Annotated in this window: 56 protein-coding genes and 4 pseudogenes (2 of these 60 only partly in view); 29 read left to right on the top strand and 31 right to left on the bottom strand. The window is 41.7% G+C overall.

Translation table 11 applies throughout. From position 1 onward, the window contains the following. The 4 genes and pseudogenes from MAE_RS19685 to MAE_RS19670 all read left to right on the top strand — a co-directional run. Positions 1-80, top strand: partial view of a hypothetical protein gene (locus tag MAE_RS19685; protein WP_012267131.1) — the 3' portion only. It extends 409 nt beyond the left edge of the window; only the last 80 of its 489 coding nucleotides appear in the window; the start codon falls outside the window, past its left edge; the stop codon is at positions 78-80. Between the two features lie 149 nt (positions 81-229). Further along, positions 230-1,444, top strand: a complete 1,215-nt coding sequence (locus tag MAE_RS19680) for an ISL3-like element ISMae36 family transposase (protein WP_012263806.1) — start codon at positions 230-232, stop codon at positions 1,442-1,444. Between the two features lie 30 nt (positions 1,445-1,474). After that, a pseudogene (locus MAE_RS19675) lies at positions 1,475-2,695 on the top strand (tetratricopeptide repeat protein); the annotation flags it as partial. After that, the gene (locus MAE_RS19670) at positions 2,692-3,012 is read left to right on the top strand and encodes an ATP-binding protein (protein WP_012267129.1); all 321 of its coding nucleotides are present in this window, start codon (positions 2,692-2,694) and stop codon (positions 3,010-3,012) included. The pseudogene MAE_RS19675 and the gene MAE_RS19670, both read left to right, overlap by 4 nt. A 21-nt stretch (positions 3,013-3,033) precedes the next feature. On the opposite strand, the pseudogene MAE_RS30460 reads toward MAE_RS19670, so the two are convergent. Further along, positions 3,034-3,784, bottom strand: a pseudogene (locus tag MAE_RS30460) (IS1 family transposase). Between the two features lie 34 nt (positions 3,785-3,818). Here MAE_RS30460 and MAE_RS34550 point away from each other — a divergent pair. The 5 genes from MAE_RS34550 (at position 3,819) to MAE_RS19635 (ending at position 6,831) form a co-directional block, all read left to right on the top strand. Next, on the top strand, positions 3,819-4,184 hold the full coding sequence (locus tag MAE_RS34550) for a PIN domain-containing protein (RefSeq protein ID WP_080507028.1): 366 nt from the start codon (positions 3,819-3,821) through the stop codon (positions 4,182-4,184). A 359-nt stretch (positions 4,185-4,543) separates the two neighbouring features. Then, positions 4,544-4,789, top strand: a complete 246-nt coding sequence (locus tag MAE_RS19650; RefSeq protein WP_012267127.1) for a DUF1902 domain-containing protein — start codon at positions 4,544-4,546, stop codon at positions 4,787-4,789. Next, positions 4,790-5,017 (top strand): type II toxin-antitoxin system HicA family toxin, encoded by a 228-nt coding sequence (locus MAE_RS19645; protein WP_012267126.1) that lies wholly within the window; start codon positions 4,790-4,792, stop codon positions 5,015-5,017. It abuts the gene before it with no gap. Positions 5,018-5,173: 156 nt separating this feature from the next. Then, the gene (locus MAE_RS19640) at positions 5,174-5,506 is read left to right on the top strand and encodes a transposase family protein (RefSeq protein WP_158303545.1); all 333 of its coding nucleotides are present in this window, start codon (positions 5,174-5,176) and stop codon (positions 5,504-5,506) included. A 374-nt stretch (positions 5,507-5,880) separates the two neighbouring features. Next, a complete protein-coding gene (locus MAE_RS19635) occupies positions 5,881-6,831 on the top strand; it encodes an NAD-dependent epimerase/dehydratase family protein (RefSeq protein WP_012267124.1) in 951 nt (316 codons plus the stop codon). 128 nt (positions 6,832-6,959) lie between these two features. Here the strand turns inward: MAE_RS19635 and MAE_RS19630 are convergent, their stop codons facing one another. Beyond that, positions 6,960-7,901 (bottom strand): DUF1517 domain-containing protein, encoded by a 942-nt coding sequence (locus MAE_RS19630; RefSeq protein ID WP_002761304.1) that lies wholly within the window; start codon positions 7,899-7,901, stop codon positions 6,960-6,962. A 181-nt stretch (positions 7,902-8,082) separates the two neighbouring features. On the opposite strand from MAE_RS19630, the gene MAE_RS19625 reads away from it, so the two are divergent. From MAE_RS19625 to MAE_RS19610, 5 genes and pseudogenes are all read left to right on the top strand, one after another. Continuing rightward, positions 8,083-9,342: a phosphopantothenoylcysteine decarboxylase gene (locus tag MAE_RS19625; RefSeq protein WP_012267123.1), complete on the top strand. Its 1,260-nt coding sequence runs from the start codon at positions 8,083-8,085 to the stop codon at positions 9,340-9,342. A gap of 43 nt (positions 9,343-9,385) precedes the next feature. Then, positions 9,386-9,685: a 2Fe-2S iron-sulfur cluster-binding protein gene (locus tag MAE_RS19620; protein ID WP_002761301.1), complete on the top strand. Its 300-nt coding sequence runs from the start codon at positions 9,386-9,388 to the stop codon at positions 9,683-9,685. Between the two features lie 12 nt (positions 9,686-9,697). After that, entirely contained in the window at positions 9,698-9,871 is a 174-nt protein-coding gene (locus tag MAE_RS33510) for a hypothetical protein (RefSeq protein ID WP_012267122.1), read from the top strand. Positions 9,872-10,464: 593 nt separating this feature from the next. Further along, positions 10,465-11,653 (top strand): annotated as a pseudogene (locus MAE_RS19615) (RNA-guided endonuclease InsQ/TnpB family protein). Positions 11,654-12,084: 431 nt separating this feature from the next. Beyond that, positions 12,085-13,041, top strand: a complete 957-nt coding sequence (locus MAE_RS19610) for an RNA polymerase sigma factor, RpoD/SigA family (RefSeq protein WP_012267117.1) — start codon at positions 12,085-12,087, stop codon at positions 13,039-13,041. Positions 13,042-13,149: 108 nt separating this feature from the next. Here the strand turns inward: MAE_RS19610 and MAE_RS19605 are convergent, their stop codons facing one another. The 9 genes and pseudogenes from MAE_RS19605 to MAE_RS19570 all read right to left on the bottom strand — a co-directional run bounded on the left by MAE_RS19605 (position 13,150) and on the right by MAE_RS19570 (position 22,903). Then, entirely contained in the window at positions 13,150-14,025 is an 876-nt protein-coding gene (locus tag MAE_RS19605; RefSeq protein ID WP_002795595.1) for an S-methyl-5'-thioadenosine phosphorylase, read from the bottom strand. Between the two features lie 82 nt (positions 14,026-14,107). Then, entirely contained in the window at positions 14,108-14,434 is a 327-nt protein-coding gene (locus MAE_RS19600; RefSeq protein ID WP_002738732.1) for an urease subunit beta, read from the bottom strand. 19 nt (positions 14,435-14,453) lie between these two features. Continuing rightward, positions 14,454-14,756, bottom strand: a complete 303-nt coding sequence (gene ureA, locus MAE_RS19595) for an urease subunit gamma (protein ID WP_002738360.1) — start codon at positions 14,754-14,756, stop codon at positions 14,454-14,456. A 557-nt stretch (positions 14,757-15,313) separates the two neighbouring features. After that, a pseudogene (locus tag MAE_RS35270) lies at positions 15,314-15,457 on the bottom strand (RNA-guided endonuclease TnpB family protein); the annotation flags it as partial. A 102-nt stretch (positions 15,458-15,559) separates the two neighbouring features. Next, on the bottom strand, positions 15,560-15,793 hold the full coding sequence (locus MAE_RS19590; protein WP_012267114.1) for a hypothetical protein: 234 nt from the start codon (positions 15,791-15,793) through the stop codon (positions 15,560-15,562). Between the two features lie 545 nt (positions 15,794-16,338). Then, positions 16,339-18,954 carry a formylglycine-generating enzyme family protein gene (locus MAE_RS19585; protein WP_012267113.1) on the bottom strand — a complete coding sequence of 872 codons (2,616 nt, stop codon included), beginning with the start codon at positions 18,952-18,954 and terminating at the stop codon, positions 16,339-16,341. Positions 18,955-19,150: 196 nt separating this feature from the next. After that, positions 19,151-19,999: an IS630-like element ISMae21 family transposase gene (locus MAE_RS30425; protein ID WP_012264307.1), complete on the bottom strand. Its 849-nt coding sequence runs from the start codon at positions 19,997-19,999 to the stop codon at positions 19,151-19,153. Between the two features lie 37 nt (positions 20,000-20,036). After that, positions 20,037-20,918, bottom strand: a complete 882-nt coding sequence (locus MAE_RS19575) for an AAA family ATPase (protein WP_012267112.1) — start codon at positions 20,916-20,918, stop codon at positions 20,037-20,039. 8 nt (positions 20,919-20,926) lie between these two features. Then, a complete protein-coding gene (locus MAE_RS19570; protein WP_012267111.1) occupies positions 20,927-22,903 on the bottom strand; it encodes a trypsin-like peptidase domain-containing protein in 1,977 nt (658 codons plus the stop codon). Between the two features lie 190 nt (positions 22,904-23,093). On the opposite strand from MAE_RS19570, the gene MAE_RS19565 reads away from it, so the two are divergent. Next, positions 23,094-24,503 (top strand): IS4 family transposase, encoded by a 1,410-nt coding sequence (locus tag MAE_RS19565; protein WP_012263965.1) that lies wholly within the window; start codon positions 23,094-23,096, stop codon positions 24,501-24,503. 357 nt (positions 24,504-24,860) lie between these two features. On the opposite strand, the gene MAE_RS19560 is transcribed toward MAE_RS19565, so the two are convergent. Then, a complete protein-coding gene (locus tag MAE_RS19560; protein WP_012267109.1) occupies positions 24,861-25,220 on the bottom strand; it encodes a CU044_2847 family protein in 360 nt (119 codons plus the stop codon). A gap of 262 nt (positions 25,221-25,482) precedes the next feature. Here MAE_RS19560 and MAE_RS19555 point away from each other — a divergent pair, with 262 nt between their 5' ends. The 6 genes from MAE_RS19555 (at position 25,483) to MAE_RS19525 (ending at position 32,720) form a co-directional block, all read left to right on the top strand. Next, entirely contained in the window at positions 25,483-26,196 is a 714-nt protein-coding gene (locus tag MAE_RS19555) for a 2OG-Fe(II) oxygenase (RefSeq protein ID WP_012267108.1), read from the top strand. Between the two features lie 395 nt (positions 26,197-26,591). After that, entirely contained in the window at positions 26,592-27,290 is a 699-nt protein-coding gene (locus MAE_RS19550) for a hypothetical protein (protein WP_004162660.1), read from the top strand. A 131-nt stretch (positions 27,291-27,421) separates the two neighbouring features. Continuing rightward, positions 27,422-28,441 carry a methyltransferase gene (locus MAE_RS19545; RefSeq protein WP_012267106.1) on the top strand — a complete coding sequence of 340 codons (1,020 nt, stop codon included), beginning with the start codon at positions 27,422-27,424 and terminating at the stop codon, positions 28,439-28,441. A 459-nt stretch (positions 28,442-28,900) separates the two neighbouring features. After that, a complete protein-coding gene (locus tag MAE_RS19535) occupies positions 28,901-30,082 on the top strand; it encodes a hypothetical protein (protein ID WP_012267104.1) in 1,182 nt (393 codons plus the stop codon). 383 nt (positions 30,083-30,465) lie between these two features. Continuing rightward, complete coding sequence (locus MAE_RS19530) at positions 30,466-31,764, top strand: homoserine dehydrogenase (protein ID WP_012267103.1); 1,299 nt, start codon at positions 30,466-30,468, stop codon at positions 31,762-31,764. Positions 31,765-31,784: 20 nt separating this feature from the next. Continuing rightward, positions 31,785-32,720, top strand: coding sequence for a LysM peptidoglycan-binding domain-containing M23 family metallopeptidase (locus tag MAE_RS19525; RefSeq protein ID WP_041804231.1), 936 nt, complete (start codon positions 31,785-31,787; stop codon positions 32,718-32,720). A 139-nt stretch (positions 32,721-32,859) separates the two neighbouring features. On the opposite strand, the gene MAE_RS19520 is transcribed toward MAE_RS19525, so the two are convergent. Next, complete coding sequence (locus MAE_RS19520; protein ID WP_002760980.1) at positions 32,860-34,014, bottom strand: pyridoxal-phosphate-dependent aminotransferase family protein; 1,155 nt, start codon at positions 34,012-34,014, stop codon at positions 32,860-32,862. A gap of 428 nt (positions 34,015-34,442) precedes the next feature. Beyond that, positions 34,443-35,333: an indole-3-glycerol phosphate synthase TrpC gene (gene trpC / locus MAE_RS19515; RefSeq protein WP_004162667.1), complete on the bottom strand. Its 891-nt coding sequence runs from the start codon at positions 35,331-35,333 to the stop codon at positions 34,443-34,445. A gap of 134 nt (positions 35,334-35,467) precedes the next feature. Here trpC and MAE_RS33860 point away from each other — a divergent pair, with 134 nt between their 5' ends. Continuing rightward, positions 35,468-35,722 carry a hypothetical protein gene (locus MAE_RS33860; RefSeq protein ID WP_173351119.1) on the top strand — a complete coding sequence of 85 codons (255 nt, stop codon included), beginning with the start codon at positions 35,468-35,470 and terminating at the stop codon, positions 35,720-35,722. Here MAE_RS33860 and MAE_RS19510 read toward each other — a convergent pair. Next, complete coding sequence (locus MAE_RS19510; RefSeq protein WP_041804230.1) at positions 35,693-35,905, bottom strand: hypothetical protein; 213 nt, start codon at positions 35,903-35,905, stop codon at positions 35,693-35,695. The two genes, MAE_RS33860 and MAE_RS19510, sit on opposite strands and share 30 nt — an antisense overlap. Before the next feature lie 299 nt (positions 35,906-36,204). On the opposite strand from MAE_RS19510, the gene MAE_RS19505 reads away from it, so the two are divergent. Further along, positions 36,205-36,819, top strand: coding sequence for a hypothetical protein (locus MAE_RS19505; protein ID WP_012267100.1), 615 nt, complete (start codon positions 36,205-36,207; stop codon positions 36,817-36,819). Positions 36,820-37,136: 317 nt separating this feature from the next. Then, positions 37,137-37,427: a DUF3288 family protein gene (locus tag MAE_RS19500; RefSeq protein ID WP_004162669.1), complete on the top strand. Its 291-nt coding sequence runs from the start codon at positions 37,137-37,139 to the stop codon at positions 37,425-37,427. Between the two features lie 42 nt (positions 37,428-37,469). Here the strand turns inward: MAE_RS19500 and MAE_RS19495 are convergent, their stop codons facing one another. Then, positions 37,470-38,375 (bottom strand): Npun_R2821/Npun_R2822 family protein, encoded by a 906-nt coding sequence (locus tag MAE_RS19495; RefSeq protein WP_004162670.1) that lies wholly within the window; start codon positions 38,373-38,375, stop codon positions 37,470-37,472. A gap of 547 nt (positions 38,376-38,922) precedes the next feature. Further along, entirely contained in the window at positions 38,923-39,918 is a 996-nt protein-coding gene (locus tag MAE_RS19490; protein WP_012267098.1) for a glycosyltransferase, read from the bottom strand. A gap of 118 nt (positions 39,919-40,036) precedes the next feature. On the opposite strand from MAE_RS19490, the gene MAE_RS19485 reads away from it, so the two are divergent. Then, positions 40,037-40,432, top strand: coding sequence for a helix-turn-helix domain-containing protein (locus tag MAE_RS19485; RefSeq protein WP_012267097.1), 396 nt, complete (start codon positions 40,037-40,039; stop codon positions 40,430-40,432). A gap of 60 nt (positions 40,433-40,492) precedes the next feature. Here MAE_RS19485 and shc read toward each other — a convergent pair whose 3' ends face one another. The 6 genes from shc to MAE_RS19455 all read right to left on the bottom strand — a co-directional run bounded on the left by shc (position 40,493) and on the right by MAE_RS19455 (position 46,142). Beyond that, positions 40,493-42,400 carry a squalene--hopene cyclase gene (gene shc / locus MAE_RS19480; protein ID WP_012267096.1) on the bottom strand — a complete coding sequence of 636 codons (1,908 nt, stop codon included), beginning with the start codon at positions 42,398-42,400 and terminating at the stop codon, positions 40,493-40,495. A gap of 109 nt (positions 42,401-42,509) precedes the next feature. Continuing rightward, positions 42,510-43,265, bottom strand: a complete 756-nt coding sequence (gene tsf, locus MAE_RS19475; RefSeq protein WP_002753383.1) for a translation elongation factor Ts — start codon at positions 43,263-43,265, stop codon at positions 42,510-42,512. Positions 43,266-43,381: 116 nt separating this feature from the next. Next, positions 43,382-44,179, bottom strand: coding sequence for a 30S ribosomal protein S2 (gene rpsB, locus MAE_RS19470; protein WP_004162676.1), 798 nt, complete (start codon positions 44,177-44,179; stop codon positions 43,382-43,384). A 156-nt stretch (positions 44,180-44,335) separates the two neighbouring features. After that, positions 44,336-44,803 (bottom strand): thioredoxin-dependent thiol peroxidase, encoded by a 468-nt coding sequence (gene bcp / locus MAE_RS19465; protein ID WP_012267095.1) that lies wholly within the window; start codon positions 44,801-44,803, stop codon positions 44,336-44,338. Positions 44,804-44,805: 2 nt separating this feature from the next. Next, positions 44,806-45,654, bottom strand: coding sequence for a M56 family metallopeptidase (locus tag MAE_RS19460; protein WP_041804229.1), 849 nt, complete (start codon positions 45,652-45,654; stop codon positions 44,806-44,808). Continuing rightward, positions 45,654-46,142: a BlaI/MecI/CopY family transcriptional regulator gene (locus MAE_RS19455; protein WP_002753379.1), complete on the bottom strand. Its 489-nt coding sequence runs from the start codon at positions 46,140-46,142 to the stop codon at positions 45,654-45,656. Before MAE_RS19455 ends, MAE_RS19460 begins: the two co-directional genes overlap by 1 nt. Before the next feature lie 20 nt (positions 46,143-46,162). On the opposite strand from MAE_RS19455, the gene MAE_RS19450 reads away from it, so the two are divergent. The 4 genes from MAE_RS19450 (at position 46,163) to MAE_RS19435 (ending at position 51,044) form a co-directional block, all read left to right on the top strand. After that, positions 46,163-46,453 (top strand): small RNA NsiR4-regulated ssr1528 family protein, encoded by a 291-nt coding sequence (locus tag MAE_RS19450; RefSeq protein WP_002732452.1) that lies wholly within the window; start codon positions 46,163-46,165, stop codon positions 46,451-46,453. A gap of 150 nt (positions 46,454-46,603) precedes the next feature. Continuing rightward, positions 46,604-47,791: an RNA-guided endonuclease InsQ/TnpB family protein gene (locus MAE_RS19445; protein ID WP_012267093.1), complete on the top strand. Its 1,188-nt coding sequence runs from the start codon at positions 46,604-46,606 to the stop codon at positions 47,789-47,791. Positions 47,792-48,497: 706 nt separating this feature from the next. Continuing rightward, complete coding sequence (locus MAE_RS19440; RefSeq protein WP_012267092.1) at positions 48,498-49,658, top strand: sugar phosphate nucleotidyltransferase; 1,161 nt, start codon at positions 48,498-48,500, stop codon at positions 49,656-49,658. A gap of 147 nt (positions 49,659-49,805) precedes the next feature. After that, positions 49,806-51,044 carry a lipid-A-disaccharide synthase gene (locus MAE_RS19435; RefSeq protein ID WP_012267091.1) on the top strand — a complete coding sequence of 413 codons (1,239 nt, stop codon included), beginning with the start codon at positions 49,806-49,808 and terminating at the stop codon, positions 51,042-51,044. A gap of 12 nt (positions 51,045-51,056) precedes the next feature. Here the strand turns inward: MAE_RS19435 and dnaG are convergent, their stop codons facing one another. The 8 genes from dnaG to MAE_RS19400 form a co-directional block, all read right to left on the bottom strand. Then, positions 51,057-52,937 (bottom strand): DNA primase, encoded by a 1,881-nt coding sequence (dnaG, locus tag MAE_RS19430; RefSeq protein ID WP_012267090.1) that lies wholly within the window; start codon positions 52,935-52,937, stop codon positions 51,057-51,059. Between the two features lie 95 nt (positions 52,938-53,032). Continuing rightward, a complete protein-coding gene (locus tag MAE_RS19425) occupies positions 53,033-54,169 on the bottom strand; it encodes a beta-ketoacyl-ACP synthase (protein WP_012267089.1) in 1,137 nt (378 codons plus the stop codon). A 277-nt stretch (positions 54,170-54,446) separates the two neighbouring features. Beyond that, entirely contained in the window at positions 54,447-55,184 is a 738-nt protein-coding gene (locus tag MAE_RS19420; RefSeq protein ID WP_041804228.1) for a peptidylprolyl isomerase, read from the bottom strand. Positions 55,185-55,212: 28 nt separating this feature from the next. Beyond that, positions 55,213-55,779 carry a photosystem I assembly protein Ycf4 gene (locus MAE_RS19415; protein ID WP_012267086.1) on the bottom strand — a complete coding sequence of 189 codons (567 nt, stop codon included), beginning with the start codon at positions 55,777-55,779 and terminating at the stop codon, positions 55,213-55,215. A gap of 182 nt (positions 55,780-55,961) precedes the next feature. After that, the gene (locus MAE_RS34180; protein ID WP_002761017.1) at positions 55,962-56,108 is read right to left on the bottom strand and encodes a hypothetical protein; all 147 of its coding nucleotides are present in this window, start codon (positions 56,106-56,108) and stop codon (positions 55,962-55,964) included. A gap of 93 nt (positions 56,109-56,201) precedes the next feature. Further along, entirely contained in the window at positions 56,202-57,050 is an 849-nt protein-coding gene (locus tag MAE_RS19410; RefSeq protein ID WP_012267085.1) for a hypothetical protein, read from the bottom strand. Positions 57,051-57,079: 29 nt separating this feature from the next. Further along, a complete protein-coding gene (locus tag MAE_RS19405) occupies positions 57,080-57,409 on the bottom strand; it encodes a XisI protein (RefSeq protein WP_004162692.1) in 330 nt (109 codons plus the stop codon). Positions 57,410-57,456: 47 nt separating this feature from the next. Next, positions 57,457-57,671 carry the 3' portion of a XisH family protein gene (locus tag MAE_RS19400; RefSeq protein WP_004162693.1) on the bottom strand. 142 nt of this gene lie beyond the right edge of the window, so the window shows 215 of its 357 coding nt (coding positions 143-357); the start codon falls outside the window, past its right edge; its stop codon occupies positions 57,457-57,459.

Genomic DNA, 57,671 nt, shown 5'->3' with positions numbered 1-57,671 from the left:
AACAAGCGAATTCTATTGTTACGGATATTTTTTATTTCAGTAATTTAAGGCTCTTCGGGAATTGTTATGCAAATAATTAACTTAAAATAAAATTCGATGAGAGCGCCTACGCTCAAAAGTAGCTGAAATCCATACAGGGAAGGACTTAAGGCACAAACAGGTTAATACCAAAAGATAGACAATTGAGTTAAGATTTGATATAATAGCCAAAAACGAGATTATTTTACTTATGATACTTGACAAATTTTTGAACCTAAAAGGAACCTGTATTCAAGGCTATCTACACCTAGAAAATATCGGTATAGTTTGCCGAATCGAATCGAAAAATCAAAAAGCAACCTGTCCTCGTTGTGGGTTAGAGAGCGATAAACTCCACCAAAATCATCGACATTTAGTCAAAGATTTACCAATCTCAGGTCAACCAGTATACCTACAAATTAATCGTCGTCAATTTAAGTGCGATAATTGTCAGAGACCCTTGAGCGAAGAGTTAGATTTTGTCGCCAAGAAACGAACCTATACGAAAAGACTAGCCGCAAATATACTCGAACAATTAAAAGAAGGAGATATTTTAAATGTTAGTCGAATAAATGACGTAACGGAAGAAGAGATTCAAAGAATGATAGAGGACATCGCCGAAGAAATTACAGAGCCAGACCTATCGGAATTAAAAAGACTAGGAATTGATGAAATCGCTCTAGTCAAAGGACAAAAAAATTACTGTGCGGTTTTAGTAAATTTAGATACGGGAAAACTAATAGCTATTCTAGAGAAGCGAACACAAGAAGAGTTGAGAGAAACGCTTACGGGCTGGGGAAAAGAGGTGTTAGAGCAAATTGAAGAAGTGAGCATAGACCTTTGGTTGCCTTATAAAAATTTGGTGAAAGAATTGATGCCATCGGCCGAAGTAGTCGCCGATAGATTCCATGTAATGAAACAAATTAATCAAGAGTTAGACGAACAGAGAAGAGCAGAAAAAAGAGCCGTAGAAGCGCAGAAAAATAAAAAACAGAAAGCGGAAAAAGAAGCGAAGCTAGAAGTTTTAAAGCGAAGTAAATATAGCCTGTTAAAAAATGAAGAAGATTTAACGGAACCCCAAAAAATTAAACTAGAAGCTATCAAAGAAAAATTCCCAAATTTGAAAAAGATGCAGGAATTAAAGGAAGAATTTAGAAAGATTTATGAAACCTCAGAGAATCCGACAGAGGGAATGCTATCCATCTCGGAATGGTTGGCAAAATCCTCCAGTGTTTTTACCAAGAGTTGTCAAACAATCCGAAACTGGTTTGGAGAAATAATTAGTTATTTCGAGCGAAGGACAACGAATGGGGTGGTCGAGGGAATCAACAATAAACTTAAACTAATAAAACGGAGAGGCTATGGCTTTAGAAACTTTCGGAATTTTTGGGTTAGAAGTATGTTATCTTGGCATCTTGTATGTTGATTTAGCATAAAGGGTAACGAAGAGCCTAATTTAATTGCCCAGTTTCCTCACGGTAACATCACCACCCACAAAGAAATTGCCATCACGGGTTATGAAATAGCCTTAACTATCTTCACTTTTGACGCATTCCCCCAAGATTGGGCAATGACACAGAATAATCTCGCTGTTGCTTACTGTGACAGAATCAGAGGGGAGAAAGCTGACAATTTAGAAAGGGCGATCGCCGCTTGCCAGGAAGCCTTGAAAGTGAGAACTTTTGACGCATTTCCCCAAGAATGGGCAGCGACACAGAATAATCTCGCTATTGCTTACATTGACAGAATCAGAGGAGAAAAAGCTGACAATTTAGAAAAGGCGATCGCCGCTTGCCAGGAAGCCTTGCAAGTTTATACTTTTAAGGCATTTCCCGAACAATGGGCATTGATACAGAATAATCTCGGTGAAGCTTACCGTGACAGAATCAGAGGGGAGCAAGCAGGGAATTTAGAAAAGGCGATCGCTGCTTACCAAGAAGCCTTAAAAGTGTTGACTTTTGACGCATTTCCACAAAAATGGGCAATGACACAGAACAATCTCGCTAATGCTTACAGTGACAGAATCAGAGGGGAGAAAGCCGACAATTTAGAAACGGCGATCACCGCTTACCAGGAAGCATTGAAAGTGAGGACTTTTGACGCTTTTCCCCAAGACTGGGCAAGGATACAGAATAATCTCGCTATTGCTTACAGTAACAGAATCAGAGGAGAGAAAGCAGAGAATATAAAACAAGCAGTCATGTGTTATCAAAACGCTTTACAAGGATATGAAACCGCAGGAGATTTCCTGAATGCCGCAGAGATGGGGTTAACATTAGGTAAAATTAAAGTAGATCGAGGAGAATGGTATCAAGGATTAGCTTATTTAGAAAAAAGTCTTAAAATTTATCGTCAATTTGACGATCTCAAAAGTCGTGCTGATACCATTTATCAAATTGCTCATACCCATCACCTAATTGGAAACCATGAAAAAGCCTCTATTTATTATCGGGATGCTTTGCGCTTTTATGAATATCTAAAACATGATAGAGGTGTTGCCTTTTGTCAAGCAAGTTTAGGCAGACTCATGTTGCAAATTGGTTTTGTCGAAAAAGCTGAAGAATTATTAAAGAAGGCTACTTTTATTTTTAAAGAACTGAATAATGAACAAGAAATTGCTAAAATAGCAGAAGTTCTGAATTGCCTTGCCAAAATTAAGGAGAAACAAGCTGTATGAATGAAGCGGATCGCATTTGGGATGAATTAGATAATATCTATTGTCAATGGGGAATAACGGAAATTCCTTTTTCTGAAAGTGCTTCAACATTGAGGGAATCGCAGTTAAGAAAAGTTTTTACTGGGAGAAGTCAAGAATTAAAACCAGTTTTCAGCTTATTAAAAGGAAAAGAGCGTAAAAGATTGTTAGTTTACGGTTTGATTGGTATTGGGAAAACGGCTTTTATTTTAGAAATTTTAGATGTTCTAAAACGTAAAGCAACTAAGACTTTAACTGCCTATATCAGTTTGCCAGCTAATACAGATTTAGGGTGGTGATTCTGTAGTAGTGATGGCGGCTTAATCCTTTGCCAGGTGTGCATTGTAGTCATGGATAAAATACCAAACAGCCCCAACGTGATTCTCCATTTTTTTAGAGAAAGATAGACTCTCTCTCACCAACCGAGAAATCCTTTGTCGAAAGGTATTATTTAATCTTTCAATAGGATTAGTTTGACCAGTTTCTTTCCCGACTGGTCGATGACGTTTACTGGGAATTACTGTCTTATATGACTCCCAAAAGTCTGTGTAAGCAACTGCACATTGTCGGTAAACACCTGGTAAACTAGCCCAAAGTTTTTTGGCTGATTGACGACTCCTATCTCCGCGCATAGCAACCAATAATTTCCCTTGTATTTCTATCAATTAACCGCCAAATATAGACCTTTATCGTCTTAGAAAAAACAAAAGACCACATTTCATCACATTCTCTAACCAATTTACCTTTTGGTTTGTCCGAAACCTTTATTTGACGGGGGACAGCCGCCAGTTTATTGTTGACATAATTTTGTAACCATGACCAACTTACCCCTGTTACTCTAGCAATTCCTCGTCAGGAAATTCGTTCGAGCAAGAGTTTATCAATTAATTGTTTGGTTTCGTCAGAGACGGTTTTATTAGTGGGATTGATCACCAACTGACGACCACATTCTTTACCTTGACGTTTGGGTTTTCCATTATGAATAGAACCATTCTTGATCGTATGGTGAGAACCACAATTAGGACAGGGGAACGGAGGTGAAGGGGGTACTTTGTTCGGTGCTAGACTGATATTTCAGTAAGCCAGACAGGAGCCAGAAAAAGATATTTATCAGAAAAGTCATGATCAAGCTAGAGGTTTAAAGACTGATTCGAGCCAATTATTTTTATTAATAAATATTTTACACAATTCATACCAGGTAAGCAAGAGAGCTACGCCACTACTACCGAATCATTACCATCTACTTGAAGAATTGACACAAGGGTGTGAAATCTTACCTGTCTCCCTCGAAACCCTTGAGTATGCCGTGAAATTACGAGATCGCTACTTAATTTCATTTTGGGATAGCCTGATTGTTGCTAGTGCAGTTTTAGGCGATGCAACTATTCTCTACTCAGAAGATATGCAAGATGGTTTAATTATCAATAATAGCTTACAGGTTATCAATCCCTTTAAGGATTTAAACTCTTAAAAAGATCATTAATGATAACTATAGCGGTTATCATAAAAATGAAGTGTAACCTAATCTCGAAAAACTGCTTTTTTAGCCTCTTCTAAATCGTCATCACTGATCACAACATCTTTCCATAAACCTTTAATTTGAGTCTTATTGCGAGAACCTTCAAGTTGATGAATGACCGTTTTTTTTTAAGGCTTCTAATTCTTCCTGAATGACTTGAATCCGAAGTAGAACATATTGACTCATGGCAAATAATACCCTTACTCTTTGATTTGATTTTTTAATACTGCATATTTTATTGTATCACAGGATCGCACTGTATAATCTTAATTGATATATCAGCTAATTCTACTCAATTGAACTAAATAATCATGAATCAAAAACCGTACCAAGTAGAAGCATTTTGGGATCGAGAGGCGCAAGTGTGGGTAGCAGAGAGTGAAGATATTCCGGGATTAGTCACCGAAGCTGATACCATCGAAGCTTTAACAGCTAAATTACGACAGATAATTCCAGAATTATTACAACTCAATCATCTAATTACCATTGAACCTCAAAAAGCGATAACTTTTGAACTAATTAGTCATCGTCAAGAATCAATTGAGTGCGCTGTTTAGATGGCTACTTCTTTAACAACTGCATTAAAAAAACTACTTTCAGCAGCCGGATGTTATTTTGAACGTCAAGGGAAAGGAGATCATGAAATTTGGTATAGTACTCTGACAGAAAGAAGATTTGTAGTTGATAATACTATTAAATCACGCCATACTGCTAATGCAGTTTTGAAACAAGCTGGACAGGGTAATCGCACGTCGTTTTGTATAAAATATAACAGACAGAGGTGACTGAATGTCGCGCCTATCAGGGCGAACTGACAGGAGTTAATCTGAGAGGAAGCAAAAAGTTACATGGTGTAGCAGTTGAGCAGGGCATCCGGTTTTGGTCTCCTAGTTTTAAACCCCAAGCAAGAGCGAGAGGCAAAGCTCTTAAGAAACATTGTCTTGAAACATTTTCAGCATCTAGAAGACCCCAGAGCGGACAGGGGGCGCAATCCTAGCCTAGTATCGATAATTACCATAGCTATCTTGGCGGTCTTAACTGGTGCCGATGGGTTTGCCGCCATAGAAGTCTACGGTCAAGCCAAGCAATCTTGGTTGGAAACATTTTTAGACCTACCGAAGGGGATACCTTCCCACGATACCTTTGGCAGAGTGCTAAGGATACTAGAACCCAAGCAATTACAGTCAGGATTCCGGCTCTTGGATAGGGGAAATCACCGAGAAATTGAACCTAGAACTAATCCCTATAGATGGGAAAACGGCCAAAAATTCTGATGAAACGGTATCCGGCAAGCATGAACAATGATTTGATGGTGAAAATCTTAGCCGCCAGTGCCGTTGACAGCGAGAGGAGGTAGATGTTAATCCTGTAGTTGATGAGGAGTTTTGGGACTTTAAGGAACTGAGTAGATAAGGTCAGTTCGGGGTTTGTTAGGTCATAATGACTGGCAAAACCAGAGATTCGGGAGCCTTGTGCAGGTCAAAGCCTGAGTTGGCCATCGAATTTTAGACCTAACTCCTCGGAATTTGAGAACTCTATCAATATGCGATTACCCTGGGGGTTGGGGGAGATTCTGCTAATCTAAGAATAAGCGGTTTAAATGCGTCTTAGCTTACAATCGATACAAAATATCAACGACTAGGATTAAATGGCTACTCATATTGTTACTGGTGTCGCAGGTTTTATCGGTTCTAACTTGGCACAAAAGCTTTTAGAACAAGGAGATCAGGTGATCGGTATCGATCAATTTAACGATTATTACGACCCCAGTTTAAAGCGCAAAAATGCCCATATTCTAGCAAAATATCCCGAATTTCAGTTAATTGAAGCGGATATACAAGCCCTTGACTGGCGACAACTGTTGCAAGGAGTAGAAGTATTATTCCATCAGGCAGCCCAAGCAGGAGTCAGAGCAAGCTGGGGTGATGGATTTCGTCAATATACCGAAAGGAATATAAATGCCACTCAAATTATTCTTGAGGCCGCTAAGGAAACCCCTTCTTTACAACGGATGGTTTTTGCTTCCACTTCCTCGGTGTATGGCAATGCGGAAACGATGCCGACTCCCGAAACCCTTTGTCCCCAACCAGTTTCACCCTACGGCATCACCAAATTAGCGGCAGAAAGACTCTGTTGGCTATATCACCAGAATTTTAACGTTCCCGTCACTGCCTTGCGTTATTTCACCGTTTATGGACCGCGGCAACGTCCCGATATGGCTTTCCATAAGTTTTTTCAAGCAGCGATCGCAGGTAAACCGATCGGCATCTACGGAGATGGCAAACAAACCCGTGATTTTACCTTTATTAGCGATGCTGTAGCCGCTAATTTAGCCGCTGCCCTAGTGCCGGAAGCGGTGGGGGAGGTGTTTAATATTGGTGGTGGTAGTCGCGTGGTATTGTTGGATGTCTTGGATACCATGGCAAAAGTCATCGGTAAACCTATCGAGCGATCGCATCAAGGACTCGCCCGGGGAGATGCCCGTCACACCGCCGCCGATGTCACCAAAGCCCGTACTATTCTAGGTTATAATCCCCAAGTCTCTTTAGCCGAAGGATTAGCCCAAGAATGGCAGTGGATTCAGGAATTATATTGTTAATGGTTAGGGTGTGTTAGGGCATCGTGACACACCTAAAAATCCCATCACGGCAGCAATTCCTTAATAATCAAAAAATCTCCCTGCAAAAGGGAGATTTTGGCCAATATCTGGTATTATACCCCGACAAATTACACCAATTTCAGATCGGGATAATTGGCGAGAATGTCGTCTTGACTGAGAATATCACCCTCGCTTTGAGGAGTCCAAATCACTTCTACCGCTAAAAGTCGATCGCCTCCCATACTACCAATTTGTTGCAGGGCTTGTTTCAAGTCTTGGGAATCATTAATTTTGGCTAGAGAAAATTTACCGACAATGCCGGCTAAAATAGTCACCAAAATATAGCCTTCCGGTGCGGTTTTAGCTAATTCCCCAGCCGATTCGGGTAAAATATTTTCTTGAGAACCTTGACGCAGTTGATTATTGTAATTAGTTAAGGTTTCCGCCGTTAGTTTACCGCGTTCGTTGAGAGACCACTGATTAAACTTCGCTTCTGCACTGCTGAGGCTGGTTTGTTGGCAATCGACGTTACCATAAACCCAGTATTCCGGATGACGTAACAGGGCGAGGGCCGATTCTTGTAAGACTTCGACGCGTCCCTCGGAGGTGCTAGTATCCACAGTTAGGGCGATTTGATTTAATTCTTGTTGCAGATAACGGGCATTAGCCAACAAACCCACCTGTACTTTAGCCACGGAGACGGTTTCATAACCGGATTCTATCGTCATACCATTCTCATCACTGCCTCCACCATTACGGAAAGCATTAACGAGGAAATTGGCAATAGCAAAAAAGATTAACAGAGAAATTAAGCCACCGCCACCACCACCCCAAAAGAAGGGTAAGAGGAAGGGAAAACCAATACCTCCACCGTAACCGGGGGAACTGTAACCACCACCTCTAGAAGGGCTAATACTGCGACTAGGGGCGCGAAAACTACCGCCCCCCATTCTACCCCCCGATGCCGCTAAAGCACTGGAAACATTGCCTAAAATCAGCGTTGTCACTAATCCTAGAACTAATAGCGGCTTGGCAAGCGATCGAACTTTAGTTAAAATTTTGTCAATCATAAGAACACCGAAGCAACCCTTTATTTACTAGGATAACCAGTTTCTCCCTCAGGGATAGACAAACCCCGAATAGGGATAACCGAATCAGTGATCAGTTATCAGTTATCAGTGATCAGATTTGAGTTTTCAGTTCACTGTTTACTGTTTACTGATCACTGACAAAACCCCCACCCCCAAATTTATGACTTGGAATTTCTCTTCTCCGACGGATTCGCCCTTAAGCGATCGCGAAGTACCCTTAGAAAGTCATCATCTCTGGGGTAAACGTATTGCTTTACTGGTGACAGGAGGGATTGCGGCCATGAAAGCGCCGCTAATTGCCCGATCTTTGCGGAAATTCGGGGCTACAGTCGTGGCTTTTGTCTCGGAAGAAGCTTTAAGATACGTCACTAAGGAAGCTTTGGAATGGAGTACGGTTAATCCCGTAATTAGCCAATTAACGGCAAAAGCAGAACATTTAAGCGATCAATCTCCCTTTGATCTTTATTTAGTCGCCCCCGCTACCTATAACACGATTAATAAGTTTCGTTACGGAATCGCTGACGGAGTGATCACTTCATGCTTGGCCTCGGCCTTGGGACGACAGGAAAAGGGAAAAACTAAAATTCTGCTTGTCCCCACCATGCACGGCAGTTTACATAATGCTATTCTGACCGAATCTTTGCAAACTCTCGATCGCTGGGGAGTCCAGATTATGTCACCCCGGGATGATTACGGTAAGCACAATCTCCCCGGGGAAAAAGAGATCACCGTAGCAGCCTGTGGGATTCTCAGTAATTCTGTCCTGAAAAATAGGCCGATTTTAGTCACTGGTGGACCCACACCCGTTATTATCGATAATATTCGTCGTTTAACCAATCGTTTTACCGGACAATTAGGAGTCGCTATTGCAGAAGAATTGTACCTGCGCGGGGCAAAGGTGCAATTAATCCACGGACGCGGCAGCTATACACCTCCCGCTTATTTACCCCATGAAATTATTGAAACTTATGACGAGTATCTAGGGAAGGTTATGGGAGAATTAGAGAGTAAAGATTATAAATTTGGGATTTTTTCGGCAGCAGTGGCAGATTATCGCTTAGAAAGCCCTTTTTCTGGCAAAATTCCCAGTGGTGGGCCGTTAAATCTTAATTTTGTGCCGACGGAAAAAGTGATTGACAAGGTGAGAGAAAAATTTCCCGATTTAGAGATGGTGACTTTCAAGTATCAGGAGGGAGTCAGTCAGGAGGAGTTGCTGGAAATCGCCCGTAAACGCCTAGAAAAGGGCTATCAGGCCGTCATTGCTAATAGGGGTGAGGAAAAGGGCGATCAAGGGGAACAGGTGGCTTATTTGGTCACAAAAGCGGCATTGGGGAAATTTATCGGCAAAAAAGCGATCGCTATTGGCATCGCCGAATATTTAGAACAGCGAGCCAAAAATGTTACAATCAAAAAAATTTAATATTTTTTAATATTAATTTGCAAAAATTTAGGGTAACACAGTCATGGGTAACATCAACTTCGTCAAAGAGAATAAGATCGTGGTAGCGGCAGATGGAGCGAATTTACGAGAGAAAGCAATCCAGAATGGCGTTGATATCTACACTTTTGGCGGTAAATTGATGAATTGTGGCGGTTACGGTCAGTGTGGTACTTGTATAGTGGCAATTGTCGAGGGTATGGAAAATCTCTCGGCCAAAACCGACTTTGAACAGCGCTGTCTGAAGAAAAAACCCGAAAATTATCGTTTAGCCTGTCAAACCAGCGTTAATGGCCCTATTAGCGTCCAAACTAAACCAAAATAGCATTTAAGCGTCATGCCCCACCCCCAGCAACGCACCGGTGGGGAAGGTGCGGCGATCAGAACCATTGAGGCGTTCGATACCAGTGAAAATTGCCAGACAATATCACTTGACATCCTCGCCGCCGTAAAACGGACGGCGATTCCTCACCACGCCACTTTTTTAGGGTGGTCGCGTCAATGGGGTTGACGCTTCACCGAAAAACGCTTAATTGCTTAAGTCTGACTCTTTCGACCCGTCCGTTTTGAGTGTCCGGATGCCGGACGGCCACTTTGAACAAGTCGAAAAAATCTCATGTTCAACCTTATTTCCTAGAAAGTTTTACTCGTTCAAGGCCGAATTTGAAGTCTTTTCTGAACAAAACCCCCTACTATCTGTTGTCAAGGTTCAGTTTTTAGCTTGGTTATCGCTTTTTCCATTGTAGCTTAAAGCCGTCCTAAAAGGACGGGGTTTTAACCCAAATTTTCGATAATTCCCTGAGCGACTTTTTCAGCAGACCCTAATTGATGTCTTGGGAAGACATCTCAGCGGATTTTTGTGATTTTTTCGCTGCTTTTTTGCCAGCCAAGGGCTGACAATCAAGAAATTTGCTAGAAAATATCGGCTTTACTGCATTTAAACTGCCTATTGGACATTTTAGTACAAACCCCTCACTGATCGCCCTGCGATCGCTATCTGAGAAAATTGCTCATCGAAAATTTGGGTCTGAAACCCCGTCGTTCTACGACGGCTTTACTGTTAAATATTAGAACATTTACGAAATATATGCTAGAATGTGAGGTATGGAAAAAGCCTACTCGTTCCGATTTTACCCCACACCCGAACAAGAGTCGCTATTGCGGCGCACTTTGGGCTGTGTAAGATTAGTTTACAACAAAGCTCTCCATGTCAGAACACAAGCTTGGTATGAAAGACAAGAAAGAGTAGGATATACTGAAACTTCTTCAATGTTGACCGAGTGGAAAAAGCAAGAAGAATTAGACTTTCTCAATGAAGTAAGCTGTGTACCTTTACAACAAGGGTTAAGACACCTACAAACAGCTTTTACTAACTTCTTTGCTGGTCGTACTAAGTATCCTAACTTTAAGAAAAAACATCAGGGAGGAAGTGCCGAATTTACCAAATCTGCTTTTAAAATTAAAGACAGACAAATCTATTTAGCTAAATGCACAGAACCTTTACCTATTCGATGGTCAAGACAAATACCAGAAAGCTGTGAACCAAGCACAGTAACAGTCAGATTACATCCTTCTGGACGTTGGCATATCTCAATAAGATTTGATGACCCAACGATTAAGCCTCTACCAGTAACAGATAAAGCCATTGGAATTGACTTAGGAATTAGTAGCCTCGTGATTACCAGCGATGGCGATAAAGTGTCTAATCCCAAGCATTTTAAGAAACATTATCAGAGGTTGCGAAAAGCACAAAAAAGCCTTTCTAGAAAACAGAAAGGGTCAAAAAATCGGGAAAAAGCAAGAATCAAAGTAGCCAAGATTCACGCTCAAATCACGGATAGTAGAAAAGACCATTTACATAAGCTAACCACTCAATTAGTTCGTGAAAACCAAACGATTGTGGTTGAGAATTTAGCCGTCAAGAATATGGTCAAAAACCCGAAATTATCTCAGGCAATATCTGATGTAAGCTGGGGAGAAATTACCCGACAATTAGCCTATAAATGCCGTTGGTATGGAAGAAATTACATCGAAATAGATAGATGGTTTCCTAGCTCTAAAAGGTGTAGTAATTGCGGGTATATTGCCCTTGAAAATGCCGTTAAATGTTCGAGAATGGGACTGTCCAGACTGTGGGACTCACCATGACCGAGATATTAACGCTAGTAAAAATATTTTGGCCGCAGGGCTTGCGGTGTCAGTCTGTAGAGCGACCATAAGACCAGAACAGAGTAAATCTGTTAAGGCAGGTGCGGAACCCCGCAAGGGAAAGAAGCAGAAACCTAAATCGTGAGGTTTGGGAATCACCGTCCGTTTACGGCGGTGAGGATGTCAATTTGTCATCTAGATTGCATCCTGATTGGAAACCTTTGGGTAATCTATGGGTACAGATACTCAAACCTCCCCTTCCTTGCTGCGTTCCTGATAGGGATATTTTTTTTCTCATAAACTTTACAATATTTAATAATTGTTGTAATATTGGTTAAACAACCAAGGTTCTTACTACTTGCCATTTATGCCGATAAACTCTATATCTAGCCAAAAAAAGAACTATAGAGGCAATTAAATCTTCAATTAGATTTCTCTATATCCTTGAGTGATCACTTACTAATCTCTTTACAAAACTAGAAAAAACCCTGATAGCATCTCCTTAACTGCCCCTGGGGAAGCGATCTGAAAAACGCCATCAATCCCTGAATATCAACCCTCAACCGACGCGCACTCATGAAAACCTCGAAAAACCCCACCGATCCAGTTCGCGCCTATCTCAGAGAAATTGGCCGAGTTCCCCTTCTCACCCATGAAGAAGAAATTCTCTACGCGAAACAGGTACAAAGATTAATTTTTCTGGAAAAAATCAAAGAATCCCTAAAGGTGAAACTCGGCAGCGACCCCAGCGATCGCCAATGGTCAGAAGCGGCGGAAATTAGTGAAGAACAACTCCGTCGAGAATTGGGGGCAGGGGATTTCGCCAAACGCAAGATGGTAGAAGCGAACCTGCGTCTAGTGGTTTCCGTCGCTAAAAAATACCTAAAACGCAATCTAGATCTATTAGACCTTATCCAAGAGGGAACGATTGGGATGCAAAGAGGTGTGGAAAAATTCGATCCCACCAAAGGCTATCGCTTTTCCACCTATGCCTATTGGTGGATTCGCCAAGCCATCACCCGGGCGATCGCAGAAAAAAGTCGCACCATCCGTCTGCCCATCCACATCACCGAAAAACTGAATAAAATCAAAAAAGCCCAGCGTCAACTAGCTCAAGATAAAGGTCGCGCTGCCACCATTGCCGAATTAGCCGAGGAATTAGACCTAACTCCCAAACAGGTGCGAGACTACTTGGAAAGGTCCCGTCAACCCCTTTCCCTTGACTTAAAGGTGGGGGACAATCAAGACACGGAATTAGGGGAACTCTTGGAAGATACGGGACTTTCCCCCGAAGATTACACTGCCTATTCTTCCCTCCAAGTGGATTTGGAAAAACTGATGGCAGACCTCACCCCTCAACAAAAAGAAGTGATTTGTCTGCGTTTTGGTTTAGATAATGGGCAGCCCCTCACCCTAGCAAAAATTGGCGTTCGACTCAATATCAGTCGTGAACGCGTGCGTCAGATCGAACGAGAAGCGATCGCTAAATTAAGAAAACGCAAGGGCAACATCAGAGAATATCTAGCTAGTTAAGCTAGAGATAACCTAGAATTTGGGTCAAATTGAGCGTCTGGATAACAGCGAGAAAAATGACCCATTTCTAGATTCATCGGCGACTTTTCTCCGCTCTTATTTCTCTATTTATTCAAGATATTTTTTCAAAAAGAGAGCTAATTTTTCTTTAGTGGCGACGGGAACAGAATCTAGACGGGTAAGAATAGCGTATTTAAGGGCAGAATGAGCGGCGGAAACGGGAGGATTAGCTGCCAGACGACGCACCGTTTCTTGAATAACTTTTTGGGCATTAATAGCGTTATGGTGGAGATTTTCGATCACCATTTCTACCGTGACATGATCGTGGTCGGGATGCCAACAATCGTAATCGGTAACTAGGGCTAAGGTAGCGTAGGCAATTTCCGCTTCTCGGGCTAATTTGGCCTCGGTTAAATTGGTCATACCGATCACGGTTGCCCCCCAACTTCTATAGAGATTTGATTCCGCTTTAGTAGAAAAAGCCGGCCCTTCCATACAGAGGTATGTACCGCCGCGATGCAAGGTAACTTCCGGTAGGTTTAAACTAGCGACGGCATCCCCTAAAATTTCGGCTAATTGGGGACAAATGGGATCACCAAAGGCAACGTGAGCAACAATTCCTTCCCCAAAAAAAGTCGCTATTCTCTCTTTAGTTCTGTCAATAAATTGATCGGGAATGACTAAATCTAGGGGTTTAACTTCGGCTTTTAGGGAACCAACGGCCGAAGCGGAAATAATATATTCAACCCCTAATTGTTTGAGAGCGTGAATATTAGCGCGAAAGGGTAATTCGGTCGGTAAAAAATGGTGATTTCTGCCATGACGCGCTAAAAAGGCAACTTCTGTTCCCTCTAAAGTACCGAGAATTAAAGCATCGGAAGGAGAACCAAAAGGAGTATCGAGGGATACTTCCCGCACATCCTTGAGGGCATCCATTTTATACAAACCACTGCCGCCAATGATGCCAATTTTTACCGTCGTCATAGTCTTGGAAAGAATTAGTTATCGTTGCCTTGATTGTACCATAATTGAGCGATCGAACTGTGATAATTTTTCCGTTAAGGCCTTACTTTTTCTTTTTCTTGCCCTTGAGGGAACCATTAATTAAACCATTAAAGCCATAAATTTCTTCAGTTCCCGCGATGGTAACTAATTCCACCTCTTTCGTGTCTCCCGGTTCAAATCGAACTGATGTACCCGCGGGAATATTCAGATGGGTTCCTTTGGTTAATTCGCGCTGGAACTCCAGGGCCTGATTAACTTCATAAAAATGATAGTGGGAACCCACTTGAATGGGTCGATCGCCTGTATTAGCCACAGAAATACGCAGGGTGTCGCGACCGACATTAATCTCGATCGCCCCGGATGGTGTGATAATTTCTCCCGGAATCATAACTGCTAAAAATCTCCTGTTAGTGAATGGGATTGTGAACGGTAACTAATTTAGTGCCATCGGGAAAAGTCGCCTCGATCTGCACTTCCGTAATCATTTCCGGGATACCTTCCATTACCTCCTCGCGAGTTAATAAAGTAGTGCCGTAACTCATCAATTCAGCCACGCTACGACCTTCCCTAGCACCCTCGAGGATGGCGGCGCTAATATAGGCGATCGCTTCGGGATAATTTAACTTGATACCGCGATTTTTGCGTCTTTCGGCGAGCAGTGCCGCCGTGAAAATGAGTAATTTATCTTTTTCTTGGGGCGAAAGTTGCATAGATAGGCCTTTTTTCACACAGATGCTAGGGTTATTGTAGTTCTTGGCCGGATAGTTGTAGCGATCGAGTTGTGAAAATTTATCGAAAATTTGGGTTGAAAACCCCGTCCTTTTAGGACGGCTTTAAGCTACAATGCAAAAAGCGATAACCAAGCTAAAAACCGAACCTTGACCACAGATAGTAGGGGGTTTCGTTCAGAAAAGACTTCAAATTCGGCCTTGAACGAGTAAAACTTTCTAGGAAATAAGGTTGAACATGAGATTTTTTCGACTTGTTCAAAGTGGCCGGAGGGCATTCGGACACTCAAAACGGACGTGGAGAAAGTGTAAGACTACCGCTAAGGTAGCAGCATCCTGTGAAGCGTCAACCCCATTCAACGACCATCCTAAAAAGGTGGCGTGGTGAGGAATCACCGTCCGTTTACGGCGGTGAGGATGTCAAACATCCTTTGGCTCAAAGTTGATACCACATTAGGAGTGTCCCCGGTCGGAATAGTTAGTAAAAGTATAGTCAAATATAGACAGACTGAATTCCATTTCAGAAATTCCTTTCACTTTTACTTCGAGAGATTGATTCTCCTTGGGTGAACTACGCACCTCTCTATCCCATAGCGGTTAAACGCATTTGGGAATGCTTTTCGTAAAATATTGTAGGAACCTATGACATCAGATTGAATCAGAATCCCCTTATCTGTACGATATGTTTTTAGATTTATTCAGCAAACCCTACTTAATAACCAGATTTAGTGTCAAAGATGGTTAAATTCTTGGTCGGAAACACAACAACAAATACCCGAAGATATTCAAGTAGTAACAATAAGATTAGGAATTACACCAGAACACATTCCTATAATTGGATCATCTTCTAAATAAGTATTTGTTGAAGCTGGAGATTCTGGGGCAGAATCTATATTTTTTGAGGTTTCTGGTAAATGGCTTTCTAAACTTTCGATCAGCTTTTCTAAAACGAGAAGTTTTTCAAAACTCAGCCGCTCAATTTGGTTGATTAGTTTTTGCCGCAATTCGATCGATGTCATTGTCCTGTCTCCTGTTTTTTTAAGATGAGAAAAGGCAACACCCCCCCTTATCAAGGGGGGCAGGGGGGATCGAACCTAAAATCCATTTTTAATTTAATTATAACCAACTACTTAGGGCTTGCTGAATAAATGTGAAATTTAGGCAAAGTAAGGGTTTTGGGGCTTTACGAGCGAAACAGGTGCAAGATTTTGAGAGAATCGTCGTTCAAAACCTCGCGTCTTCATCGGCCCGCGTCCTGTAGGGGCGAAGCATTCGGGCAATAACCTATCGGTGAAACCGGAGATTTTCTATCCGAATGCTTCGCCCGTACTTTTTCAGCACAGAAAACGGGTTTCTCCGAGAAACTCGTTTTCTGCTCATGGACACCCCCCTTATCAAGGGGGGCAGGGGGGATCGACACCCCCCTTATCAAGGGGAGCAGGGGGGAGAACCCAAATAACCAGATTTAGTATAACCCCTAAACCAATACACTTGTACTATAGCTTGCCCAAAAAAATTCCAGAAAAGGGAATGAGGGTAAAAAGGGAAAAAAAGAGAAAAAGGGTTACAGAGTCCTCCCAGCACCGCACACCACCCGAAAACCGTCGTAGTTGAGGCTGCAGTCGCGGCGGAGGCTGAAGGAGCGGAAAGCGGAACGGCAGATAACTGGATTGCTGAACCAAGAACCGCCCCGCAATGGAGAACGATTATCATCCCCATTTTTTGTCCAAGCACTGCCATCCGTCGGCGCATCCTTATAGTCATCGTGCCAGGTATCGGCACACCATTCCCAAACGTTTCCGTGCATATCGTACAACCCGAAGGCATTAGCTACCTTAAAATAGCCCACTGGGGTTGTTTCACCTCGATATTCTCCTTTTGGTTCATGGGCATAAGTTTCAGTACCTCGATAGTTAGCTAAATCTGCCGTTATCGTTTCCCCAAAGTGAAAAGCAGTTGTTGTCCCCGCTCTACAGGCATATTCCCATTCTGCCTCACTCGGTAGCCGATATTCCCGTTTTGTTTCCCTTGATAGTCGTTTACAGAATTCCGTTGCTTGATACCAGTTGACTCTTTCTACGGGTAGCTCATCCCCTTTAAAGTGAGAAGGGTTTGTCTCTAGGTCGATGTCTATTTTAGCGGTTGCGGCGATAGCTTGCCACTGAGCTTGGGTGATGGGATAACGCCCCATGTAGAAAGAGGAAACGGTTACTCGGTGTGAGGGTTTTTCTCGTCTAAATCCATCCCAACCAAATTTTTTCACCAGTCTTGCAATTTCCCCGTCTTCGGTTCCCATCATAAATGTGCCGCCGGGGATTTCCATCAATTCCAATTCGACTCCCTCGGCTAGTTTTTCGACAATGCCTTCTGCTTGCCTTTTTTCCTTTTTAATTACCCATTTTTCTGGTTCAAAACGACTTTGAGACTGACGTTCTATGGTTGCCAGGGTAAATTCAAAGGTACGGGTTTTTAAGGGAGGTGGCGAGGATTGAGGGATTGGAGGGGGATTAGAAATATTAACGGCGATTTCTTCGGCAAATTCTGCGTATTCTCCCCCCAGATTGCGTAAGACTTCGATGCTGACTTGAGCGAAGGGAAGAATTTTTTCTCTTTGTTCTCGGGGATAGGTGGGTAATAGGGTTAATAAAGCGGCAAAACTGCGGATAGGACTTTTAATTTCCCCGGCAATATATTGGGAAATAGCATCGAGTACCTTGATAGTTTGTCGCCTACCGATAGCATCATTTAAGACTTGACGTACCCCGGGCAAAAAGTCATAGACTCGATACTGTCCTTCTTCATTTTCTACAATCGGTTTTAATAAACCTCCCATGTAGAATTCTGCCACATGAACGGGACGCACTTCGTTTAAAAGAGTTTTACGAATAAGATTGACCACCTGCATACTTACCGGGGCAGCTGCCATCATTTTTGCTAGTTTTTTGGCTGGTTCTGACGCGGTGGCAAAAAATCGCTCGACCATTGCCTCGGCCTTATTTTTAATGCTGTTTTTATCTTCGCTGTCTTGCTTATTTTCCTCTCTGGATATAGGGGGAATTTCGATAATTTGTTGTTTAATAAATTCTAAATCAAATAAAAAAGCGGAAATCTGAGCATTACCTGAACCAGCGACAACTTTTGCCCATTGTTTGAGGACTTCTGTTTCTAACGTGATTACGGGAATAAGAAGGGTATTTTGCCAGTTAATCGGTAGCCATTGGGGATAATTTTTTAAGATTAATTTCGGATTGGGAACCCCGGCAGTTAAAGCAGTGGTAAAGAGTTTACGTCCCCGTCCTAGTTGGGTACTATTCCATAATCTTTCGGGGAAAAGTTGCAGAATAGCGGTGGGTTGTTTTTCTGACCAATCTTTTAACCAAGGATGAATTAAGGCTTTTTGCCAGAGAGGAGAAACACAATCACTTACTAGCAAAACTAATCCCCGTCCCCTGGGATGAATAAGTTCTTTATGGGGGTGATAACGTTGTCCCGGTTTACCTTTTTTTCTGCGTCTTACTAACTGTAATTCTTGATTATTTGAGGTTGATAGTTGCCAAACTCTGACGGTTTTAAATGCTCCTTGATTTTCTAAGAGATTTTGTAACTCATTAATTAATTCTCGCCAAATGAAAGAGGATCTAGATTCTTCTACTACTAATTCGAGGGTTAACCAGCGTTCCGGTTGGGGTTTAGTCACGGGTAGCCAAATATCCCTTTCTGCAATAAAAGAAGCGGTTGCTTCTTCATCTAGAATCGTTTTAGTTGCTGAGGGAACTTTTCCCATGAAAGGACGCAAAGCGCGACTAATCAAGAGTGCTGTCTGTAATGCAGGAGCAGCAGGAACTTGAAAAGGAAAGCCTTGGATTGGGGTGGGTTTTTCTATTTCTTTGGGTAGAGATTCTTCGGTAATAACATCGACATTTGGCTGGGATTTTGATAGGTTATCTTCTGGAATATTCTCTAAATTTTCCTCTATTTGATTAGAATTTGATGAATCTATTGGCTGTTTATTTTCTGGAAATATTGGCGGTGATTGCAAGTCTTCAACACCCATTTGTAAGGCCAACCAGATACTATCAGCTACATCTTCATCACTGAGTTGTAACCGTTCTAGTAGTCCTGTTTGCTCTAGATAATCTAATAGTTTTTTAATTGATGAATTGGATGGGGATTCACTCATCTTCTACCCTCCCCAAATCTTTCAAAAGTTGATTAATCAGGTCATCTGTAGTTGATATAGCTCCTTTTTTGACCATAAAAATAGCATTAAGTAATTGATCCGTGGCTAGGGTTTGTGAATTGCGCTTTTGAATGAAGTTATCAATCAGTTTATCGATGTCTGGATTGTTATAGTTATTTCAAATAAGAACGAGACACTAGGCGACACAATAAGTACGAATAATTTCATCAAGGGGTGTCCCCACAGGAGCATACATTCTTGCCCTCTTTAATGCACTAAAATCATGTTCGATATCATTTAAATCAGGAGAGTATTTTGGCAAAAACACGACCTGATGACCTGCTTCCTCTACCAGTTGTTTAATGACTGTCTTCCGATGAATTGGTGCATTATCCATAATTAATACTGATGTTATGGTTAGAGAGGGCAACAAATATAAAGATAACCACCCTTCAAAACCTTCGGCATTCAGGCTTCTCGTAAATACCATCGGTGCAATAAAGTCTTTTTTTCCCTTTCTTCTACCAGCGACAAGGTTCTCTCTTTTTCCTCGTTTTCCTTGTCTATCTCCAAAGACTTTCTTCCCTTTTTTTGACCAAGCATAAAAACAGGCTTGAAATTCTTCAAACCCTGACTCATCAATAAATACAAGGCTTTCACTTCCATATATTTTAATCAATTCTCTCAGCACTCTGTAGTATTTCATTCTTTCTTCTCGGTTTCTTTCTCTATAACGAAGTTCCTTCTTTTTTCTGGTAACTTTCATGTTTTTTAAGGCATAGCAAATGGCACTTGGTCTCACTCCAAATTTCTCGGCTCTGTCTCTTAATCTTGCCTCGGGATTTTCTTGGACATCTTTTGACAGTGCTTTCCAGTCCAGCTTTCTCTGACGGTGTTTTACCTTTGTTGCTTCCAGTTTTTCCCTACCTAGCCATCTATATATCGTCGCTCTTCCTATATTAAATAGAGCGGCGGCTTTGGTTATGCTTCCCCCATTCTCTACATAATCGATTACTTTTTTTCTCAAGTCTAGGCTATAAGACATTTTTCTGTATGGGTTGCTCGTTTCTCTTGATTTTACCTTATTTTTCCCTCGTCTCACACTTATTTGAAATGACTATAGTAATTGTTTCTTCTAAATGGGCCTCAATTATTTTAATTAAGTCGGGTTTCTCTGGCTCTTTCATGGTTAAACGGAGACAACGACGCAAAAAAGGTGCAGGAAAGTCTCGTTCTCCATTGCTAGTTAAAATCACAAAAGGAAAAGCCTTACAGATAACTAAACCATCATTTATAGGTGTTTTTATATTTTCCTTGGTAACGTCGGTTGTATCGGTATAAGCAGTTCGTACTTCAACGCTTGGGACTTCTTCTTTTAGCCTAACTAATTCGGGGATTTCAAAGCGTCCTTCTTCAAATAAGGTGAGTAAATCATTGGGTAAATCGATATCACTCTTATCAATTTCATCAATTAACAGTACTCTTGGCTTTTCCGACTTTAATAGTGCGGTTCCCAACGGTCCAAGGGTAATATATTTTTCAATCTGTTTTAATTGGTCTTTTCGTTCTTCTGGGGTTAATTCTTTTTGCTCTCGTTCCAGTAATTTAACTTCCTGTAACCGACCGATCGCATCATAGTTATAAAGTCCATCTTTTAGGGTAGTATGGGTGGTAATCGGCCAGTATAATACTTCTCCTAATTTTAATTCCTGGGCGACTTTATAGGCAAGAGATGACTTTCCTGTCCCTGGTTTGCCGGTTACTAATAAAGGTCGCCGTAAATACAAGGCTGCATTGACCATTTTAATTTCTTCTTCGCGCACTAGAAAGGTTTCTCCCCGATGCTTACGACGACTTTCTCCCGGTTGCTTTTCTTTGCCAAAAGGTCGCCAGCTGGGAGGGTCTGGTAATGTCCAAGCGTCTGTGGGATCCTGATTTCCTGTAAAAATTTTCCAGTCTTTCATGATTCAATTTATGGCATCAAAAGTGGATAGTTGGGGGGAACAAGCTGGTAGTCATCCCAAAGTAATGATAGATGATTCCCAATATGATTATCTTCTAACCAAGCGGCGGAACGTCTATTTTTAATTATTTCTGGTAATTTTTCTAGTGGACATTGACAGATAGGGTCTAATTTTTCCTGACAGTTAAGTTCTGGGTTAGCATCGGGTCGTATCCACAGAGATAAAGGGATTCCAGTTTCGTATAAAATGGCTAGAATATTTTTTAACTCTAAGGAGTTTTCTTGACTGAGATTAGTTAACCTTGAACCGATAACATTGTTAAATTTATGATATTTGAGTATTTTATTCGGATGGTCATTATTTGCCAGAGGTTTTTTTAAAATAACTATTTGCTGATTGTTTGATTCGATCAGTTCTTTGATTTCTTCTTCACACTTTAAGATTTGGGTCAGATTTTGCTGCTGTATATTCCGAAAAAGTTGGCATTTTTTCATCCATAAATAGCTTTGTTGATTGTTGATATTTTCGGCTGTTATTCGTTCTGAAAATCTCATGATTATCTCATGATCGACTCCCCAATGATGAGGATCGCAGCCTGTAGCTGTTGCCACTTCATCAATTGAAAATAAATCAATCGGTTTAATCTCTTTTTCAATAAATCTATAGGGAAGAAAAAATTGAACTTTTTCTAGGGAAGATTGACAGATATTTTCTGATTCTCGTTTAAATTTTTTTAGGTGATTAATCAATTCATTTTCTTGGAGATGATTACCCAGACTTATTCCTTCATTGGGGGTTAAAGATTGATATTCTCCACGTTTTTGAGGTTCTTTTTCTGTGGGATGATAATTGTTGATATCTTTAACAATCCAAGCTCTCAGCATTAAAGATTTGTTTTCCTCTGTAAGGGTAACAAATAAGCAGGGATTTTTGTCTGTTGATTTTTGAGCGATATTTTGTGAGCGATGATTAAGATTATTCTCTAAAGTATTGATTAAAACTTCCCATTTGGTTTGATATTTTTTTAGCCATTCTTTTAATAACTTTGCCAGAGCATCTGTTGAGGTTAACTGAATGATTAAATAGCCAATAAATATTTCTAACCAAGAAAATTTTGATTGAGAAGCATAGGTCAAATATCTTTCATCTAATTGATAGATTATTTCTATAAAATCAGACCAAGAGGAAGGAATTACTCTAGGTAAATCCACTAAATGATCCCTCACTTCAATTTTTAAATTTTCATAAGCTGTATTAAGTTGATCTTGATAACTCTTGTTTTCAAATATACATCTAACCAAGGAGATGATTCTAGGGATTCTTCCTTCTACTTGTGCTATATATAGCAACTTATCCCAAGCTTTTAAAAGAACATTAGTAGGAATAAAAAATGCAGATTTTGCAAACATTTTTTCCTTATCAGCACTTACTGCCATCCCCACTACTCCCCCCAATTGCTCATCCCAGATAGCTGTCCCACTAAACCCACCTTCTACAGCATATCCCGTGCTTTTATTATCTTCTATCTGAATTTTGTTGTTAGCAATATGACCTATTATCTTACCATCAGACCAGACACCTTCGTTTCTGGAAAAACCATAAGCTTTATAATTATGATCAGATAAATCTCCTATTTTATAGGTAATTAAAGAAACTGGTTGAGCTTGTAAAGGAACTGAATCTTTTAATCTTAAGATAGCAATATCTTGAGGATAGTTGCTTTTAAATTTAACCGGATGCCAAACTTCTACGGTTGTTTCTAAAGATGTACCCGATGCAATGATAGGAAAATCACACTCAATAATGTCAGTGGGTTTCTCAGCAGATGTTAATACTAATCCTAAAGATTCATTAACAACATGAGCGCAGGTAATCAAGTATTCTGATGATATTAGAAATCCCGCTCCGACAATTTCTATTGTATCATCTTTATTTTTTCGTTGCTTATAAATTCTGACCAGAGAAGATTCTAGAGATGCAACCATTATTTTTATCTAAGTAAGTAGTTATAATTAAATTGAAGATAGATTTTGCCTCTGATCCCCCCTGCCCCCCTTAATAAGCTATCCATTAGTCGGATCTTTCTTAACAAAAAGAGAAGAAACTTAAAAAAAGGGGAAACGATTGATAGGTATAGTTTTGAAAGAAGGAATTAAGGTGGAGGTAAGCAAAAAAATGGAGAAATGGGCAGCCCAAGAATTACAGTATGCAGACCTAGGGGACACCAGAAGAAAGAAAAGGTTAATCAGTATCGTGGAAAACTTGGCCAGTCAACCTAGTACAAGTGTGCCACAAGCTTCAGGAAATCTAGCCGCAGCGAGTGCCACCTACGACTTTTGGAATTCCCCCTATTTTCACCCCTCAGATATAATTGCCGCCCAGGCCAAAAGTACAGTAGAAAGAATCAAAGAACATCCAATAGTTTTGGCAGTGCAAGACACAACAAGTTTAGACTTTACGACGCAAAAAGCCAAAAAAGGCATGGGTTATCTAGATTATAAAAAATCCTTTGGTCTCAAAGTTCATACCACCTTAGGAGTGTCCCCAGTCGGAATACCTTTAGGACTGATTAATCAATATGTCTGGGCAAGAGAAGAAAAGAATTTAGGGATTGCCAAGCAACGCAAAAAAAGAGAAACCCAAGAAAAAGAAAGTCAAAGATGGTTAGATTCTTTGTCAGAAACACAACAACAGATACCCGAAGATATTCAAGTAGTAACAATCGGAGATTGTGAGGCAGACATATTTGATTTATTTGCCCAATCAAGAAGTCCTAACTCTCATTTATTAATTCGAGGAACTCATAACCGAAAAGTTAACTATCTCGAAGACAAGCAAAGGTCAGGGCATTCAGAGCCTAAATATTTACATCAATCCATCAGAGAAATAAAAGCCTGTGGGACCTTAGATGTGCAAGTAAAACGCAATCCTAATCACGAGGCTAGACTAGCTAAACTAACAGTTAGATTTGCCAGTTTTGAAATACAAGTACCTAGCCATCACTCCAAGGCGACCCCTCGTCAACCGGTCAAATTACAGGTAATTTTAGCTGAAGAAGAAAATCCGCATAGCGGAGTTAATCCTATCAGTTGGCTGCTCTTAACTAGCCTAGACATTAGTAGCTTTGAATCAGCGATAACCTGTGTGCGCTGGTATAGTTATCGCTGGTTAATAGAACGCTATCATTTTGTTTTAAAAAGTGGTTGTGGATTAGAAAAACTGCAATTAGAAACGGGTAGGAGAATTGAGATGGCCTTAGCTACCTATTCAATTGTAGCTTGGAGATTACTTTGGTTAACCTATCAAGCACGCTTACACGGAGAGGAGAGTTGTGAAAGTTTTTTGGAAGAACATGAATGGCAATCTTTGTGTGCCACTATTCATAAAAAGAGTCCGCCACCTGAAAAGCCGCCCTCCTTTCGAGAAGCGGTCAGAATGATTGCTTCTCTTGGGGGGTTTTTAGGTAGAAAAGGTGACGGTGAACCTGGTGTTAAAACTATTTGGTTGGGACTGCGAAGGTTACATGATATCAGCCAGACTTGGAAACTATCTCATCAAATTAGTCCCCCTATAGAACCCCCTTGAGCCATCTGGCACACTTTTCTCTTTTTGTCAAATTTTATGTTAAGAAAGATGTGACTAATGGATAGCTTAATAAGGGGGGTGCCGATAGGCGGGTGGATCCCCCCTGCCCCCCTTAATAAGGGGGGTGTCTGACAACTTTTAACACCTACCTACTGGTTCTTCGGTTTGTGTTATGCAATGGACGGGAGTTATAAGGGGTGAAACCCTTATATAGAAAGACATTGCTTCGATTTTTGCCAATTGTTTTCAATCTAGAACGAGCTAATCAATTAAGTCTCTTGCCAGATAAGGATTTAGCCGATTTATGCCCCCTGATCGAAGCATACCAAGTAACGAAGAACCTACCTACTTAAGTCCTCATTGAGTAGATGATTGCTTATTTTTCTCCTTGTTATCCCATTTCAGGGTAATTTCATAATTAACATCGGCGCTGCCAGATGCAATAATAGCCCCTAGACCAACAGTCATTTTTATCCCAAACTTGACCTCTACCTGATCAGCAGGTTCATTGAAACTTTTAACCTTATTAATTATGGCATTTGCCACCGGTTTTATGCCATTTAATGCGTCTTCAAAAGACTGAGCGGCTTTAACAGCTATTTCATCTGTTAGACTAATAAGTTCATCTTCTGGTTTCGGTTTGGGTAAGGGTAACTTTTCATCCACCTCGATGTAAATCGTTCCCTCATCCGAGGTAAATTCCACTAAACGAGTCATAAAAATTCTCCTGTTTATTTTATTGCGGTTGCCCAGACTTAATCAATCACAACTCCATCTTTTTGCTCTCATACCTAATTATATCTCTTTACCAAGTGTTCGGTTGAAAGTCAGCATTATTACCTTTGCATCAGCGTACATCTGCCTTTTTCCGGATACAGGCAAAGCTCTCGATGCAACGCAAACCTGTTATAATCACTAACTAGATGGAATCCGTGACCGCGTGCGAATGTATCTGGGGCTTTGGAGTGGGAAAGCTGCAATGACAACTGACTTTATCGAGATCTACGAACGTGCTTTACGTCGAGAATTGTGCGAAGAGATCAGGCATCGTTTCGAAGCCAGCAACCGCAAGTCGGATGGACGGATCGGTCATGGAGTCGACAAATCTAAGAAGAACAGCACCGACATCACCATCACAGGCCTCTCCGAGTGGAGCGATTTGCACAGTCAGATACTCGACAGCACACTGCGTCACCTGATGTTGTACATTCGCAAGTATCCATATCTGATCACGAGTGCGTTTGCATTGAGCTTGCAAGAGCCGGCTACCGGACTGGTCAGACCGTTAACAGCTTCGGATGTTGGGGCGGCATCGGACCTAGAACTCGGCGAGTATTTGTTCAGAGTGTTTCGACCGGGAGCGATCAACGTTCAGAAATACTCGAAGAGTCTCGGTGGTTACTACTACTGGCATTCGGAAATCTATCCTCGCGACCCAGCTGCTGAGACGCTCCATCGCGTCCTTTTGTTTATGTTCTATCTGAACGATGTAGAGCGCGGTGGTGAGACGGAGTTCTTGTACCAAGAACGGAAGCTCAAGCCGACCTCTGGGACGATGGTGATCGCTCCCGCCGGTTTTACCCACACCCATCGCGGCAATGTGCCCGAGTCGCACGACAAGTACATTCTGACCAGCTGGATCTTGTTCAACCGCGCCGAGCAGCTCTATCCTCGCAAACCCAATCCTGCGTGAGACGACACAAGCGACACAAGGACAGGCATTGCCAACCTCGCCATTTTACCGGCAACCCAAACGTTGCGTGGCTCACGATCGGATGCTGGCAACGCGGTAACAAGGGACGAGACGGGCAAATGAATTGGGGTGGAAAATGGAAGGGCAAAAAAAATTTGAGCGGAATGCCTGACAACGGACGGAGTGAACCGTCTGGTAGCTCTCTACTCGCGCTTAGAAATTAATTGAATGGAAACTACCAGTAATCATACTAAATCCGTTGAGTATAGGCTAGATATCAGGATAGGCAAGAGGCAAGAGGCAAGAGGCAAGAGGCAAAAGGAGGAATAGATAATCAGTCTTTAATCACTGGATTTAGAATCAGTGATCAATCAAGCTTTAACCATGAGTCAGTTATGATGATGAAATTATTAAGATCTGTAGTCATTTTGGCAAGTTTACTGAATGTTACACCTGGGATGGCAAATCATCCACCCCGACAAGTTGCTCAAGCGTCTAGCGCTTATTCGATTCAAGGTTATTGTTTTTCAGTCGCTAATGATGATCTGGATTCTACGGCGAGGATTTATATTCAGGGAAATCAAGTCACGGGTCGGGTAGAAGCTACGATTCATAATGAACAAGAATCTTATTATAGTTCCTATACTCAAACCTTACAAGGAAGGAAAAATGGGAATCAGTTAAACTTAAATATCAAGACAAAAATTGAGTTAGATACTCAAACAACTCAAGAAACCTGGACGTTAACTTCAGATTCTTTGAATACGGGACGAGTCGTTTATCAAAAACAACCTTGTTTAGTGTCTCAAATTCGGTTTGCACCAGGAACTAATACCACTACAGTTAATCAATCGGTTGTTCGAGGGAGTCGAAATATTTATTTATTAAGAGCGAATCAAGGACAGAGAATGGATCTGAAAATTACAGCATTAGAAAATAATGCCGTATTCGATGTGATTGCACCGAATGGGCAAATTTTGAAAACAGAAGCTACCCAATCTAGTTTAAAATTACCGGCTACTGGAAATTATGAAATAATTGTAGGGGGAACTCGTGGCAATGCCACCTATAAATTAAATGTTAAAATTCAATAAATAGAAGGAAACATGGAACAGCCTTGGGGTTGGGGGGTCTTGACTCTTGCCTCATCTCAACCAGCAATTTAAATGCGCGGGCAGCTTATCCTATATGGTACTGTTTAATTTTATTGCCACAAAAGTTGATTATGTCCTTACCTGAACTCCCTCTTCATCTTCAATTAACCCAAATGATTTCGGGTTACTGGCTATCTCAAGCTATCTATGCTGCGGCTAAATTGAGTCTAGCCGAGCATTTAAGCAAGGGAGCGAAATCTTGTCAAGAGTTAGCCTCCCTAACTGAGACCAATCCTGCTGCTTTATACCGACTGATGAGAGCATTAGCTAGTGTGGGAATTTTTCAAGAAACTGAATCTCAACAGTTTATACTCACTCCCTTAGCCGAACATTTATCTAGTGACCATCCCCGGTCAGTAAAAGCGACAGCGATTATGTTAGGAGAGGCCCCCCATTATCAAGCATGGGGAAATGTGTTACATAGTATTAAAACGGGACAACTATCCTTTGATGATGTCTTTGGGATGGGGGTCTTTGAATATTTTCAAACTCATCCGCTGGATGCAGAGATTTTTGAACAGTCGATGAATAGTTTTTCTTTTTCGGAGGAGAAGGCTATTTTAGCTGTGTATAATTTCTCTGAATTTCAAACCCTAGTAGATGTAGGTGGGGGATACGGTGAGATGTTGGGGACAATCTTAGAGCAATATCCCCACCTAAAAGGGATTCTTTTTGATGAAGACTATGTAATTTATCATTGTCAACCCACTTTAGAAAAACACGGCATTCTCGCTCGTTGTCAAACCTTTGGAGGTAATTTTTTTGAATCCGTACCGCCAGGAGGAGATGGCTATTTATTAAAACATATTATTCACGATTGGGATGATCGACGGGCAATTGCCATTTTGAAAAATTGTTGTGAAGGCTTAGATAGCAACGGTAAAGTCTTAGTAATGGAAATGGTTGTTCCTTCGGGTAATAAGCCTTCGTCTGCTAAAATGTTAGACATGAATATGTTAGTTATGTGTCCGGGATGTAAAGAAAGAACCGCAAAAGAATTTGAGGAATTGTTAAGTCAAGCGGGTTTAAAATTAAATCGAATTATTCCGACTAAAGAAGATATTTTTATTATTGAATGCCTGAAAAAATAAGTCAACGAGATGAGGCGCAGTAATCGCCTACTTTTGTAGGTGCGTTAATCAAATGTAAGGCACCTTTCAACCTTGTCACAGGAGTAATAATTTTTCGGGCTTTTGCTATCGAATTACTCTGGAAATACGGCGGATTCAGGCTCAGTCTGGTACATCTTCTAAGTGGAAAGGCTTATCCAATAAGGAGTTGTCTGTGCCAGATGGATAGAGGAACCGCCGTACTCGGTAAAAATAGCATCAACAAAAATCTAGGGAACAATATTGTTCCCCCTTCAATCTTAGAATCCAGTTCACAGAAAGATACAGTTAGGAGCAATCAGACTCAACTATTTACTAAGATAATTTACTTTTGTTTCCCTATGGTAAGGTTCGGGAAAACCCCGGACTTAAAACTGGGCATATTTGTTTATTTCCTAATTCAAACTCAACCATAAAATTTTTTTAGGAGAAATCAATAAGATGGAATTAAAGGCCGAAACTAGCAACTTTAGTCAATCAAGAAAGCTTTTCTTGTATATATTAAAAATCTTCATCATTTGGAGAGGAACACTTTTACTGATGCACCTAATCGGACTCAGTTTTAGTCAGATGAATGAATCTTCATCTCCTCAAGAATCTTTTTGGCATTGGTTTCCCGATAATCATTATTTGGATTCTTTCTTTCGTTTTGATAGTTCTTGGTATAACGACATTATTCAAACAGGATATTCATACAATCCCGAAAAACAATCGAACGTTGCTTTTTTTCCTCTCTATCCTATTTTAGTCAAAGCAATTGCATCTTTAACTTCCTTAAGTGTGCCTATTTCTGGTCTTTTGCTTTCTAATTTATGTCTAATACTTGCCTTATTTTTTGTTTATAAAATCAGTAATATTTATCTGAATAAAAGAGGCTGTGAAAAAGTTTTAATTCTTATGTTGGTTTTTCCTACTTCCTTTTTTTATAGCTGTTTTTATACAGAAAGTTTATATTTGCTAACCACCGCTGCTTGTTTTTATTTCTTTCTGAATAAGAAATACTTTTGGTCTGGATTTTTTGGATTTTTTGCCAGTTTAACTAGAGTCACAGGAGTAATAATTTTTCTGGCTTTTGCTATCGAATTACTCTGGAAATATTTAAAGAAAAAAGAACCGCCCAAGAGAGAAAGTCTTTTCCTCCTATTAATACCCTGTGGGTTAATCGCTTATATGGTATTTTTAGCTTGGAAATTCAACGAACCTTTGGCATTTGTTAAAATTCAGGATCTGTGGGGTAGAAATGAGAGAGTATTTCCTTTAATTACTCTAATCAACTACTGGAAGAATATCAATTTTATGTTTCCCAAAGATGCCAATAATGCAGTGGGATTCTTAAATACTTTTTTCAGCTCCTTTTTTTTAGGTATCTTGCTATTCTCTATCGTTAAAAAGCCTCTAAATATTTCCCTGTTAATTTTTGCCTTCCTGAGCATTTTTTTACCTTTAAATACAGGAACAACACAATCAATGATGAGGTATATGATGACAATATTTCCAATATTTATTATCCTTGGATATTGGAGCCAAAAAAATCGTTATTTTTATGGGTTTCTGTTATTCTTCTTTACCTATTTTTTATCAATTCTATTTCTTTGGTATGGTAATTGGGGCTGGATAACTTAGTTGCTCGTGAGTTGAGTCAAATTACCCTAACTAATCATGCTAACATAGCTCTTTGCTCAGAGAGAGTCGATTGATTTGTTCAAAAATATCAACTATATAGAGAATTATTGTCATCATAAATTAGAGTTATGATCAAAAATGTTACTCACATTGCCGAATATCTATATCGGTCAATAAAATCAATAACAATTACAGGATAAGCGTTTAAATGCGATCGAGATTGGCTTGATTTTAATACAAAAATACTGCACATTGATCATCATCAGTTCCTGAACAGAAGCAAAAGAAAACCCCACAGACAAAGACCTTGTAATGATAAAATCGACAATGGCGACAGCTTGGCCATTAGTATTTTTTGCGTCGGACTAGCAGGAGATAAAAGCGTGACCTTTAAGATTGGTTTACTCGGTTTCGGGGTTGTGGGGACGGGAACAGCGAAAATCCTCCTCGATCCTTTTGGTCGTCATCCCGTACTCAAAGAGATTACCATTGGACGAGTGGGAGTTAGATCCCTAGATAAACCGAGAGAAATCGAGCTTTCTCCCCAGCTGTTGACCACTGACCTAGAATCGATCGTTACTGACCCCGAAATTGATATTATTGTCGAATTATTGGGGGGTTTGGAACCAGCACGCTCTTTAATTCTCAAGGCAATCGCATCGGGAAAGCACGTTGTTACGGCAAATAAAGCGGTTATTGCCCGTTTTGGCGATGAAATCTACGCCAAAGCTAACGAAAAGGGGGTTTATGTCCTTCTAGAAGCGGCCGTGGGTGGTGGAATTCCCGTCATTAAACCCTTAAAACAATCCCTCGGCGCTAATCGCATCAGCAGCATCATGGGAATTGTCAACGGCACAACTAACTATATTCTCACGGAAATGAGCCAAAAAGGGGCAGATTTTAGTGAAGTTCTGGCCAAAGCTCAGGAATTAGGCTATGCAGAAGCGGACCCCACTGCGGACGTGGATGGATTCGATGCGGCCGATAAAATTGCCATTTTAGCTTCTTTGGGTTTTGGAGGTCGGGTAAAACGGGAAGATGTTTACTGTGAAGGTATCCGACAAGTTAGCGCCGTCGATATCGCCTACGCTGATAGACTGGGATTTGTGATTAAATTATTAGCGATCGCAAAAGATACGGTTAAGGAGGATTCCGATACCCTAGAGTTGCGGGTTCATCCGACCCTAGTACCGAAAACCCATCCCCTCGCTAATGCTAACGGAGTCTATAACGCTATTCTCGTCGAGGGGGAACCCTTGGGCCAAGTGATGTTTTATGGACCCGGTGCCGGTAGCGGACCGACGGCCAGCGCGGTAGTATCGGATGTGATGAATATCGTCGGAATTTTAAAAAGTAGTGGCAAAACCAAGGAACTTGACCCGCTTTTAAGCTGTATTCACCAGCATTATTGTCAAATCGCCCCCATGGAGGATTTGTCGACCCGTTTTTATGCTCGTTTTCTCTGTCGCGATGTGCCGGGGGTAATCGGTCATTTAGGTATGGCTTTCGGCGACCATGGGGTTAGCCTAGAATCCGTGGTACAAATTGGTATTAGGGGTGATTTAGCCGAAATTGTCGTTGTCACCCACGATGTGCGCGAGGGCAATTTCCGCAACGCTTTGGCAGCAATAGAGTCTTTAGAAGCTATTGACAGTATTCCTAGTATTCTCCGGGTTTTGTAATTATAGAGATCGCTTTTTTTATGGTCATGGGTCGGAGAATCAAACGTGAGAAAATTTGGCTCAGTTTGACTAGCACAATTTTGTTTTTTTGTCTAGGTTTTTTGGGCTTAAATCAAAAATTAATTTTTGCCCAAGGGTCTGATAATGTTTGTCCCCTGCCGATTTTATCAAGGTTACAACGTCATCAAATCCAAGCGGGAGAAACGATCGCCTCCATCGCCGAAAAATACGCTCTTATCCCCGCAACGATAATTAAACTCAATCCGACTATTCTCAAAAATGGTCTGGCCCCCGTGGGGAAAGAAATCTTCATTCCCCCGATGAACGGCATTCGCATCGAAGCACCCCGGGGTTCCACTTGGCGCGATTTAGAAGCGGCCTATGGTATTCGTGCCGATATACTCTTTGAGCTTAACGGTTGTGGTCGCCGGCCGACAATAGTTTTTATCCCCGGCACCAATTGGTCCGCCGCCGGCAAGCGCTCGGACTATACTGGATTAAGTTCTTATCCCTTACCCTTTGCCAGCACTGTCGGATTAGCCTACGGTTGGCAAAAAAGCCCCACGGAACAGAAAAATCTCTTTCATAGTGGTATTGATCTTCTCGCAGATGTTGGTACACCAGTTCTAGCCGCCGAGGATGGTCTAGTGATTTATGTGGGTCAGGAAGGGGCCTATGGTAATTTGGTAGTAATTAATCATTTAGGTCGCCGGCAGACCCGTTATGCCCATTTAAGCAGGGTTACAGTCAGAATTGACCAACGGGTACGAGCAGGAGACGTTATCGGTGCGGTTGGCACCACGGGACAACCGGATATTATTCCCCCCCATCTTCATTTTGAGGTGCGCTTAGATACTCCCGTCGGTTGGACAGCGCAGGATCCGGCTTTGCATTTGCCCCAAATCGGCCCGCAATCAAGTCAGACTAAATCCTGTTTAAAAGATATAGGAGAGTGAGGGAGTGCCGAGCGGGGGAAACAATCCATAACCGGGTTTTTAAAGTTGGATTGGAAGTTAATCATACTATTTTGGTATAAACTATATCTTCCAGCCAAAATCCCCCTCTTTGGGGAGAAGGGGAAAAGCCAACCCAAGATTAACCCTGCACCATCACCGAGGCCGCCGCAGCCACACCGGCGCCGGGGGTGACACCTTCGACACCTAGCTCGATTAAAGTCGCTTCAATGGCAGCGATAACCGTGAGGATATCCCTCTCACTAGCAAAACCTAAATGACCGATACGGAAGATTTTACCCTTGAGGTGATCCTGACCACCAGCCACAGCGATGTCGAACTTTTTATTGAGAGTCGAACGAATTTTTTCCGCATCTACCAGAGTGGGGGCCACCGCAGTAATCGCCGTGGAAGCCCAAGAATCCGCCGCGTAGAGGGGCAAATCCAGGGCGCGCATACCGGCCCGCGTCATCTTCGTTAAGCGTTGGTGACGGGCGAAAATTGCCGCTAATCCCTCCCTTCTCATCATTTGCAGAGAAGCTTGTAAACCGTACATCAGGTTAACTGGAGGGGTAAAGGGGGAACTATCCTCATCGGTGGCTTTTTTGTATTTGCCCAAATCTAGATAAAAACGGGGCAGTTTGGCGGTTTCGTAGGCTTTCCAAGCTTTTTGACTTACGGAAACAAAACCTAAACCGGGAGGAATCATATAACCTTTCTGGGAACCAGAACCGACCACATCTAAACCCCATTCATCGATGGGAATATGATAAGCTCCTAAACTGGTGACAGCATCGACGATGATTAAAGCTTCCCCGTGGTCTTTTACCGCTTTGTTAATGCTTTCCAAGTCATTGAGAACCCCGGTGGAAGTTTCCGAATGGGTGATAATTACCGCTTTGATGGCTTTTTCCTTGTCTTCGGTCAGTTTAGCGGTAAATGCCTCTGGATCTAGGGGTTTACCCCATTCTGCCTTAATGACATCCACATTTAAGCCGTATGCTTTCGCCACTTTCGCCCAACGTTCCCCAAATTTACCATTATCCCCCACCAAAACTCGATCGCCGGGGCTGAGAAAATTAATAATTCCCGCTTCCATGGCACCGGTTCCCGAAGCAGTTAGCATTAAGACATCGCCACTGGTTTGATGCAACCATTTAAGATTTTCGGTTAATTCGGCGATTACCTTGCTAAAAGCACCCGTCCGATGACCTATCGGTGCTTTAGCCATAGCCAATAATACCGCTTCCGGCACTGGTGTGGGGCCGGGAATCATCAACATATTTTTATTTTCCATGGTTCGTCCTCTCTCGTTGGGCTATATTCAAAAAGATAAAAAACCAAATCTCGATCGCATCAATTCTGAGGGGATGATTTAAGATTCGGCAAACTCTGATTATATCCCGGCAGATAGCCTTGTCAGTTATCAGTGATCAGTTAGCAGTTATCAGTTATCAGATGTGAGTTTTCAGTTCACTGATTACTGTTTACTGTTTACTGTTTACTGTTTACTGATCACTGAACTTGCTATGGTTCGATAGGGTGGCATAAATCGACTAAATCTTTATCTGGCAAGAGTTCCATTGATTAGTTTCTTCTAGAGCGAAAACAATTGACAAAAATCGCCAAATGTCTTTCTCTATAAGGGTTTCATCCCTTATAACCCCGTCCATTGCATAGCACAAACCGAAGAACCATAACTGATAACTGATGACTGAAAAACCCCTAACCGAGATTTTCAAAGAGTTTTTGGATACCGAGGGCAGGATCGGGCAGTTTTACCAAAGATTCGCCAATTAGAACCGCATTTGCTCCCGCTTGCTTCACTTTCGCCAGATCTGTTGCTGTGTGTAATCCCGATTCGCTGACGATCAGAATACCTTTTTCTCGCACCTGTTCGCCCCTGGCTTCTAGTAATTGGCGAGTATTGTCTAAATCGACTGTAAATGTCTCTAAATTGCGGTTATTAATGCCGATTAGTTCGATTCCCTCAATGGCTAACACTCGATCAAATTCAGCCAGACTATGCACCTCTACCAAAGCTGTCATCCCTAAACCCTTGACAATTTTGACAAAATATGCTAAGTCTTGATCGCTTAAAATAGCGGCAATTAAAAGGACAGCATCGGCTCCTTTAGAGCGAGCGTAGTAGATTTGATAGGGATAAAGGATAAATTCCTTGCATAATAGGGGTAAAGATACCGCTTGCCGGACGAGGGTAAGATTTTCGTAACTACCTTGAAAAAACTTACTATCGGTTAAAACCGATAAACAAGTGGCCCCTCCCTGTTCATAGGTACGGGCGATCGCTACAGGATCAAAATCTTCCAGGATAACTCCCTTGCTAGGGGAAGCTTTTTTCACTTCGGCAATCAAAGCGGGTTGGGTTTTACCCTGTTTTAAGGCGGCTAAAAAGTCGCAAGGTGGCGCAGTATTGGCTATTTTTTGGCGTAATTCCAATAAAGGCAACCGTTCGCGCAATTTATCGACTTCTATCTCCTTATGCCAAACGATTTCTTCTAAAATATTTTGCGGTTGTGCCTCTGGCACTTTCACCACATAACTCAAACTCTCAACTTTGACGGCAGGATTGGGGTGTTTTCTTCGGATCTGCATTTTTTCACTGTCCAGAGCGTGAACAGTGATTAGTTTAACAGTGATTAGTTATCGGTAATTGAAATAGAGACGCAGTCAACCACGTCTCTACAGATATTTAGGGTTTGCTGAAAAAGCTTTTCGGTGGTGGCAGGGTGTGGGGTGTGGGGTGTGGGGTGTGGGGTTTTATCGATTTTCAGGTGGTCAACTACCTAATTTTCAGGGAAAAAGTCCAGGAATTTTCCCCCCGATCCCCGCAATGGCTGGCACTTTTTGAGGGGAAAAAAGTCCAAAAGTCTTATCCAACAAGGTTTTTAGATTTATTCAGCAGACCCTATTTATCTAGACTTGTGTGGATATTCCCAGTCCTCACCGAAAGGCTATTGCATAGCTTCGATCGAACGTTCTAAAATCTTATCTTGGAGTTTTTCGTCTTCTTGACGATTTTCAGTTAATAAAACCCGTGCTTTCGCAGTTCCTGCCTCCCCTTCCCCTAAAAGCTCCTCTGTACGAGTTAAGACATTTTCTTCGAGCATTCCTTCTGCTTGTCGTTCTTGGGTTAAATTAAGACGTGCTTTTTCTTCAATATTCATAAATTTATCCTTGCCACAGGTGCGATCAACTTCTACCCTTAGTCTGACACAAATTTAGTATTCCGTATCATTAACTACAGAAAAATTTAGAATCTTACTGGCGAAACTGAGATTTAGGTATTTTTTCTCATTCCTTAAATGGACAGGGATCGATCGACCTCAAGCTATACAATAAAACCTATGGAACAATTCCCCAGCGTAATCAAGCTTGTATATCGGGCGAATAATGATCGATTGCCTAAACCAACAGATTTCTGGACAGTATCCGACTCTATCGTAATATCCTATTTGCAGAGCTTATGACCAAAGGTAATTTAAACGATCTCATCCGTACAGAAGCTAATAAAGAGGTAGAATCCCAACCCTCTCCTTCTGCCAAACGTCCGAAGGAAACTAACGCCACCCTACAGGCAAAAATTAAGGACTTGACGGCAGAGTTAGAAAAAACCGAGAAAAATCAGCAAACTCTCCAAGAAAAAGTTATTTCTCTGGAAGAAGAACTTAAAGAACATCTGGAACTCTCTGTCAGTTTACAGCAGTTACAACAACAGACCGAGCAGTTAGAATCTGTCCTCTCGGAAAAAACTACTTTGGTGGCACAATTATCGAGTCAATTAAGCAAGACAGAAACAGAACTGACTGATAAAAAACAGTTAATTGAAAAATTATCGAGTCAATTAAGCAAGACAGAAACAGAACTGACTGATAAAAAACAGTTAATTGAAAAATTATATAATCAAATTAAAACCCTAGAAAATAGTCCCACCGCCACCCCTGAACCGTCAGCAATTACCAAACTATTGCCTAAGAAACCCAGTCTTTATAACTTTGAAATGGCCACTTTAGCCCGTTATATTGCCCCCACTCCTACCCCCACAGAGTTAACGGATTCCGATATCGGTTGGTTCGATTAATTATGGTTTGCTAAATAAATCTAAAAACATTGTTCGATAAGACTTTTAGACCTTTTTGAAATCCAAAAGTACCGGCCATTGGAGTGATCGGGGGGAAAATTCCGGGACTTTTTCCCTGAAAATTATACTAAATCCAGTTATTAAAAACTGATTATTTATTCTCCGTTTTGCCTTTTGCATGAGTGCCTCTCCTGATATGTAGCCTATACTCAACGGATTTGGTATTAGGTAATTGACTCCCTGAAAATGGGTAAAACCCTACACCCTACACCCCACACCCTGCCCCCAGGAAAAACTTTGTGCCGCAAACCCTAATTATGGCTAGTAAAAATCAAGAACAACAACATCCACAGGAAAGACTCGATCGCCCGATTGTTGATCAGCTACTGCAATCAGAACCCAATGATTTAAACTTAGCTGAATGCGCTCGTTTACGCATACGTTATCAAAACTTTCCGGGGGCAAGAGAAATCCAAAGAGATTTAGATTTAATCCTAGAAAAATGGCAGTTAGATGAAGCTAGTTTATGGGCAAAAACTCGACCACTGCACAGTCACGGACAAGTGTATCAAATTCGCCAAACCGAGGAGCAACAGGATTGGAGTTAAATTGCAGCAGTTATCTTAATGGTGCGAGAGGAAAAATCAAACCTATAATTTGATTTTATCTAATAATCTCTGAAAAGGATTTTTTGGTTTGCTTGCTGGCGGATCTGCGGGGGGATTAGGATCATCTAGATAACGATAATATTTCCAGATATCCCAGTAGGGACAACCCGGTTCAATGCGAATTCCTGCCCAATGTAAATATTTTAAGGGCTGATTTAATCTCGGATCGATTAAAATATTCCCCTGACGTTGAAAATGAGAACTTCCCCCCCAATTTCCCGCTTGACAACCCGGAGCGCGGACAATATTAAATCGATTGGGAACTCGTTTGAGAATGGTATAATTAATAATCGGTTGATCGGAGGTTTTTTGAGAAAAATCAAAATATTCTGGATGAGCGGCACATTCTTGAAAAGCACTATATAAGTCCTGTTCTGAGAACAGATTCTTTTTACTAGCCCAAAAACCACCGTTAAACATCCCTGTTAGATCATTTTCTGTGAAGATTCCCTGTTCTAAAACAAGCGGATTAAAGACATCAGTAATCCCTTTTTTGTGTTGGTAATCACAGCAGAGAAAATCGTAGGTATCGAGGAAATTTAGATTATCTATTATTTTTTCAAAAACTACGATATCGGTATCGATATAAAGAAATTGATCTAGTTCTCCAAACCAACACACCTGCTTGCGAAATTGATTGGGACGAGCAAAGAATTTTTCTCCAAAAATATCATAGATTTTCTGTGCCAATTCTTCCACTAATTGCAGATCTGGATAGAGAATAACGCCATATTTTTCTGCTAATAAATCGGCAATTTTTTGATAATTATTGTCGTAGGGAATCAAGATAACGGGAGAATCGGGATCGTACAAACGAATACTATTCATTAATGCGATCGCCTGCTCGATAACTCGATCATTAGCGGTAATGTAAATTCCTCGCTTCATAAATATCCTGGGGGTAAGAGTTATAGTCATTTCAGATAAGTCTGATACAGTCTAGACCGACAAAGTCCTTATGAACTCTGGGATTGATATTCTCAATCTTAATTGAAATGACTATAGAAATAATTATATAGCAGTTATCTTAATGGTGAAGTAGAAAGTTTTCCTTTTGGGGAGTCAGCCATCAGCTTTTTTCTCCCGATATCCCTGTTCACTGATAACTGATCACTGATCACTGATAACTGAATAGCCGATCGATCTTTCTCTGTCAACTCTTAAGAAGTCGTGAGTTTGATTTTTGAATTGGCGAATAATTAAGGTTTGCTGAATAAATCTAAAAACCTTGTTGGATAAGACTTTTAGACTTGTTTTCCCTCAAAAAGTGCCGACCTTTGGAGTGATTGGGGGGAAAATCCCTGGACTTTTTCCCTGAAAATTAGGTAATTGACCACCTGAAAATCGGTAAAACCCCACACCCCACACCCCACACCCCACACCCTGCCCCTAGGAAAAGCTTTTTCAGCAAACCCTAATTAAGGAAATATCACTGCTACTTAAACAGTTTTTTCTTAAGTTTAGCGAGGGAACTCTGTATCCATAATTTTTTAAGTCGCAGGGGTTCTAAACCTTCTATATCAGCCGGATAGCGTTTTTTAATATCAAAGAAATCATTAATTTCTCTTAAAATTGTTTCAAAACGTGGTAGTAATTTTTCGGGATTATAATCATCGAGAAAATTAGCCTGTAAAGAATTAACGGGAAAATTCCGGACATAATTAAGAATACGTTCCAGATCGTATTGACTGGAATAAGCCCCGATTTTTTGACAATTGAAACCGGGATCGAGATAATCGGCTAGGGCGCTATTAACACTAGAAAATACCGTACAACCACAGGCTAAAGCTTCCAGGGGCGGTAAGCCAAAACCCTCCGTTAAACCGTTTACAGCCCAATATTCAGCCGAATCGTAGAGATAAACCCGACTGCGATTGAATAATCCCACTAAATCCTCCACATAGCTATCTAAAACCTTAACGCGGCAGTGGGGACGGAGGGCGGGAACTAGACGATTGAGAAGATACTTTGAGGATTTGCGCCCCTGTACTAGGACATCGATATCTCTTTCTAAGCCTAAATTGAGAAATTCTGAGCCAATTTGATTAGGAAGATAGTAAATTAAAGCATTAGGAGCCTTTTCTCCCCAATAACCCATAGTATGGCGGCTAACGGTGATAATTGGTATTTGGGAGGGTAAACGAAAGCCGTAACCTGTACTATGGGCATGATAAATGATATTATGCGATCGCAATCTTTGCACCAATTTAGGAACATCAAAACCCCAGCTAACCACAAAAATACTGTCATCCGAGCTTATTTTCGCGAGTATATCCTCTAAAAAAAGATAATTTAACTCTTTTTGACGATAAGTCACAATCTGGGCGCTACAAATTTGACTAGCCAAATTGACGGTTTTCATTTCTGCCCACAGTCCACCCCCACCAAAAGGAGAAGTAGTACCGGGCAAAAGAAAATAGAGATTTCTCATCAGGATAATAGAAGTTTTGGTTAAGCGGTAGTTTGGAGACTTGGCTATTCTATACTTAATTATTAAGGTGTGAGGTATCTAAAGGCAATAGTCGATCAACCATAGATATTATTAAATTATGTTTGCCACTGATAAATACTTAGAATTATTAAAGCAATACCCTCCTCGTCCTATTCACGATGAGGAAGACTTAGAAATGATGCAGGAGGTTATTAATCGCCTGTTAGACAAACCCCAATTAACGGCAGAAGAAAGGGAATATCTAAATGTTTTAGGGGCTTTAATTTATGAGTATGAGGAAAATCAAGAGCCAATACCTGATATTTATGGACTTGAATTGTTGAAATTCATATTAGAGGAAAAAAAACTACAAAAGCAAGATTTGCTATCTATTTTTGAAAGCAAGTCAACCCTGGATGATATTCTTGATGGCCAACAAGAGTTAACTCCTATCTATATTCAAAAATTAGCCAATTTTTTAAATATATCTCCTGATTTATTTTTTCCTAGTTAGTCACAAAAAATGCGCTAGACAGTTAAGCTTATTTCCTGTCTTAACGCATAGGTTAACGGACTAAATCAAAGCCCGATAACGCCCCAAAGCCAGTAGAGGAAAATACTGCTGATAGAAATGATATTTCAGGTAAAAATGACAGGGAAAACCTGTACCGGTGAAGTAATCTTCATCCCATGTACCATTTTCTTTTTGGGTAACAAGAAGATAGTTAACGCCCTTTTCAATCACTTCTCGCTGATAATTGCCGGTGACTTTCCCGACGGCTAATAAACCGATTAATGCCCAAGCAGTTTGGGAAGCGGTACTATTTCCCTGTCCTTTAAATTTAGGGTTATTGTAACTAAAACAGGTTTCACCCCAACCACCATCAACATTTTGACAACTGCTTAACCAATTGGCTCCTTTTTGCAATTGATGGCGATATTTATTCGGTTCCAGAAAAGCCAAAGCAGATAATGCCCCACTGGTTCCATAAATATAATTTACACCCCAACGACCAAACCAACTACCATCAGCTTCCTGTTCTTTTTCCAGATAATCCAAAGCTTTTTTAACTCGATTTTCCTCCATTTTAACATCACAAGTACCTAACATTTCTAGAACTCTGGCGGTAACATCGGCTGTATTAGGATCGATCATTGCTTTTAGATCGGCATAGGGCAAAGAATTAAGCCAGTTTTGGTCATTATCGATGTCAAAAGCTCCCCAACCACCAGCTTTACACTGCATAGTAGCCATCCAATTAACTGCCCGTTTCATCACAGCTTTTTTAATATTTTCATCGGGCATTTTAATTAACTCTAAAGCCATCACCACCACTGCCGAATCGTCTAAATCGGGATACCAGCGATTGTCAAATTCAAAAGCCCAACCCCCGGGGGTTCCGATTTTATTTTTAATCGCCCAATCGCCATAATCAAGAATTTGTTGATCGATTAACCATTGTCCCGCTTTAATCATAGCTGGATGAGCGGGATTTAGACCGGATTCAATTAGCGATCGAATTACCCAAGCCGTATCCCAAACCGGCGACACACAGGGCTGTACACAATAGGTATTATCTGTCTCAATGGCAAAATTATCCACGGCTTTTAAACCGCGGGCAACAATCGGATCGTAAACATCATAACCTAGGGCTTTTAAAGCTAATAGGGAATTTAACATCGCCGGGATAATTCCCCCCCAATCGCCTGTGTCTTCCTGTCGTTCAATTACCCATTTTTCCGCCGCTTTCAGACTTTCTTGACGGAAGGGAACTAAATCAGTTTTTTCTGCCCATTTAAACAGCCCATCTAACCAGAGGAAAACATCCGCCCAATCGTTATTTTTTGGTAACTCATACTTGACATTATTCACCCCTTCTGTATAGAGTTCATCGAGATTAAAACCCATTTTATACACGGGTTTTTTGTCGAAAACAATTAATAAAGGAACCGTACTTCCCCGCGCCCAACTGGACATTTCATAGATAGTAAAAGGGAAATTTTCCGGCAGTAGCATAATCCAAGCGGGGATAGAGGGAACCCCCTGCCAATCGTAACAACCAATCAAAGCGAGGTGCATTTTGGTGAAAATGCGGGTTTTGCTGATGCCACCTTTAGCTAAGATAAATTCTCTAGCTTTTTCTAAAGCAGGATCATTAGCGGGAATTCCCAATAGTCGCAGCCCCATGTAGGCTTCCACAGTGGTGCTAAGATCGCCACCATCACCATAAAATAACTCCCAAGCGCCGTTAGGACACTGTTGCTGACGCAGATAGGTGGCTGCTTTGTCTAGGGGGCGATTTTTGTCAGTTTTCCAGATTTTGTGCAGTAAAATTGCTTCTGAGGTGATGGTGACATTAGATTCTAATTCTGCCCACCAGTAACCCTCAGAGTATTGGGTAGAAAGTAAATAATTTTGAGAAAGTTCGATCGCTTTCGCTGTTTTAGCGGCTATTTCGGTGATTTTGTCCTGAATCTGCATTTTTTTCCGTTCGACAACCTCTAGGGACCACGAGTGCAAATAATTCATAATTCCCTGAAGACAAAAAGGGTACGAAACTCGCACCCCACCAGATTTATCTTCATTGAACTTACTTTTTCTTTTTGCCTTTAGCGGGCGGATTATCCTTCGCTGCCGGTTCCGGGGCTTTTTCCTCCACTTGCGGGGCGGCTGCTACCGGTTCCGGGGCTTTTTGTCCCATTTGGGCGGCTACTTCGGCGGCGAAATCCGTTTCTTCTTTTTCGATCCCTTCACCTAGTACAAAGCGTTGGAAACGACGCACCTGAATATTTTCTCCTAAAGCAGCGATCGCTTGTTTAAGCAATTCGTCAATACTGATGTTCTGATCGCGGATAAAGGGTTGATCGAGCAGAGAAAGTTCTTTCAAACGTTTTTCAATGCGGCCGGCCACGATTTTTTCTTTGATATTATCGGGTTTATTGGCTAAATCGTCCCGTCCCATCTCAATTTCTTTTTCTTTGGCGGCGATTTCGGCGGGAATATCGGCCACTTTTACATATTCGACGTTAGGACAAGCGGCAATCTGCATGGCCACGTCATTAACCAATTTTTTGAACTCCTCGCGACGGGCGACAAAATCGGTTTCACAGTTCACTTCCACTAAAACACCGATGCGGCTGCCGGTGTGGATGTAACTGCCGATCATCCCTTCTGCCGCTACCCGACTAGCTTTTTTCTCGGCGGAAGTAATCCCTTTTTGACGCAACCATTCGATCGCTTTAGTTATATCCCCCGCGTTTTCCGTCAGCGCCCTCTTACAATCCATCATGCCGGCGCCGGTCTTTTCCCTAAGTTCTTTAACCTGTTGTGCTGTAATTTCCGCCATAATATTCTTAACCTACTGCTTATAATTGATCATGCCACGAGAGGGGCAGGTTTTGCCGATCGATAGGCTCGGAAAGTTTCCCCCCGAACCTAGCTGCGATCAATAGCTAATTTTCCCTAGTTATCGTCGTCTCCACTGGCAAATTCGGCGGCGTATTGGGAATAATCACCTTCTTCCTCGTACTCGGTTTCATTATCGTAGTCTTCCTCGTATTCTTCCACCGCTGCTTGACCACCGCGACGACCTTCGATGATCGCATCGCTAATTTTGCCTAAAATCAGTTTGACTGAGCGAATTGCGTCATCGTTGGCGGGAATCGGCACATCTACCAAGTCAGGATCGCAGTTAGTATCCAAGAGGGAGATGATGGGAATGCCCAATTTTTGGCATTCTTGGATAGCGTTGTATTCCCGACGCTGATCCACTACGACGACTAAATCCGGCAGCCGGCGCATGGTTTTAATGCCACCGAGGTATTTTTCTAGTTTGCCTAATTCCCGACGCAGTACCGATGCTTCTTTTTTCGGTCGTTTATCGAGGGCGCCGCTATTTTCTAATTCTTCTAATTCTTTGAGTCTTTCTACCCGGCCGCGAATGGTTTCCCAGTTGGTTAACATTCCCCCTAACCAGCGTTGGTTAACGAAGTGGCTACCGCTGCGTAAAGCTTCCTGTTTAATGATTGCTGCCGCTTGCCGTTTCGTACCGATGAATAAAAAGCGTTTACCGCGATCGGCTTCTCCTCGGACAAATTCGTAAGCTTCTTCGATTAATTGGGCAGTTTGCACCAAATCAATGATATGAACCCCATTCCGGGCAGTGTAGATGTACTGAGACATTTTCGGGTTCCAACGGCGCGTTTGATGGCCAAAGTGAACACCAGACTCTAGCAATTCTGCAAGAGAGACAACGGGCATATTTTTCTCCTTTTCGGGTTTATCCTCCATCTAGGGCTGGATTTCTAGATTCCTAGAAACACCCGATCGCCTAGATGTGCGATTTTTGACAACTTTTCTAGTCTAACACGAAAGGGCGCAATTGCATACCCGTAAATATTGGGTACTGAGGGCTTCCTACTGCAATTCCTCAAGTTTTTTCAAAACCGCTTCTGCATGGGCTTTTACCTTGACATTTGACCAAATATAGGCAATATTTCCCCGGGGGTCGATCAGGAAAGTGGAGCGTCTAATCCCCATATATTCCTTGCCCATAAATTTTTTTAATCCCCAGACTTGATAAATTTCCGCCAGTTGATGCTCGGGATCGCTCAATAATTGAATAGTTAAATTGTGTTTTTCAATAAAACGACAGTGGGACTTTTCTGAATCGGGACTAACTCCCAGAATTACCGCATTTAATTGCTGAAATTGCGGCGACAAAGCGGTAAAATCGATCGCTTCTGCGCTGCAGCCCGGAGTGTTATCTTTGGGATAAAAATATAAGACCAACCATTGACCGGCAAAATCTGCTAATTTACTAATTTCCCCCCTTTGGTTGGGGGTGGCAAATTCGGGGGCTTTTTGTCCAACTTCTAGGGTCATTTTTAGGAGTGTAAAGGCAAGAGTAAGAAAGGAGCGAGGGAGAGGGAAAGCAATAGCCAGACTTGATAGTTAAATCTGGGAAGTTCGGGGTTTTCTGACTCGACTAAAGCATCGATTCTCTCTAATAAACGATTATTTAAAGAATGATCATTGAGAGCGACACAGCAACTATCGGAGAAACTTATTTCCGCTACTTGATTAACTTTTTCTGCCACTAAAAGCAGCGATTCAGCTAATAGTAAATAATCCACCTGTCCGGAAGCGTACTTATCGGCGCGTAATTCCCGCAAGAAGACCAATTCTGACCATAAATTCTCGCTATTGGGCAGCCAAGAAGACATCGATCGCAGCCAACCTAACCAGAAAAACCAGAAAGTGTCATGATATTCTTGGTGAGCTTGTTCGTGGGCTAAAACTGCTTGTAAATGTTCTTGATCTAAGAGATTTAATAATCCTTGCGTCACAATTAATTCCGACTTCCAGAAGCCAACTCTGGCACTGTAGGGAAAATCCACTGCTAAAACTCTCGCTTTCTGAGCGGTGATTTTTTTGAGGGGATAACTGCTAAAATCCCGATGGGTTTGCCAGGTTTGATAGGAGAGTTTTATCAAACAAAATATAGCAAAACCTAGCCAAATTATAGCACTAAAGTAACTTATTAAACTGGAGTTATAGCCTAGCATTTGCCCGCGATAGCCCATACAAACCACCGATATAACTGTCATTAACAGCAGCAAAGGAGGAAAGAGGAAGAAAAATAGCGTTATCTGCCAACGACGCTGATAGCTGGGCAGAAACCAACGTAAACCAATGGCGATAGTTAATGCTAGTAATAACATTGAACCGTGCATTAGCTTTCTCTCCGTTGTTGACGAAGGGTATCTAAACGAGAGGCGATCGCTTTTAATTGTTCGACACTAGCAGTATCGAGACTATCGGCAAAAGAAGCCACCACATCCGCATTACCAATAGCCAAAAAACGATGTAATTGTTCGTAGGCTTTAATTGCCTGTGCTTGTTCCTTAGAAACCATCGGTTTCCAGTAGAAAATCCGACCCTGTTTATAACAACTTAACCAGCCTTTATTAGTTAAACGACGCAGTACCGTAGTCACAGAAGTATAGGCCAGATCCCGTTCTGGATCCGCTAAAATGCGATCGTGGACATCCTTAACGCTAACGGGTTCCAATTCCCAGACAATATTGAGAATTTCCGCTTCTAGGGGGCCCAGGGATAACTGTTTTGGTTGATAGGTCGGCAATTGAGCCATAGTCACACAGAAATGAAGATTACTTTCCTGATCATAGCGGCGGATATCGATCGCCTGATAAAATAGCAACGATCCTTTATATTGTCTTTATGTCCACCGAAACTAATTTAACCACAACTACGGGCGCTGATGCCATTGATGTGGCGATCGCTAATGGTATTGATTTTGATGGTTCCCCAATTCCCCCGGCAAAATTGGAACTTTATCACCGGGTAATGGGTTTGGAAGCAGGACGACAAAGAAGCGGGGTTTCTAACACGATGAGATCGCGAATTGTCCGCATCGGGGCCAAACATATCCCCCAAGAGGAATTAAATCAGCTGTTGTTAGCCGCCGATTTTGCCCCTCTCAAGGAGAAAGAAATCGCTTTTTACCTATAATGTCGGCTTTTCATCTCTCGGTTTCACCTCGGAGATGAAAAGCTGACCAGCATACAACAGCGAAGCACGACTAAGAATAACTCTAATCTATAGTTGCCAATTTAATTTTAGTATGCTAGAGTAGTTTGCGTGGTAGGTCGATAACGCAAAATGTTTGTTTTAGAGTACAAGCTTAGAGGAAAACCATCTCAATATCAAGCCATTGATGAGGCTATTCGGACAGTACAGTTTGTTCGGAATAAATGTCTTAGATATTGGGAAGACAATAAAGGTGTAGGACAAAAGGATGTATATAAATATGTCACTCAATTAAGAAGTGAATACCCTTTTGTTCAAGACCTTAACTCTACAGCTTGTCAACAGGCTTGCGAACGGACTTGGACTGCTATTCTTAGGTTCTATAACAATTGCCAGAACCAAATCGCTGGTAAAAAAGGATATCCTAAATACTCTAAACGTACTCATTCTGTTGAGTTTAAAAAGTCAGGTTGGAAACTTAATCGAAATTCCAAGAGAATAACTTTCACTGATGGAAAAAACATTGGGGAGTTAAAACTAATTGGTAGTCGAGACTTGTTTGATTTTCAAGAATGGCAAATTCAACGGGTGAGAATAGTTAAACGGGCTGACGGATATTATTGCCAGTTAATGCTAAAACTCGATGCTAGAGATATAACCCCACAATTAGAATCGACGGGTCATTGCCTAGGATTAGATCTGGGGTTAAAATATCTTTATGCTGACAGCAACGGGAATACAGTAGAGCCTCCTAAGTATTATCGAAAAGCCGAAAAGCGTCTTAATAAACTGAATAGAAGAAAGTCGAAAAAGTTTAAGAGAGGACAAAAGCAGTCTAATAACTACAAAAAAGCTAGTCAAAAATACGCCAAGGGACACTTAAAAGTAAGTAGGCAACGAGAAGAGTTTGCTAAAAAATTGGCACTCCGTTTAATTCAGTCAAACGACTTGATAGCATATGAAGATTTAAAAGTCAAGAACCTTGTGCGTAATCGAAAACTAGCTAAGAGTATTAATGATGCTGGTTGGTCACAATTGAGAAAATGGATTGAGTATTTTGGTATTAAATACGGCCGATTAACTATTGCAGTTAATCCAGCCTATACAAGTCAAGAATGCTTTAATTGTGGTCGGTTAATCCAAAAGTCTCTATCAGTTAGAACTCATGTTTGTTTGTGTGGGTATATAGAAGATAGGGACAAGATGGCGGCATTAAATATACTCAAAAAAGCTACGATAGGGCATATCGGAAGCTGGTCGTTAGACCTAAACGCTTGGGGAGATTTAAGCTCTATTTTGGTTGGTAGAAATACCTGCTAAGACAACTTGAGTCAGTGAACCAAGAATCCCTCGCATAAGCGCGACGGGAGTGTCAATATCTCAAGTAGTCAAATTTTTGCTCACCATTTTTCGCCTAGACTGCTTGCGGTTAACCGGATTGTTGGGGAAATTCGGCAGGGAGTCTAGGTTGCTCTAATGCTCAAGGACACCTCGAATAAAAGATTTTGTTAACAAACTGTTGGTCGAGGAAATCTCCTTGATCTACATTGATGAAGAGGGAATTATTTTCAAGAACTAACAAGGCGCTCCGGCCCTCAAAATTCGATTTTTCGAGGTAGCCTAGACATAACGCCTTGGTTATTGCCTAAAATTAACCTTTTTTTGCCCATCAATTTAAAAACTTGCGTTTTTTTGATCATCTTAGCCTAGAGGACTGAGTAGTATGAGTTACAGCAAAGTTGATTTGTTAATTTTGTCCATCAGTGTAATCTGGGTTAAATCTCTCACTTTTTCCCGTTATCAATTACTCAAGGGGTAGCTCGATCAATTGGACTTATTGAGAAAATCTTCGCACTAATTGAGAGTAAACCAAGGTTTGATCAGGGTTTCAGGCGGTGCAATGCTGAAGTAAATCTATTTTTCGAGGTACCCCCAAGAGGATCGATAACTACTGATTCCGAGCCAGTAATGATACACTAGGCATGATTTAATTACAAACCTCGATCGCAAAAGGAAATAAATATCGATGAAAGCCATGATTTTGGCGGCAGGCAAAGGAACTCGTGTCCGTCCGATTACCCATACGATTCCCAAACCCCTGATCCCGATTTTACAAAAGCCGGTGATGGAGTTTTTGTTGGAACTGTTGCGACAGCATGGCTTTGATCAGATCATGGTCAATGTTAGTCATTTAGCCGAAGAAATTGAGAGTTATTTCCGCGATGGTCAGCGTTTTGGGGTGCATATCGGCTATTCTTTCGAGGGTAGAATCGAAGAAGGTGAGTTAATCGGCGATGCTCTAGGATCAGCGGGCGGTTTACGACGAATTCAAGATTTTAATCCCTTTTTTGACGATACTTTTGTGGTTCTCTGTGGTGATGCGCTGATTGATCTCGATCTAACCGCAGCCGTTAAATGGCATCGAGAAAAAGGAGCGATCGCTACTATTGTCACCAAAACCGTCCCCAGAGAGGAAGTGTCCAGTTATGGGGTGGTAGTTAGCGACGAGGAAGGAAGGATTCTCAGTTTCCAAGAAAAACCCGCCATCGATGAAGCTTTAAGTACCTGCATTAACACGGGTATCTATATTTTTGAGCCAGAAATCATTGATTTTATTCCCCCTAATAGTAAATACGACATCGGGGGCGAATTATTCCCCGAATTAGTCGCTAAAGCTGCGCCTTTCTACGCTTTAAACATGGATTTTGAATGGGTGGATATCGGTAAAGTCCCCGACTACTGGCAGGCAATTCGCGGGGTGTTATCCCGGAAAATTAAAAATGTTGCTATCCCCGGCATCGAAGTTAAACCGGGCATCTACACGGGCTTAAATGTGGGGGTAAACTGGGAGCGAGTCGATATCACCGGACCTGTGTATATCGGGGCAATGACGCGCATTGAAGACGGGGCGAAAATTGTCGGTCCGAGTATGATTGGCCCGAATTGTTGGATTTGTGGCGGCGCGACGGTGGATAATAGCGTTATTTTTGAATATTCTCGCCTCGGTTCAGGGGCGCGTTTGGTGGATAAGTTGGTCTTTGGGCGCTACTGTGTTGATAAAACTGGCGCGGCGATCGATGTGGAAGCGGCAGCCTTGGATTGGTTGATTACCGATACCCGCAAGGTTCTCCCAGAGTTTGATCACCCTAAACATCAGGCAATTCGTTCTTTATTCAATGGCAAGTAGGCAACACCCCAACAGGGAAACCACTTCGCGCGCGTTGTGAGGGAGAAGGGAGAGGGGAAAACAAATAAAAATAGTCTCCTGAATACTGTCTCCTGACTCCTGAATACTGTCTCCCCAAAACGAAAACTTCCTACCTCACCACATATCATGTTTGATTCTCCTGTTGATCTTCTCATTCTCTCTAATGGTCCGGGAGAAATATCTACATGGGTGCGTCCAGTTGTCAAGAGATTGCGACAAAACTTAACAGAAGATCGATCACTGTTGCGGATTTCGGTGATTCTTTCCCCTTGTACTCATGCTATGGGGGCGGAAACGGAAGTAGTTAGGAAATATCCAGAGGTCGATCGAGTCCAGTCGCCAGAAAACTTCTTTAATTTTCTTTTCTGGGGAAAAACCGCCGATAATTGGGATTGGCACCCCAAGGGCATCGTTTTATTTTTAGGGGGCGATCAATTTTTTGCCCTCACCATCGGTAAACGTTTGGGTTATCGCACCGTTATCTATGCGGAATGGGAAGCGCGTTGGTATCGGGGGATCGATCGCTTTGCCGTGATGAATACAAGTGTATTAAATAATATTCCCCAACAATATCAGCATAAATTTACCGTTATCGGCGATTTAATGGTGGATTTGCCCAATGCTATCACCCCTGATGACGCTACCTTAATTGCACTTCTCCCGGGTTCCAAACCCTCGAAATTAGCTCAGGGTGTACCCCTAACCCTAGCCATTGCCGAAAAGATACACGCGCAGGATCCCCGGACTAAATTCTTAATTCCCGTCGCTCCTACCCTAAATTTAGCTTATTTGGCGAAATTTGCCGATCCTAGCTCTAATCCGATGATCACTAAAACCGGTTGGAGTGCTGCCAAATTAAAAAACGGTGAAAAACCCTATCTAGAAACAGATAAGGGGGTAAAAGTTGACCTAATTACCGATTTTCCCGCCCATAACCAGCTTTCTCGCTGTCATTTAGCTTTAACGACGGTGGGTGCTAATACTGCCGAATTAGGAGCGCTGGCAATCCCGATGATTATTTTACTACCGACTCAGCAACTAGACGCGATGCGGACTTGGGACGGTTTACCCGGTTTATTAGCCCAACTGCCGGGGGTGGGTTCTTTATTTGCTAAGATAATTAATCTCTATATGTTGCGGAAAAAGCGTTTATATGCCTGGCCAAATATTTGGGCCGCTGCCGAAATTGTTCCGGAATTATTGGGGGAATTACAACCAGAAGAAGTGGCAAATATGGCTATATCTTGGTTAGAAAATCCCCAACAATTAGAGGCTATCCGGCAAAAATTGCGGGCAGTGCGCGGACAAGCAGGAGCAGTGGATAAGTTAGTATCTATTATTGCTGAACAACTGTCTAGTTTCTAATCAATTAGAGAATTAAGCTTGTTGGTAGAGAGGATCAATTTCGATTAATTTATTAACAGTTTGATAAAATTCCTGCTGATAAAATTCCCGTTGATTGCTGTCGAGAGCATTAATTAATTGTTCTTGACAGTAGCGACGATATTCCATTAAACTAATTTTTTCCAGAGCTATAATAGCATCTTTAATTTGTTCTTCTGGTTGAAATACTGCTTGACTGGTGTGTTCGCTTAGGTGAAATAAAGAATTAAAATCACGATTTTTGTCTGTAGTTATCATCAATAAATGATTCTGTAAAGCTGACATCAAATCTCTTGGGTTAGTAATTTGGGTTTCTAGCTCTAGAATTACTTGCCATAACCAACGATAATCAGGGACATTAAAAATTAAATCTTTTTCATCCAAAGATTCTAAAATCATTTCCCGATATTCAGAGCGATGCAGATAGATTAATAATAATAACCATTCGGCTGTTTCTGAGCCGTTTTTTTCGGATTTATCTAAAATATTTTTCCTCTTAATTGCCGGGGATTTTCCCAGAGGTTTATTAACCTGTTTGGAGAGATTTTTTAAAATATATGGCAAACGAGTCGCATCTTTTTGAGCCAAAATTTCAGCACAATAATCTAGATAAAAAGTGCGTTGATTGCCATCGATTAACTTTTGCAGTAAACTAACCATACTATTAGCTATTTGTTGAAAATGTAGTCCCTGTTTTAAATTTTTATTGACCAACATTTGCGAGATTTGCCAATCAATCCAAAAAGGAGATTTTTCGATTAGTTCTCGATAACTATTCACCCCGTCAGCACGAGATTTAAGAAATTCATCGGCATCTTTACCATCGGGAAGATTGAGGATTTTTAGGTTAACTTGTCCTGAATAAACTAGGGAGTTAATTTCCTCGATCGCCCTTTGTGTCGCTTTAATTCCCGCTTGATCAGCATCAAAATTAAAGATTATTTGTTTACTTTCACTGTAGCGCAAAAGTAATTTAATTTGCTCTTGACTTAAAGCTGTTCCTAAACAGGCAACCACATTACTAATACCAGTAGCATGGAGAGCGATCGCATCAAAATAACCCTCGACAACTATCGCTAAATCTTGCTGAATAATTGCCTGTTTAGCTCGATCGAGAGCAAAGAGAGTTTTTCCCTTTTCAAATAGAGGAGTATCGGGAGAATTTAGATACTTTGGCTGCTCATTACCTAAAGTGCGACTACCAAAAGCGATCGCTCGTCCTTGACTATCAAAAATAGGAATCATTAAACGATCTCGAAATTGATCGTAATAACCACTACCATTTTGACGCGCTTTAATTAATCCTGCTTGTTCTACTAAAGCCACAGGATAGCGCTTTTGTTCCACTAAATAACGATAGAGCGTTTCCCAACCTTCTGGAGAATATCCCAGTTGAAAAGTTGCGATAGTTTCTGGGGTTAGTTGTCGTTGTACCTTGAGATAATCTAACGCTTTTTCCCCTTGGGGTTGACTAAGGGCGTGTTGATAAAAACTCACCGCCACGGCCATTATCTCGTATAATTGTTCCTTGAGGGATAATTGCTGTTCTAATTCCTGACGCTGTTCTACTGCTAGAGTTTTAATCGGGATTTGATACCTTCTAGCAAGATCGAAAACCACTTCACTAAAAGATTGTTTCCCCACCTCCATAAAGAATTTAATCCCGTTTCCCCCCGCACCACAGCCAAAACAGTAATACATTTGTTTGGCAGGACTAACCGTAAAACTAGGGGATTTTTCCTCGTGAAAAGGACATAAACCGACGTATTCCCGTCCCCTTTTTTTGAGGACGACTCTCTCCGAAATTAAATCCACAATATCAATTCTTTGTTTAACTTCTTCGATCGTATCTGGATGTAGTCTCGGTGTATCCATAATCAGTTATCAGTTATCAGTTATCAGTTATCAGGAGATTTGCTTTTATTTATTCTCCCCGTCTCCCCAATTCATCATTCATCATTCATCATTCATCATTCCCACTCCCCTCTCCTTCTCCCCCATCTCCCCACTGCGATGGCTGCATTTTGTCCTCCGAAACCGAAACTAAGACAGAGACAATTGTGCAGGGAAAAATTAACAGCCGATCTAATTAAATTTAATTGAAAAGGCGACTCGCGCACACCCACACAGGGGGGAATTAGCTGATTTTTCAGAGCCATTAAACAAAAAGCCACACCTAATGCCCCCGAAGCCCCTAAAGTGTGTCCTGTTGCGCCTTTTGTCGAGCTTACAGCCACTTGCGAGCCAAAAATGCTGGCGATCAGGTTTGCCTCCCGTTCATCGTTTAAACGGGTGCTAGTGCCGTGGGCGTGAATGTAATTAATTTCATCTTTTCTTAATTGACTTCTGTGCAAACATAGTTCTATGGCTTTGGTAGCACTACGATTATCCACCGCCGGGGCGCTAACATGATCGGCATCGCAGGTAAAACCATAGCCCAAAATTTGCCCGTAGATGGCGGCATTTCTGCTTAAAGCCAGTTCTTCCGATTCAAGGACTAAAATCGCGCCACCTTCCCCCAAAACTAAGCCTTCCCTAGCTCTATCAAAAGGATAACAGCCCGTTTTCGCCAAAGCTCCCATCTGTTCAAATCCCACCAAAGTTAAGGGAGTGATCGGAGTTTCGATCGCCCCGGCTAAAACTCGATCGCATTCTCCCATTTTGATTAATTCTACACCCTGGGCGATCGACCAGATGCCCGTGGCACAGGCCGCCATCGGTGCTAACACTGGGGCCCCGGTTTCTATCAATCTAGCGGTCAATACCGAGGCGCGATCGGGTAAACTATCTAACCAGTTTTCTACTATTCCCGTCGCTGCCATCCGTTCCCATAAACCCTGACAACCGCGACTAGAACCGATAGTGACACCACAATCCTTTAAGGGAGGCGTTAACTTCGCGTCTTCAAGGGCGGCAATCAGGGCAATTTTGGTTAAATCCTCTAAAAATGCCGGTTTGTGACCGATTAAACCCAGGGGTAACGCGGGTAAATCAGAAAAGGGTTGTTGTCTAGTTATACCAGTTTTGCCCTCTAGTAATCTTTGCCAACTCTGACTTAAATTTCCCAGAGAACTGATCAACCCAATTCCCGTCACCACAACATTCATTTATCAGTTATCAGTTATCAGTTATCAGTTATCAGTTATCAGTTATCAGTTATCAGTTATCAGGTATCAGTTATCAGTTATCAGTTATCAGTTATCAGTTATCGGAATATTAAATGATTGGGGGGGGGACGGCGAAGATTAAATTATCGAAAAAATCGGGTCTAAAACCTCGCCTTAAGGCGAAAAGTTTTTGGAGCGGGGCATAAATCCCCGTTACAAAAACGGACTCCTGCCCCCTGCCTCCGTTAACGTCGTGCGAACCCACCCTAACCGATCGCTATTTTTTCAGATTTTCTGCACCGGAAATAACTTTGGCCGAGTCAATTTTATCCCCTTGTTTAATCGTATCGATCACTTCCATTCCCTTAGTGACATAACCAAAAACGGCATAATCACCATCGAGGAAATTGATATCCGACAGAGCAAAATAAAACTGAGAAGAAGCGGAATTAGGCTGTTGAGAACGGGCCATCGCGATCGCACCGCGTTTATGGGGTAAAGCGACGATGGGAGTGCGGGCCGTGGCCTGTTGACCGATTGCTTTCCCATAAATCGGCTCTTTTTCGTCTTTGAGGAGAATTTCCAGGGGAACATAACGGGATTGCTTGGTTTCTGGATCGACAAAACCACCAGTTCCGCGACCTTGGGGATCACCACCTTGGGCGACAAAAGGCTGCGGTTCTGTAACCACGCGATGGAAAGTTAAACCATTATAAAAACCTCTCTCCACCAGATCTACAAAATTACCGGCAGTAACTGGGGCCGCATTGCCATCAATTTCGATCGTTACCGGTTTACCTTTGATGATCATCTCGACGACAGCAGTTCCATCTAAGCGGGGTTTGTAATTATCCATGTTGACACTGCCCGAACTGGCAGGTTGAGAGGTTTGGGTGATACTAGAATTATCGGGGGTGGAGTTAGCTTCTGGGGAAGAACAGCCGAAAAGTGTGGTCGTTGTGATTAAAAAAACACAAACCACAGACAGCCAGCCAGATTTTCTTATCTTCATCATTTTATAGCCAAAAAGAGCGAAAAAAGGCCTACAATCCCTCTAGAGGAATTTCCAGAAAACGAGCGAGTTCCGCTCCTTGATTTTCCAATTCCGAGAGGGACATCGGATCACCGACGCGAGTTAGAGGGATATCGCGACGCTGTTTAATCCGCAGGAATAGTTCCCGTTTCGGGTTGAGTCCTTCTCGCACTTCGGCCCGCACAGCTTGCGCATCTTCCAGGGGCCAATCGAGATCAATGCGACGATTTTTGCCGGGGTAGCCCCAACGAAAGATTTTAACTTTGCCGGTTTCCTTATTAAACTCGTTGTAACCACCTCCGACATTCCAGAGGAGAGATAACCAGAGATAGATGGCTAAAAGCGTCCCCGCAGTGCCATAAAAGAGGAGGGCGACTCCTTGGGGAATAAATTGCAAGGCACTGGTATCGCTAACGAGAAGTAGATTGACCTTCAAATAACTGGAAAGACCGGCGAGGAGAAACCCTAGACCGCCAATAGAGACGATTACAGCCCAAAAATAGTTACTAGGGCGACGCGCTCCCACTACTTCTTGCCGTAGGATCAGGCTATCTTTACTTGTTGTTTGCGCTTTCATGAATTCTTTTTAAGGTTGCCTAGAGTTATTTTACCAGCTTTTTTTCTCGCCACTTCCCCCACCCCGACCTAGGGTGTTGATTGGGAGCGGAATGCCGCCAAAATCACTCATACACTTTTTCTCTGATTAAGATCAAGGGTACTCTGTACCGGCGATTGCCTTCCAGAAAAGTTATCGAAAATTTAGTTGGTTAATGCTTCGATTTCTCTCATTGCTTGATCAATTCCTTCTTTAACTTTGCTCAATCCAGTTAAAAAGTATTGCCAATGACCGTGTTTGCCGTCGGTATTAATGGCATTACACCAGGGTTTAGCCGCTGCTTCCTTCACTTCCCTCAGTTCGTCCCATCCTTTAGTTTCTAAAATTAAATAGTTAGATTTAGCTGTCTTCAGACGGATAATAAAGTCTGGGAATAGTAAACCCTAAGCGTTCATTTTTAACAAAGGCTGCAGTGGCGGGATGATTGTCAATAATATAGGCGGCTGCCTGTTCCCATTGATCGGTATCAGCCACCACGTGGCAGGCGCTCGCTTTTCAAAAATATGCCAATTTGTCACTAAGACTTTACCCCGTCTCAGTTTGTCCATCAGGTGAGAAGGTACGAGGTCACGGGTGCGATACAAAGAAGCTTCGCCGTTGTCGGGGTTGAGTTCCTGTAATCTACTTTTAATGGTGATATTGGGACAGATAATCAGGACAATATCGGAGAATTTAGCGTTACTGCGATCTGCTACTTTGTTGAGGATAGACCATGCTGCTAACATCCCCATCACTGTTATTTTGACGCTTCCGGTTGCCATCTTACAGGCGTAGCGGATGAAAGCTTTCAGGGTGCTGTCAATGGGGGTATCTTGGGGAATATGAATCCCTTGGCGAAAGTCGGTGCGAGATTCAATTAGGAAAATGATGGTTTCTACTGCTTCTTTTTGAGCAAAAAATAGGCGATGTTCTCTTCCTTCTCGGCTCCAGTATTCTAATAGTTCTAAGGTGGTACTGCTGACCCCGGGATACTGTTGTCTTCTCCATTCTTTAACTTCTTTCCTGATGCGGTTAACTAGGGTCATTTCATAACCTGGGAAAAATTCATCGGGGGATGAAAGTTTGAGAACTTGTCCTAATTCCCATTCGGTATTACCTTCCCGGGGTGGGTAAACGATAGCTGGTCTTCTCCCTTCTTTTAATTCCGGTTCATAACCTTCTCGGATGAACCAGTATTGTGAGGGTTCATCAAAGGGGGAATTAAGGATAGGTTCGTTGACTTCGTAGGACATAGGGTTATTTAGGATTTTTTTCTTATGTATTAACTCAAGGCAAACTCGGTTAAACTGCGTTTATAGGGAGCCTGAAAACCTAAGACTATATCTTGTTTAGGAACACCAGCAGCGATTAATTGATTGGCAATGCCGATTTCTGTTCCATCTCTTTGAATCCAGATTTTGTCATCTTTTATGTCAAGATGAATAATCACACCATAGATTCGCTTTTGCTCTTTCCACCCAATATTTAAGACTTGATAATGATGGCGTTTTGTGTCAAAAATAAGTTGAGTTTCTCTGTCATTTTTGCTGTCATTAACTGAATGTTGGGTGAGAATGTCTTGAATCAGTTGAGAGTAGTTTATTCTTTCCATAATACCACCTCTTGTTTGAGAGAATTAAAGATTAAAAGTTTAATTTTCTATTCTGCTACAGCGTCTTGAATAAATTGACGAGAGAAGAAGTCTTCATAGGTATCTTGAGGAATGGCTAGATAAAGAATCCTTTCGGGTTCTTCCTGTTTTAATGCTAACCGATAATTGAGGATTTGTCCTAATGCGAGATGAAATTCGGTGACTTCAGATGTCCCTAAAAAAGATTTAATCTCTATGGCGATTTTTTGACCTGCCTTTTCGG

It is taken from the genome of Microcystis aeruginosa NIES-843 (assembly GCF_000010625.1).
GTDB classification, from domain to species: Bacteria; Cyanobacteriota; Cyanobacteriia; order Cyanobacteriales; family Microcystaceae; genus Microcystis; species Microcystis aeruginosa.
Note: the sequence above shows the minus strand (reverse complement) of the source record. Positions and strands in the feature narration are given on the sequence as shown.

Coding starts and splice junctions, on each gene's coding strand:
- MAE_RS19460 (WP_041804229.1), bottom strand. CDS start 45,654: ATGCACGGTTCAATGTTATTACTAGCATTAACTATCGCCATTGGTTTA.
- MAE_RS19425 (WP_012267089.1), bottom strand. CDS start 54,169: ATGAATGTTGTGGTGACGGGAATTGGGTTGATCAGTTCTCTGGGAAAT.
- ureA (WP_002738360.1), bottom strand. CDS start 14,756: ATGCAACTTTCGCCCCAAGAAAAAGATAAATTACTCATTTTCACGGCG.
- MAE_RS19525 (WP_041804231.1), top strand. CDS start 31,785: ATGGTCATGGGTCGGAGAATCAAACGTGAGAAAATTTGGCTCAGTTTG.
- MAE_RS19410 (WP_012267085.1), bottom strand. CDS start 57,050: ATGTCCTACGAAGTCAACGAACCTATCCTTAATTCCCCCTTTGATGAA.
- MAE_RS19575 (WP_012267112.1), bottom strand. CDS start 20,918: ATGAAAGACTGGAAAATTTTTACAGGAAATCAGGATCCCACAGACGCT.
- rpsB (WP_004162676.1), bottom strand. CDS start 44,179: ATGCCCGTTGTCTCTCTTGCAGAATTGCTAGAGTCTGGTGTTCACTTT.
- MAE_RS19590 (WP_012267114.1), bottom strand. CDS start 15,793: ATGACATCGATCGAATTGCGGCAAAAACTAATCAACCAAATTGAGCGG.
- shc (WP_012267096.1), bottom strand. CDS start 42,400: ATGCAGATTCAGGACAAAATCACCGAAATAGCCGCTAAAACAGCGAAA.
- tsf (WP_002753383.1), bottom strand. CDS start 43,265: ATGGCGGAAATTACAGCACAACAGGTTAAAGAACTTAGGGAAAAGACC.
- MAE_RS19645 (WP_012267126.1), top strand. CDS start 4,790: ATGGCTACTTCTTTAACAACTGCATTAAAAAAACTACTTTCAGCAGCC.
- MAE_RS19450 (WP_002732452.1), top strand. CDS start 46,163: ATGTCCACCGAAACTAATTTAACCACAACTACGGGCGCTGATGCCATT.
- MAE_RS19495 (WP_004162670.1), bottom strand. CDS start 38,375: ATGAAGCGAGGAATTTACATTACCGCTAATGATCGAGTTATCGAGCAG.
- bcp (WP_012267095.1), bottom strand. CDS start 44,803: ATGACCCTAGAAGTTGGACAAAAAGCCCCCGAATTTGCCACCCCCAAC.
- MAE_RS19565 (WP_012263965.1), top strand. CDS start 23,094: ATGGAGAAATGGGCAGCCCAAGAATTACAGTATGCAGACCTAGGGGAC.
- MAE_RS19510 (WP_041804230.1), bottom strand. CDS start 35,905: ATGAATATTGAAGAAAAAGCACGTCTTAATTTAACCCAAGAACGACAA.
- MAE_RS19625 (WP_012267123.1), top strand. CDS start 8,083: ATGACTTGGAATTTCTCTTCTCCGACGGATTCGCCCTTAAGCGATCGC.
- MAE_RS19545 (WP_012267106.1), top strand. CDS start 27,422: ATGTCCTTACCTGAACTCCCTCTTCATCTTCAATTAACCCAAATGATT.
- MAE_RS19560 (WP_012267109.1), bottom strand. CDS start 25,220: ATGACTCGTTTAGTGGAATTTACCTCGGATGAGGGAACGATTTACATC.
- MAE_RS19485 (WP_012267097.1), top strand. CDS start 40,037: ATGTTTGCCACTGATAAATACTTAGAATTATTAAAGCAATACCCTCCT.
- trpC (WP_004162667.1), bottom strand. CDS start 35,333: ATGCAGATCCGAAGAAAACACCCCAATCCTGCCGTCAAAGTTGAGAGT.
- MAE_RS19620 (WP_002761301.1), top strand. CDS start 9,386: ATGGGTAACATCAACTTCGTCAAAGAGAATAAGATCGTGGTAGCGGCA.
- MAE_RS19680 (WP_012263806.1), top strand. CDS start 230: ATGATACTTGACAAATTTTTGAACCTAAAAGGAACCTGTATTCAAGGC.
- MAE_RS30425 (WP_012264307.1), bottom strand. CDS start 19,999: ATGTCTTATAGCCTAGACTTGAGAAAAAAAGTAATCGATTATGTAGAG.
- MAE_RS19490 (WP_012267098.1), bottom strand. CDS start 39,918: ATGAGAAATCTCTATTTTCTTTTGCCCGGTACTACTTCTCCTTTTGGT.
- MAE_RS19445 (WP_012267093.1), top strand. CDS start 46,604: ATGTTTGTTTTAGAGTACAAGCTTAGAGGAAAACCATCTCAATATCAA.
- MAE_RS19405 (WP_004162692.1), bottom strand. CDS start 57,409: ATGGAAAGAATAAACTACTCTCAACTGATTCAAGACATTCTCACCCAA.
- MAE_RS19570 (WP_012267111.1), bottom strand. CDS start 22,903: ATGGTTGCATCTCTAGAATCTTCTCTGGTCAGAATTTATAAGCAACGA.
- MAE_RS19535 (WP_012267104.1), top strand. CDS start 28,901: ATGGAATTAAAGGCCGAAACTAGCAACTTTAGTCAATCAAGAAAGCTT.
- MAE_RS19600 (WP_002738732.1), bottom strand. CDS start 14,434: ATGATTCCGGGAGAAATTATCACACCATCCGGGGCGATCGAGATTAAT.
- MAE_RS19605 (WP_002795595.1), bottom strand. CDS start 14,025: ATGACGACGGTAAAAATTGGCATCATTGGCGGCAGTGGTTTGTATAAA.
- MAE_RS19420 (WP_041804228.1), bottom strand. CDS start 55,184: ATGATGAAGATAAGAAAATCTGGCTGGCTGTCTGTGGTTTGTGTTTTT.
- dnaG (WP_012267090.1), bottom strand. CDS start 52,937: ATGGATACACCGAGACTACATCCAGATACGATCGAAGAAGTTAAACAA.
- MAE_RS19555 (WP_012267108.1), top strand. CDS start 25,483: ATGACAACTGACTTTATCGAGATCTACGAACGTGCTTTACGTCGAGAA.
- MAE_RS33510 (WP_012267122.1), top strand. CDS start 9,698: ATGCCCCACCCCCAGCAACGCACCGGTGGGGAAGGTGCGGCGATCAGA.
- MAE_RS19650 (WP_012267127.1), top strand. CDS start 4,544: ATGAATCAAAAACCGTACCAAGTAGAAGCATTTTGGGATCGAGAGGCG.
- MAE_RS19440 (WP_012267092.1), top strand. CDS start 48,498: ATGAAAGCCATGATTTTGGCGGCAGGCAAAGGAACTCGTGTCCGTCCG.
- MAE_RS19500 (WP_004162669.1), top strand. CDS start 37,137: ATGGCTAGTAAAAATCAAGAACAACAACATCCACAGGAAAGACTCGAT.
- MAE_RS19585 (WP_012267113.1), bottom strand. CDS start 18,954: ATGAGTGAATCCCCATCCAATTCATCAATTAAAAAACTATTAGATTAT.
- MAE_RS19520 (WP_002760980.1), bottom strand. CDS start 34,014: ATGGAAAATAAAAATATGTTGATGATTCCCGGCCCCACACCAGTGCCG.
- MAE_RS19550 (WP_004162660.1), top strand. CDS start 26,592: ATGATGATGAAATTATTAAGATCTGTAGTCATTTTGGCAAGTTTACTG.
- MAE_RS19610 (WP_012267117.1), top strand. CDS start 12,085: ATGAAAACCTCGAAAAACCCCACCGATCCAGTTCGCGCCTATCTCAGA.
- MAE_RS19415 (WP_012267086.1), bottom strand. CDS start 55,779: ATGAAAGCGCAAACAACAAGTAAAGATAGCCTGATCCTACGGCAAGAA.
- MAE_RS19670 (WP_012267129.1), top strand. CDS start 2,692: ATGAATGAAGCGGATCGCATTTGGGATGAATTAGATAATATCTATTGT.
- MAE_RS19435 (WP_012267091.1), top strand. CDS start 49,806: ATGTTTGATTCTCCTGTTGATCTTCTCATTCTCTCTAATGGTCCGGGA.
- MAE_RS19630 (WP_002761304.1), bottom strand. CDS start 7,901: ATGATTGACAAAATTTTAACTAAAGTTCGATCGCTTGCCAAGCCGCTA.
- MAE_RS19635 (WP_012267124.1), top strand. CDS start 5,881: ATGGCTACTCATATTGTTACTGGTGTCGCAGGTTTTATCGGTTCTAAC.
- MAE_RS19505 (WP_012267100.1), top strand. CDS start 36,205: ATGACCAAAGGTAATTTAAACGATCTCATCCGTACAGAAGCTAATAAA.